This window comes from Ruegeria jejuensis (assembly GCF_041537905.1).
In the GTDB taxonomy this organism is placed as follows: Bacteria; Pseudomonadota; Alphaproteobacteria; order Rhodobacterales; family Rhodobacteraceae; genus Ruegeria_C.
In genome coordinates this window covers 1-56,600 of sequence record NZ_JBGRUO010000014.1, presented here as the reverse complement: position 1 = coordinate 56,600, position 56,600 = coordinate 1, and the positions used below count along the sequence as shown (strand labels likewise).

The 56,600-nt window shown below is 60.3% G+C and carries 52 protein-coding genes, 1 tRNA gene, 1 other RNA gene and 2 pseudogenes; 41 read left to right on the top strand and 15 right to left on the bottom strand.

Annotation, left to right across the window (positions count from 1 at the left end; translation table 11 throughout):
* Positions 1–142: 142 nt before the first annotated feature.
* From AB1E34_RS16175 to AB1E34_RS16150, 6 genes are all read left to right on the top strand, one after another.
* Positions 143–1,441, top strand: a complete 1,299-nt coding sequence (locus AB1E34_RS16175; protein WP_372573369.1) for an NAD(P)/FAD-dependent oxidoreductase — start codon at positions 143–145, stop codon at positions 1,439–1,441.
* Complete coding sequence (locus AB1E34_RS16170; protein WP_372573368.1) at positions 1,438–2,199, top strand: DUF1365 domain-containing protein; 762 nt, start codon at positions 1,438–1,440, stop codon at positions 2,197–2,199. Before AB1E34_RS16175 ends, AB1E34_RS16170 begins: the two co-directional genes overlap by 4 nt.
* A 2-nt stretch (positions 2,200–2,201) precedes the next feature.
* The gene (locus tag AB1E34_RS16165) at positions 2,202–3,443 is read left to right on the top strand and encodes an MFS transporter (RefSeq protein ID WP_372573367.1); all 1,242 of its coding nucleotides are present in this window, start codon (positions 2,202–2,204) and stop codon (positions 3,441–3,443) included.
* Between the two features lie 2 nt (positions 3,444–3,445).
* Positions 3,446–4,030 (top strand): DUF3833 domain-containing protein, encoded by a 585-nt coding sequence (locus AB1E34_RS16160; protein ID WP_372573439.1) that lies wholly within the window; start codon positions 3,446–3,448, stop codon positions 4,028–4,030.
* Complete coding sequence (locus tag AB1E34_RS16155; RefSeq protein WP_372573366.1) at positions 4,027–4,758, top strand: SDR family NAD(P)-dependent oxidoreductase; 732 nt, start codon at positions 4,027–4,029, stop codon at positions 4,756–4,758. The genes AB1E34_RS16160 and AB1E34_RS16155 overlap by 4 nt, the downstream gene beginning before the upstream one ends.
* 68 nt (positions 4,759–4,826) lie before the next feature.
* Entirely contained in the window at positions 4,827–5,144 is a 318-nt protein-coding gene (locus AB1E34_RS16150) for a DUF3775 domain-containing protein (RefSeq protein WP_372573365.1), read from the top strand.
* A gap of 12 nt (positions 5,145–5,156) precedes the next feature.
* On the opposite strand, the gene AB1E34_RS16145 is transcribed toward AB1E34_RS16150, so the two are convergent.
* From AB1E34_RS16145 to ffs, 4 genes are all read right to left on the bottom strand, one after another.
* On the bottom strand, positions 5,157–6,212 hold the full coding sequence (locus AB1E34_RS16145; RefSeq protein ID WP_372573364.1) for a saccharopine dehydrogenase: 1,056 nt from the start codon (positions 6,210–6,212) through the stop codon (positions 5,157–5,159).
* Between the two features lie 2 nt (positions 6,213–6,214).
* Entirely contained in the window at positions 6,215–6,829 is a 615-nt protein-coding gene (locus AB1E34_RS16140) for a glutathione S-transferase family protein (RefSeq protein ID WP_372573363.1), read from the bottom strand.
* A gap of 13 nt (positions 6,830–6,842) precedes the next feature.
* Positions 6,843–7,493: a histidine phosphatase family protein gene (locus AB1E34_RS16135; RefSeq protein WP_372573362.1), complete on the bottom strand. Its 651-nt coding sequence runs from the start codon at positions 7,491–7,493 to the stop codon at positions 6,843–6,845.
* 131 nt (positions 7,494–7,624) lie between these two features.
* Positions 7,625–7,723, bottom strand: an RNA gene (gene ffs, locus AB1E34_RS16130) — signal recognition particle sRNA small type.
* 148 nt (positions 7,724–7,871) lie between these two features.
* On the opposite strand from ffs, the gene nudC reads away from it, so the two are divergent.
* Both nudC and AB1E34_RS16120 read left to right on the top strand, forming a co-directional pair.
* A complete protein-coding gene (gene nudC, locus AB1E34_RS16125) occupies positions 7,872–8,843 on the top strand; it encodes an NAD(+) diphosphatase (protein ID WP_372573361.1) in 972 nt (323 codons plus the stop codon).
* Positions 8,844–8,882: 39 nt separating this feature from the next.
* Positions 8,883–9,350 carry an SRPBCC family protein gene (locus AB1E34_RS16120; protein WP_372573360.1) on the top strand — a complete coding sequence of 156 codons (468 nt, stop codon included), beginning with the start codon at positions 8,883–8,885 and terminating at the stop codon, positions 9,348–9,350.
* Between the two features lie 8 nt (positions 9,351–9,358).
* Here AB1E34_RS16120 and AB1E34_RS16115 read toward each other — a convergent pair whose 3' ends face one another.
* Positions 9,359–10,192 carry a prephenate dehydratase gene (locus tag AB1E34_RS16115; RefSeq protein ID WP_372573438.1) on the bottom strand — a complete coding sequence of 278 codons (834 nt, stop codon included), beginning with the start codon at positions 10,190–10,192 and terminating at the stop codon, positions 9,359–9,361.
* A gap of 121 nt (positions 10,193–10,313) precedes the next feature.
* Here AB1E34_RS16115 and AB1E34_RS16110 point away from each other — a divergent pair, with 121 nt between their 5' ends.
* From AB1E34_RS16110 to AB1E34_RS16090, 5 genes are all read left to right on the top strand, one after another.
* Positions 10,314–10,820 carry a c-type cytochrome gene (locus AB1E34_RS16110; protein ID WP_372573437.1) on the top strand — a complete coding sequence of 169 codons (507 nt, stop codon included), beginning with the start codon at positions 10,314–10,316 and terminating at the stop codon, positions 10,818–10,820.
* Positions 10,821–10,996: 176 nt separating this feature from the next.
* Positions 10,997–12,913, top strand: a complete 1,917-nt coding sequence (locus AB1E34_RS16105; RefSeq protein ID WP_372573359.1) for an extracellular solute-binding protein — start codon at positions 10,997–10,999, stop codon at positions 12,911–12,913.
* Between the two features lies 1 nt (position 12,914).
* Positions 12,915–13,997, top strand: coding sequence for a microcin C ABC transporter permease YejB (locus AB1E34_RS16100; RefSeq protein ID WP_372573358.1), 1,083 nt, complete (start codon positions 12,915–12,917; stop codon positions 13,995–13,997).
* Complete coding sequence (locus AB1E34_RS16095; protein ID WP_372573357.1) at positions 13,998–15,104, top strand: ABC transporter permease; 1,107 nt, start codon at positions 13,998–14,000, stop codon at positions 15,102–15,104.
* The gene (locus AB1E34_RS16090; protein ID WP_372573356.1) at positions 15,101–16,678 is read left to right on the top strand and encodes an ABC transporter ATP-binding protein; all 1,578 of its coding nucleotides are present in this window, start codon (positions 15,101–15,103) and stop codon (positions 16,676–16,678) included. The genes AB1E34_RS16095 and AB1E34_RS16090 overlap by 4 nt, the downstream gene beginning before the upstream one ends.
* A 123-nt stretch (positions 16,679–16,801) precedes the next feature.
* Here AB1E34_RS16090 and AB1E34_RS16085 read toward each other — a convergent pair whose 3' ends face one another.
* Both AB1E34_RS16085 and hemN read right to left on the bottom strand, forming a co-directional pair.
* Complete coding sequence (locus AB1E34_RS16085; RefSeq protein ID WP_372573355.1) at positions 16,802–18,730, bottom strand: elongation factor G; 1,929 nt, start codon at positions 18,728–18,730, stop codon at positions 16,802–16,804.
* A 229-nt stretch (positions 18,731–18,959) separates the two neighbouring features.
* Entirely contained in the window at positions 18,960–20,315 is a 1,356-nt protein-coding gene (hemN, locus tag AB1E34_RS16080; RefSeq protein WP_372573354.1) for an oxygen-independent coproporphyrinogen III oxidase, read from the bottom strand.
* Between the two features lie 61 nt (positions 20,316–20,376).
* On the opposite strand from hemN, the gene fnrL reads away from it, so the two are divergent.
* The gene (gene fnrL, locus AB1E34_RS16075) at positions 20,377–21,120 is read left to right on the top strand and encodes a transcriptional regulator FnrL (protein WP_306201082.1); all 744 of its coding nucleotides are present in this window, start codon (positions 20,377–20,379) and stop codon (positions 21,118–21,120) included.
* 97 nt (positions 21,121–21,217) lie between these two features.
* Entirely contained in the window at positions 21,218–21,472 is a 255-nt protein-coding gene (locus AB1E34_RS16070; protein ID WP_372573353.1) for a GlsB/YeaQ/YmgE family stress response membrane protein, read from the top strand.
* Between the two features lie 56 nt (positions 21,473–21,528).
* On the opposite strand, the gene AB1E34_RS16065 is transcribed toward AB1E34_RS16070, so the two are convergent.
* Complete coding sequence (locus AB1E34_RS16065) at positions 21,529–22,368, bottom strand: universal stress protein (protein ID WP_372573352.1); 840 nt, start codon at positions 22,366–22,368, stop codon at positions 21,529–21,531.
* A 195-nt stretch (positions 22,369–22,563) separates the two neighbouring features.
* Here AB1E34_RS16065 and ccoN point away from each other — a divergent pair, with 195 nt between their 5' ends.
* The 4 genes from ccoN to ccoP are packed head-to-tail and all read left to right on the top strand — an operon-like array spanning position 22,564 to position 26,036.
* The gene (gene ccoN / locus AB1E34_RS16060) at positions 22,564–24,171 is read left to right on the top strand and encodes a cytochrome-c oxidase, cbb3-type subunit I (protein WP_372573351.1); all 1,608 of its coding nucleotides are present in this window, start codon (positions 22,564–22,566) and stop codon (positions 24,169–24,171) included.
* A 14-nt stretch (positions 24,172–24,185) separates the two neighbouring features.
* Entirely contained in the window at positions 24,186–24,914 is a 729-nt protein-coding gene (ccoO, locus tag AB1E34_RS16055) for a cytochrome-c oxidase, cbb3-type subunit II (protein ID WP_372573350.1), read from the top strand.
* Between the two features lie 10 nt (positions 24,915–24,924).
* Positions 24,925–25,152: a cbb3-type cytochrome c oxidase subunit 3 gene (locus AB1E34_RS16050; RefSeq protein ID WP_372573349.1), complete on the top strand. Its 228-nt coding sequence runs from the start codon at positions 24,925–24,927 to the stop codon at positions 25,150–25,152.
* The gene (ccoP, locus tag AB1E34_RS16045) at positions 25,149–26,036 is read left to right on the top strand and encodes a cytochrome-c oxidase, cbb3-type subunit III (protein ID WP_372573348.1); all 888 of its coding nucleotides are present in this window, start codon (positions 25,149–25,151) and stop codon (positions 26,034–26,036) included. The genes AB1E34_RS16050 and ccoP overlap by 4 nt, the downstream gene beginning before the upstream one ends.
* A 145-nt stretch (positions 26,037–26,181) precedes the next feature.
* On the opposite strand, the gene AB1E34_RS16040 is transcribed toward ccoP, so the two are convergent.
* Positions 26,182–26,343: a hypothetical protein gene (locus AB1E34_RS16040; protein ID WP_372573347.1), complete on the bottom strand. Its 162-nt coding sequence runs from the start codon at positions 26,341–26,343 to the stop codon at positions 26,182–26,184.
* Between the two features lie 100 nt (positions 26,344–26,443).
* Here AB1E34_RS16040 and AB1E34_RS16035 point away from each other — a divergent pair, with 100 nt between their 5' ends.
* From AB1E34_RS16035 to rplA, 10 genes are all read left to right on the top strand, one after another.
* Positions 26,444–27,313, top strand: coding sequence for a LysR family transcriptional regulator (locus AB1E34_RS16035; RefSeq protein ID WP_372573346.1), 870 nt, complete (start codon positions 26,444–26,446; stop codon positions 27,311–27,313).
* 111 nt (positions 27,314–27,424) lie between these two features.
* Positions 27,425–28,852, top strand: coding sequence for a cytochrome c oxidase accessory protein CcoG (gene ccoG / locus AB1E34_RS16030; protein ID WP_372573345.1), 1,428 nt, complete (start codon positions 27,425–27,427; stop codon positions 28,850–28,852).
* A gap of 2 nt (positions 28,853–28,854) precedes the next feature.
* Positions 28,855–29,313, top strand: a complete 459-nt coding sequence (locus AB1E34_RS16025) for a FixH family protein (RefSeq protein WP_372573344.1) — start codon at positions 28,855–28,857, stop codon at positions 29,311–29,313.
* 3 nt (positions 29,314–29,316) lie between these two features.
* Positions 29,317–31,494, top strand: coding sequence for a heavy metal translocating P-type ATPase (locus AB1E34_RS16020; RefSeq protein ID WP_372573343.1), 2,178 nt, complete (start codon positions 29,317–29,319; stop codon positions 31,492–31,494).
* Positions 31,495–31,497: 3 nt separating this feature from the next.
* Positions 31,498–31,656, top strand: a complete 159-nt coding sequence (ccoS, locus tag AB1E34_RS16015) for a cbb3-type cytochrome oxidase assembly protein CcoS (RefSeq protein WP_306201106.1) — start codon at positions 31,498–31,500, stop codon at positions 31,654–31,656.
* Positions 31,657–31,748: 92 nt separating this feature from the next.
* Positions 31,749–31,946 carry a preprotein translocase subunit SecE gene (gene secE / locus AB1E34_RS16010; protein ID WP_306201108.1) on the top strand — a complete coding sequence of 66 codons (198 nt, stop codon included), beginning with the start codon at positions 31,749–31,751 and terminating at the stop codon, positions 31,944–31,946.
* 206 nt (positions 31,947–32,152) lie between these two features.
* Entirely contained in the window at positions 32,153–32,686 is a 534-nt protein-coding gene (gene nusG, locus AB1E34_RS16005) for a transcription termination/antitermination protein NusG (RefSeq protein ID WP_372573436.1), read from the top strand.
* 355 nt (positions 32,687–33,041) lie between these two features.
* Complete coding sequence (ppk2, locus tag AB1E34_RS16000) at positions 33,042–33,833, top strand: polyphosphate kinase 2 (RefSeq protein ID WP_372573342.1); 792 nt, start codon at positions 33,042–33,044, stop codon at positions 33,831–33,833.
* A 259-nt stretch (positions 33,834–34,092) separates the two neighbouring features.
* Positions 34,093–34,518 (top strand): 50S ribosomal protein L11, encoded by a 426-nt coding sequence (gene rplK / locus AB1E34_RS15995; RefSeq protein ID WP_372573341.1) that lies wholly within the window; start codon positions 34,093–34,095, stop codon positions 34,516–34,518.
* 1 nt (position 34,519) lies between these two features.
* Positions 34,520–35,218, top strand: a complete 699-nt coding sequence (gene rplA / locus AB1E34_RS15990) for a 50S ribosomal protein L1 (protein WP_372573340.1) — start codon at positions 34,520–34,522, stop codon at positions 35,216–35,218.
* An 82-nt stretch (positions 35,219–35,300) separates the two neighbouring features.
* Here the strand turns inward: rplA and AB1E34_RS15985 are convergent, their stop codons facing one another.
* Entirely contained in the window at positions 35,301–36,278 is a 978-nt protein-coding gene (locus AB1E34_RS15985) for a phosphotransferase (RefSeq protein WP_372573339.1), read from the bottom strand.
* Positions 36,279–36,483: 205 nt separating this feature from the next.
* Here AB1E34_RS15985 and AB1E34_RS15980 point away from each other — a divergent pair, with 205 nt between their 5' ends.
* The 7 genes from AB1E34_RS15980 (at position 36,484) to AB1E34_RS15950 (ending at position 49,200) form a co-directional block, all read left to right on the top strand.
* A complete protein-coding gene (locus AB1E34_RS15980) occupies positions 36,484–37,326 on the top strand; it encodes a class I SAM-dependent methyltransferase (protein ID WP_372573338.1) in 843 nt (280 codons plus the stop codon).
* 540 nt (positions 37,327–37,866) lie between these two features.
* Positions 37,867–38,385 carry a 50S ribosomal protein L10 gene (gene rplJ, locus AB1E34_RS15975; RefSeq protein WP_306201124.1) on the top strand — a complete coding sequence of 173 codons (519 nt, stop codon included), beginning with the start codon at positions 37,867–37,869 and terminating at the stop codon, positions 38,383–38,385.
* A gap of 80 nt (positions 38,386–38,465) precedes the next feature.
* The gene (gene rplL / locus AB1E34_RS15970; RefSeq protein WP_372573337.1) at positions 38,466–38,840 is read left to right on the top strand and encodes a 50S ribosomal protein L7/L12; all 375 of its coding nucleotides are present in this window, start codon (positions 38,466–38,468) and stop codon (positions 38,838–38,840) included.
* 248 nt (positions 38,841–39,088) lie between these two features.
* A complete protein-coding gene (gene rpoB / locus AB1E34_RS15965; RefSeq protein ID WP_372573336.1) occupies positions 39,089–43,225 on the top strand; it encodes a DNA-directed RNA polymerase subunit beta in 4,137 nt (1,378 codons plus the stop codon).
* 79 nt (positions 43,226–43,304) lie between these two features.
* A complete protein-coding gene (gene rpoC / locus AB1E34_RS15960; protein ID WP_372573335.1) occupies positions 43,305–47,546 on the top strand; it encodes a DNA-directed RNA polymerase subunit beta' in 4,242 nt (1,413 codons plus the stop codon).
* 154 nt (positions 47,547–47,700) lie between these two features.
* Positions 47,701–48,057, top strand: a complete 357-nt coding sequence (locus AB1E34_RS15955) for a diacylglycerol kinase (protein ID WP_372573334.1) — start codon at positions 47,701–47,703, stop codon at positions 48,055–48,057.
* A gap of 339 nt (positions 48,058–48,396) precedes the next feature.
* Positions 48,397–49,200: a hypothetical protein gene (locus AB1E34_RS15950; RefSeq protein WP_372573333.1), complete on the top strand. Its 804-nt coding sequence runs from the start codon at positions 48,397–48,399 to the stop codon at positions 49,198–49,200.
* Position 49,201: 1 nt separating this feature from the next.
* Here AB1E34_RS15950 and uvrB read toward each other — a convergent pair whose 3' ends face one another.
* The gene (gene uvrB / locus AB1E34_RS15945; protein ID WP_372573332.1) at positions 49,202–51,388 is read right to left on the bottom strand and encodes an excinuclease ABC subunit UvrB; all 2,187 of its coding nucleotides are present in this window, start codon (positions 51,386–51,388) and stop codon (positions 49,202–49,204) included.
* A 197-nt stretch (positions 51,389–51,585) separates the two neighbouring features.
* Between uvrB and AB1E34_RS15940 the strand changes: the two genes are divergently transcribed.
* Positions 51,586–51,897: an ETC complex I subunit gene (locus AB1E34_RS15940; protein WP_372573331.1), complete on the top strand. Its 312-nt coding sequence runs from the start codon at positions 51,586–51,588 to the stop codon at positions 51,895–51,897.
* A 1-nt stretch (position 51,898) separates the two neighbouring features.
* Positions 51,899–52,390, top strand: a complete 492-nt coding sequence (locus AB1E34_RS15935; protein WP_372573330.1) for a GNAT family N-acetyltransferase — start codon at positions 51,899–51,901, stop codon at positions 52,388–52,390.
* Between the two features lie 156 nt (positions 52,391–52,546).
* Here the strand turns inward: AB1E34_RS15935 and AB1E34_RS15930 are convergent, their stop codons facing one another.
* On the bottom strand, positions 52,547–53,194 hold the full coding sequence (locus tag AB1E34_RS15930; RefSeq protein WP_372573329.1) for a GntR family transcriptional regulator: 648 nt from the start codon (positions 53,192–53,194) through the stop codon (positions 52,547–52,549).
* A gap of 30 nt (positions 53,195–53,224) precedes the next feature.
* Positions 53,225–53,920, bottom strand: a complete 696-nt coding sequence (locus AB1E34_RS15925) for a M48 family metallopeptidase (RefSeq protein WP_372573328.1) — start codon at positions 53,918–53,920, stop codon at positions 53,225–53,227.
* A 99-nt stretch (positions 53,921–54,019) separates the two neighbouring features.
* Here AB1E34_RS15925 and AB1E34_RS15920 point away from each other — a divergent pair, with 99 nt between their 5' ends.
* The 3 genes from AB1E34_RS15920 (at position 54,020) to AB1E34_RS15910 (ending at position 55,070) form a co-directional block, all read left to right on the top strand.
* Positions 54,020–54,346 carry a TIGR02300 family protein gene (locus AB1E34_RS15920; RefSeq protein WP_372573327.1) on the top strand — a complete coding sequence of 109 codons (327 nt, stop codon included), beginning with the start codon at positions 54,020–54,022 and terminating at the stop codon, positions 54,344–54,346.
* 122 nt (positions 54,347–54,468) lie between these two features.
* Positions 54,469–54,544, top strand: a tRNA-Ala gene (locus AB1E34_RS15915).
* Between the two features lie 226 nt (positions 54,545–54,770).
* Positions 54,771–55,070: a hypothetical protein gene (locus tag AB1E34_RS15910; protein WP_372573326.1), complete on the top strand. Its 300-nt coding sequence runs from the start codon at positions 54,771–54,773 to the stop codon at positions 55,068–55,070.
* Between the two features lie 33 nt (positions 55,071–55,103).
* On the opposite strand, the pseudogene AB1E34_RS15905 reads toward AB1E34_RS15910, so the two are convergent.
* Positions 55,104–56,084 (bottom strand): annotated as a pseudogene (locus tag AB1E34_RS15905) (recombinase family protein); the annotation flags it as partial.
* 350 nt (positions 56,085–56,434) lie between these two features.
* A pseudogene (locus tag AB1E34_RS15900) lies at positions 56,435–56,600 on the bottom strand (IS5/IS1182 family transposase); the annotation flags it as partial.

The window sequence follows — 56,600 nt, the reverse complement described above, 5'->3', positions numbered from 1 at the left end:
ACTTCGGCGAACATAAACAGGTTACGCAAGCGAGCCCAAGTCGGATCACAGGCGCGGATAAAAAAGATTTTCTTTTCATCCGAAGCCGTCGATCAATCGTAATGCTCACAAGGAACGGAATAGTGTCGGAGAAACACATAATATGCCATTTGAACACTCTGCGGGCGCCCCCCGGAAGATCGCCGTCATCGGCGGTGGTATCTCGGGGATGGGCGCGGCCAACCTGTTGGCCGATACCCATAACGTCACGCTCTATGAGGCCGAAGGGCGATTGGGGGGCCATGCCCGAACGGTCATTGCAGGCAAAAACGGAGACCAGCCTGTCGATACCGGCTTTATCGTGTTCAACCGCGCCACCTATCCGCGCCTGATCGGTCTTTTTGGCAAGCTGGATGTGCCGGTTGCCGAGAGCAACATGAGCTTTGCCGTTTCGGCGCGGGGCGGTGCGGTGGAATATGCGTTGCACGGGGCGGATGCGATGTTTGCCCAGCGGCGTAACATGGCGCGGCCCGGCTTCCTTCGTATGGTGCGCGACCTGTTCCATTTCAACGCCAATGCCGCGCGCTATGCGCAGGACCGCGACATTACCGTTGGTGAGCTGTTGCAACGCCTGGGCACCGGCGAGTGGTTCCGCAAATATTACTTGGAGCCCTTCTCGGGCGCGATCTGGTCGACGCCGAAGGACAAGATTCTGGATTTCCCGGCTTGGGCGATGATCCGGTTCTTCGAGAACCACGCGCTGCTGAACTATGACGGGCAGCATCAATGGTACACGGTGCGCGGCGGCTCGGTCGAATATGTCCGCCGCCTGCAACTTGCCATGCAGCGCAAGGGGGTGTCGCTGCGTCTGGGCGCGCCCATTGACGGGGTGCGCCGCAGCTCGCTTGGGCCGCTGGTCAAGACAAGCGGCGCAGAGTGGGAGCTTTATGACGAGGTGGTCTTTGCCACCCATTCCGATGACACGCTGGCGCTGCTCGCGGATGCGACGCCGCGTGAGCAGGCGGCCTTGTCCGCGATCCGCTATCAGCCCAACCATGCGGTGTTGCATGCCGATACTTCTCTGATGCCGCGCCGGCAAAAATGCTGGGCCAGTTGGAACCATACCGAGGACGCGAAGCCGCAATCTGATCGCATCGACCTGACCTATTGGATGAACCTGCTGCAGCCAATCCCGAAGGAGGACCCGCTTTTTGTGACGCTGAACTCGCGTCGCCGCATCCGCGAAGAGCTGATCTATGAAGAGGCTACGTTCCGCCATCCGGTTTTTGATACCGCGGCTCTTGCGGCGCAGGAAAAGATCGCCGGGTTCAACGGGACGGCGGCCACCTGGTTCTGTGGTGCCTGGATGCGCAACGGGTTCCATGAGGACGGTCTGGCCAGTGCGGTCAATGTGGTCGAAGGCATCAACCGTGTCGCGATGACACCCATGGCGGCGGAATGACCGGGGCTGTCCAACATATCCCGGCCCATACCTTTCATGGGCGCAAGGGCGCGGTGCAGAACGGGTTCCGGTACTCGCTGGATTACATCCTGCTGAACCCCGAACAGGATCAGCTTGCCCCCGTGCTGTTCTCACGCAAGCGCCCCAGCCTGATGGGCTATCGCACCCGCGACCACGGCGGCGCGCCCAAGCGAGGCGAGGGCGCTATATGGCTACGCCGCGTGTTCGGGGAATACCAGTTACCGCAGCCCAAACGGATCGCGCTGCTGACGCATCCGCGCGTGCTGGGCTATGTGTTCAACCCAGTCAGCTTCTGGCTGTGCTATGACGATCAGGACGATCTGACCGTCGTGGTGGCCGAGGTCACCAATACGTTCGGGACCCGCCACAGCTATCTTTGCCACAAGCCCGATCTGTCGCGGATCGCGCCCAGCGACCGGCTGACGGCAACCAAGCTGCTGCATGTCTCGCCCTTCCAGCCGCGCGAGGGCGGCTACACGTTCCGGTTCGACATCAGCGATGCGCGGATTGGTGTCTGGATCGACTATGGCCGCGAGAAAGGCGGGCTGATTGCCACGCTGACGGGTCGATGCCAACCTCTGACCAACCGGGCGATCCTGTGGTCAGCTGTGCGCCGCCCGTTCGGCGCGCGGCGTGTGATGGCGCTGATCCATTGGCAGGCGATCAAGCTTTGGGTCAAACGCGCGACCTTCCGGCGCGAGCCGGAACCGCATCAGCCGAATGTGAGCCGGGGATGAGCATGGCGCGCACGGATATCCAGGGGTCAGAGCGGCTGGGGGCCTATGCCCTCTTTGCTGCGCTGCTGTCGGCGGCGGGGCTGCCGCTCTATATCCATGCGCCGAAGTTCTTTGTCGACAGCTATGGCGTGAGCCTGACCGCGCTGGGCGCGGTCCTGTTCGGATTGCGCCTGCTGGATGTGGTGCAGGACCCGGCGCTGGGCTGGCTGGCCGAACGGCTGCGGCATCACCGTCGGGTTGCGGTGGCCGTGGGCGTGGCGGCGCTGGCGAGTGCGATGGTGGGGCTGTTTGCGGTCACCCCACCTTTGGCGCCACTCTTGTGGTTCGCGCTGATGCTGACGATTGTATTCTCTGCCTTCAGCTTTCTGACCATCTGTTTCTACGCCCAGGGCGTCAGCAAGGCGGATCATATGGACGGGATGGGACATATCCGGCTGGCGCGTTGGCGCGAGACCGGTGCGCTTCTGGGCGTCTGTGCCGCTGCCATCGCGCCGGTCGGGCTGGCGGCGGTGACAGATCAGCCTTTTGCCGGATTTGCGCTGGGCTTTGCGCTGCTGGCCTGCCTTGCGGGCTGGGCGATGCGCACCGAATGGGGTGCTGGACCACTACGCAAATCCACCGGCTTTGCCCCGGTACTGCGCGACCGCATCGCGCGACGGTTGCTGGTGATCGCGTTTCTGAACGCGGCCCCGGTGGCGGTCTCTTCGACGCTGTTTCTGTTCTTTGTCGAAAGTCGGTTGGCGGCACCGGGCGCGGAAGGCCCGCTGCTCTTGCTCTTCTTCCTCTGCGCCGCCTGCGCCGCGCCGATCTGGGGCAAGCTGGCCGAGGCCTGGGGCGGCAAACGCGCGTTGATCGCGGGCATGTGCCTGTCGATCCTGTCTTTCGGCTTTGCCATCACTTTAGGGGCCGGGGATGTGACGGCTTTTGCAGTGATCTGTGTCTTCTCGGGCGCGGCTCTTGGCGCGGATCTGACGCTGTTGCCCGCGCTTTTTGCCACCCGGATGGCAAAAATCTCGCCCACCGCCGCCGAAGGGTTCGGCCTGTGGGCATTCGTGTCGAAATTCTCGCTGGCCATCGCAGCTGTCGCGCTGCTGCCGGCGCTCGAATATGCCGGGTTCCGCTCGGGCATGGACAACACCGACGCGGCGCTGCGCCTGTTGTCGCTGTTCTATGCCGGGCTGCCCTGCGTCCTCAAACTGGCCGCGCTGGCGTTGCTGGCGGCCACCGATCTGAAAGGAAACTGATGATGGAGGCGATCCTCTATATGGTGCTGGGCGGCGCGATTGTGCTGGCGCTCGGCTTTGCGAAACGGCGTTTCATGTCCTTCCTGTCGCAAAGCCCCGATGATTATATCTCGCAAGGCCCCGATTTTGATCTGCGCCAACACCTCAACGGTCCCATTCAATGCGAAGGCGTGATCTATGGGCCGACAGGGCGCGTGACCTCTCGATTTGTGGGGGATTTTGATGCCAACTGGCAGGGCAATCGCGGCGTGATGCGCGAACATTTCCGCTATGACAGCGGCAATACGCAGGACCGGGAATGGTCGCTGGAACTGGACGAGGATGGCCGCATCCGCGCCACAGCGCCCGATGTGATCGGTGTCGGCGAGGGGCGGCAGAGCGGTTCTGCCGTGCAGTTGCGCTATCGCATTCAATTGCCCGAAAGCGCCGGGTCGCATGTGCTGGACGTGGTGGACTGGATGTACCTGGCCCCCAACGGCACCATCGTGAACCGCTCGCAATTCCGCAAATTCGGCATTCAGGTGGCAGAGTTGGTCGCCACGATGCGCCCTCTTGAGATCCAGATAGAGGAGCGTGACGCCGCGTGAGAGAGTGGGCCGGAAAACGCTATTGGCTGGTGGGTGCCAGCGAAGGGCTGGGCGCGGCGCTGGCCGGGATCATGAGTCGCAGCGGCGCGCATCTGATCCTGTCGGCGCGCTCAACCGACCGGCTTGAGGCGTTGGCTGCGGGCCTGCCTGGTCCAACCGAGGTGGTACCGGTGGATGTCTCGGACGATGACAGCGTGCGCAAGGCCGCTGCTCAGATCGGTGAGATTGATGGCGTGGTGTTTCTGGCGGGTGTCTACTGGCCGATGGCGGCGCAGGACTGGGACTATCTTCAGGCCAATGCGATGGCGGATATCAACTTCACCGGATTGGTGCGGGTGCTCGGCGTGACCGTGCCGCCGATGGTGGCGCGGGATGCGGGCCATATCGTGGTGACAGGCTCGCTTTCGGGCTATCGCGGCCTACCGGGCGCGGTGGGCTATGCGGCGTCCAAGGCGGGGACCATGGTGCTGGCCGAGGGGCTTTATGCCGATCTGCGCAAGACCGGCATTGATGTGCAACTGGCCAATCCCGGTTTCATCCGCACCCGGCTGACCGAAAAGAACGATTTCGCAATGCCTGCGATCATGGAGCCTGAGCGCGCCGCGCAGATCATGTTCGATCACATGAACACCGATCATTTCCAGCGCGCCTTTCCGGTTCCCTTCGCCTGGCTGTTCCGGCTGGGACAACTACTGCCCGACTGGCTCTATTTCCGCCTATTTGCGTAAGATCAAAGACCGCGTGGCGCGTCCCTGATTGGAATCGATCAGATCACGCGGACAGGAGAGCGATGCAGATGTTGGAAATTTCAGCGCGCAAGGTGGCGCAGGTGGCAATGATGGCGCGCGAGCTGGGGCGTGCCGAGGGTGAGTTGCGGGCCTTTATCGACCGGATGGGCGAAGATGAGCAGGCCGAACTGGTCGCGATCATGTGGATCGGGCGCGACAGTTTCGATGTTGAGGAACTGGGAGAAGCGATCCGCACCGCCAAGGCAGAGGCCTCTACCCCCTGTGCTGACTATCTGATCGGAACACCGCACCTGTCGGATCATCTGGAGAATGGGCTGGATGCGCTCGGCATCTCTGCCGAAGATGTCGAAAATGATCTGATGTGACGGCGGGGTGCGCTACAGCGCGCCCAGATGGTGCCGGAACGCCTGTTCCGCCCGCCCCCAGACCCCTGTGTCGATCCGGTCAAGCGCCAGCAGCGATGGCAGCAATTGCGCAGCGTAATCCTCCGAACTCTCGACCGGCAGCATCGAGGGCAGGTTGTCGATCGCCATCACATCCAACACAGGATCGAGTGCGACCCTTAGCACCGGCTGCTCCCAACCGGTGGCGCGGTTATAGACCGGCACCGGGTTATAGTCGCTGTCGGGATCGCAGGCGATATCGCCGATTGCGCTCAGGCGGCGCGGGGCCTCCAACGCTGCGCGCGGCACAAAGACCGGCGTGCCGGGCCGCGCGAATATGCAGTTCAGGAACAGATCATGATCGAGGATTTCGGGAAATGGCCCGCCACTGGCGGTTTCCGCCATATCCCACCGCGTGACCTGCACCCCCATCGCCTCGCAGAGGTCAGCCGCCCCGCTGCCGACCCGGCCAAGCGCGCCGATCACAATGGCCGAGGGGCGCGGCTTACCGGTCGCCTCCAGCTCGGATGACAATGCTGTGCTTAACGCATCCTTGCTATGATAGGTGCCGACCGGGCCGCAAATCGCGCCGTGCTGTTGTGCCGCCCATGCCTTGAGCGTGACCGCCGCCCCGGCATATCCGGCCCAATAGCCAAAGGCGGCAACGCGGCGGCCATCCTCATCCACCAGATATTCCAGATCATAGAGCGTGCCGCCGCCCGCCTTGAACCGTTGCAGCAGGGCGCGGCCCGCGCCCTGGCCCTTGAACGCATGGCCAAACATGATGTGGCGATGGGGCAGAGCCGTGCCATCTTCGGGCAGTTCTTTGAGTCCGAAGATGATCGCGTCCTGCGGTGCCTGCGGCCAGCTATGGGCCGCAGCAATGGCGCAGCCCGCCTGCTGGTAGCCGTCGATGGGGATCGCGCGAGTGTCGCTGGCCTCGATGGTGACCTCGATCCCGGTTGCGATCAGTGCCGCCGCGCCATCGGGGGTCAGCCCTACACGTTCCTCATTTGCGCGCTGCTCGGCGCGGACCCAGAGATGTGTCATGGTCAGAGCATTCCGGCGGCGGTGACGGCCTGCACCGAAGGGCGGGCGGCCATGGCGTCGCGGAACGCGGTGATCTTGGGATAGGCGGAGGCCTCGACGCCATCCCCCTCAAGCCAGCTGCACACCACATAGAGGTAACAATCGGCAAGGCTGACATGCTCGCCCAGCACGAAAGGCCCGCGCAGCCCGTTGGCCTCGATATAGGCGCAGCAGTCATTCATGGTCTGAGGCACCTTGGCCTTCATGTCTTCCCAACTGCTTTCCTGATCGGCCCAGCGATGGCCACGCATTTTGTGGGCGTGATTCACATGCATGGTCGAGGCCAGGTAATACATCACCTCGCGCATCCGGGCGGCCAGAACCGCATCGTCGGGCACCAGCCCGGCCTGCGGTGCCAGCGCGGCCACATAATCCAGCAACGCGCCGGTTTCGGTCAGGATGCCACCCTCGACCGCCAGCGCCGGCACCCGGCCTTTGGGGTTGATCTGCTGATAGGCGGCCCCGGTCTGTTCGCCCCCCGCGAAATCCAGCTTGATCGCCTCATAGGGCAGACCAGCTTCTTCCAGCGCGATGGCCACAGCCACCGAAATGGTGCGCGGCGCGTAGTAGAGTTGCATGTCAGCGACCTCCTCAGAGATGGGTCTGCGCATATTGCCGATCCGGTGCTTCCAGATGCGGAATGGCGTTGAACAGAACCGGGCTCAGATCCGGTCCGATCGTGTGCAGACGATGCAGCGAGGTGTTCATGATGGCAAGAGCCACCCGCGCCATCGATCGGGTATCCAGTCCCAGCACCTGCCGCATCGCCATCGAAATCAGGCCCCCGGAGGTCACCACAATGGCCGGGCCGCTGCCCTGGCTGATCTCGGCCAGCACGCTGCGCACCCGGGTTTCGAATTCGGTAAAGGTTTCGGGCGGACTGTCGATCTCATCGTTTTCCCAGGCGGCGAAGGTCAGTGGCAGGTGATCGACAAAACCCTCGCGATCTTTCGGGACGACCACGCCTTTTTGCTCTTCCAGCAGTTTTGCAAGAGTGAAGTACTCGATCTCGTTCAACCGCACATCCCGAACCGGGTCGGCGACCCCCATGCTGGCGGCGGTTTCGATATGGCGGACCAGCGTGCCGCAATAGACCCGGGGGTAGTGGTTGCCCGTATCACGCAGATGCGCGCCCAGCCAACTGGCTTGCTGATGGCCCAACGGGCTGAGCTTGTCATAGCTGACTTCGTCGCGGGCTGCGGTGTTGGCCTGCCCGTGACGGACGAGGGTGATATGAGACATGGTTGCGGCTCTCCGGTTTGGCCCGTCTTAGGACAGCCGGGCGATTTGCGCCATATGTGATCTGCGTCCGATACGCATTGCATCGCACGGAAAGGGCGTATGTCAGTTCAGCCCGTTCTTTCTATTCGGAGAAGTGAGAGGTTGGACATCGACCCAAGCGGGGCTCGTTGTGGCTGCTTCCTTCCGGACCTGACCAGGTTGGCGAGGCGCTCGCCCGCGCCAACCTCTCAAGCGCCGATATAGGCGCGTTGGGCAAGGTTGGCAAGCCCGTGTCTCTGCTGTGCAGGGGTGGTTTTTCAGGGCCGCTATGACAAACCCGTTGCTCTTGACGGGCAGAAGTGGCAGCCCTGTCGCTGATCTCGATCAGGAAGACACATCATGAAACATGCCGAACAGGTGACCTTTGGCGGGTCGGGCCTCAACCGCTCCGCGCATCAGCGCACGGACCCGACAGCGCTGGCAGATCTGGCGCGGCATGCGGGCGCACGGTATCATCTGCTCTGGCGTGGCAAGGTGTTGATGCAGCCCGACGCAGAGCAGGTCCTGCCGCATGTAGATCCGGATCATGCTCTGATATCAACGGCTTCGACGCCGTCGATCTTTCTGGGCACTGCCGAAGATGACACGCCGCATTTCGCCTGTGACATCTCGGACTGGGCACCGGACGCGGCAGAGATGGAGACAGTTGGCGCCTTCCATGACCCCAGCCAGCAACAGCATCCCGATTTGCCCGAGGGGCAGGTATTCTGCGAATTGCGCCGGATGATGACCGCACTCAACCCGCGTGAGGCGGAGCTGGCGGCCACTGCGCGGGCGCTGTTCAGCTGGCATGAAACGCATCGGTTCTGTGCCCGCTGCGGCGCAGAAAGCGAGATGGTGCAAGGCGGCTGGCAGCGCACCTGTCCGGCCTGCGGCGGTCATCACTTCCCGCGCACCGATCCGGTGGTGATCATGCTGATCACCCATGGGGATTCGGTGCTGATGGGGCGCTCGCCGGGGTGGCCGGATGGCATGTATTCGCTGCTTGCGGGCTTTGTGGAACCTGGCGAGACGCTTGAAGCCGCGGTGCGCCGCGAGGTCGCGGAAGAGGCGGGCGTGCCGGTGGGGCAGGTGTCCTATCTGGCAAGCCAGCCCTGGCCCTTTCCGGCCTCGCTGATGATCGGTTGCGCGGGCGAGGCGCTGTCGCGGGAGATCACCATCGATCCCACCGAGATCGAGGATGCGATCTGGGTGTCGAAATCGGGGATGCTGCAGGTCTTTGCCGGAGAGAGCCCGGAGATCAAACCCGCGCGTGCAGGCTCGATCGCGCATTTCCTGATCCGTAACTGGCTTGCGGATACGCTGGATTGAGGCAAGACTCGGCGAAACCGGAACTCAGCAGGACCCCGTATGCAGATCACAGGCACCGAGGATATTGCAGCACCCATCAGCGATGTGTTCGACATGCTGTCGGAGTTCGATACGTTCGAGCGCAACGCGATCCGGCGCGGGATCGATGTGCGGCGGCTGAACGATCACTCGCGGGTGATGCGAGGACTGGAATGGCAGGCGGCGTTCCAGTTGCGCGGCAAGCCACGCAATCTGCATCTGGTGCTATGCCGGTATGACAGGCCGAATCTGATGCAGGTTGATTCCTCGACCAAGGGCATCGAAAGCACCATGCTGGTCGAGCTGATGCCCCTGTCCCCGCAGCGGACCCGCCTGCATCTTAAGCTGAAGCTGCGGCCAAATACGCTGCCCGCGCGGCTGTTTGTACAGTCGCTGAAACTGGCCCGCCGCAATCTGAACCGGCGGTTCAAGAAACGGTTGGGTGAATTTGCCCGGGATATGGAAAGCCGACAGACCCGGTTCCAATGAAATCCGGATCAGATGCGCTGGCGGGTGGCGGGGTAGACGCCCAGAACCTCAAGCTCGGCGGTGAAGTAGGTCAATTCGTCCAGCGCCAGTTGCACGTTTGGATCCTCGGGGTGCCCTTCGATATCGGCATAGAATTGAGTCGCGGTAAAGGACCCGTCGACCATGTAGCTTTCCAGTTTGGTCATGTTCACGCCATTGGTCGCGAACCCTCCCATCGCTTTGTAAAGCGCGGCGGGGATGTTGCGGACCTGAAACACGAATGAAGTGATCATGCCGTGATCGCCGCGGCGTGTCATGTCAGCCTCGCGCGACATGATCAGGAACCGGGTGGTGTTGTTGCCCTGATCCTCGATATGGCGGGCCAGCACATCCAGCCCGTAAATCTCGCCGGCCAACTCGCTGGCCAGTGCGGCAACGGCCGGTTCGCCGCGTTCGGCAATCTCGCGGGCGGCGCGGGCATTGTCGGGGCTGACTCGGCCGGTGATCCGGTGTTCGCGCAGGAATCCGGCGCATTGCGGCAGCAGCACCAGATGGGAATGCGCCTCGCGCACCTGATCCAGCGTTGTGCCGGGCACTGCAAGCAGGTTGATATGGACCCGCACAAAGGCCTCGTCGATGATGCGCAGACCGCTATGGGGCAGCAGCCGGTGGATATCGGCCACGCGGCCATAGGTGGTGTTTTCAACCGGCAGCATGGCCAGGTCGGCCGCGCCGCCGCGCACCGCTTCGATCACGTCCTCGAAGGTGCGGCAGGGCAGCGGTTCCATGTCAGGGCGCGCGTCTCGGCAGGCCTCGTGGCTATAGGCGCCGGGTTCTCCCTGGAAGGCGATGCGATTGGTCATTTGATAGGCTTCCATGCAACAAGCCCGCGAATTGGGCATTTGGTCGCGCTGTCTATACCTTGCCTCTTGCGAGGGGAAGCCTTAGACACCTGCGCAGACAGCTGAAATGGACTCGCGATCAATGTTCGACACGATGACAGTTACAAAGGCCGCTGCAGGCTTCTTTGGCGCCTTCCTGGTGTTTCTTCTGGGGAAATGGGCCGCGGAAGAAATCTATCATGTGGGTGGCCATGGCGAGGCCGCCTATATTGTTGAGCCGCTGGAAAGCAACGACACCGTCAGCGAGGCCGAAGAGGTCAATTTCGACGAGCTGATGATGGCAGCGGAAGCCGACAAGGGCGCGAACGTATTCAAGAAATGCCAAGCCTGCCACAAGCTGGAAGATGGCGCCAATGGCACCGGTCCTTACCTTTACGGTGTGGTGGGTCGCCCGGTCGCATCGGCTGCTGGGTTCGGATACTCCTCGGCGATGCAGGAAAAGGGCGGTGATTGGACCGTGGAAGAGCTGGATGCGTTCCTGGCTAACCCCAGAAGCTCCGTTTCAGGTACGTCGATGGCCTTTACAGGCCTGAAGAAGCAAAGCGATCGTATCAATCTGATCGCTTATCTGGACAGCCTCGACAACTGAGCCGGGATACATGGATTTTTTTGGGGCCGCTGCCGTTGCAGTGGCCCTTTTTCTTTCATTAACGCTTCTTCACGAAGCGTTCACATGTTCTAAACTTGCAACTTGAATCGCTGGACCATTTTCTAGCACAAGCGAGATTGGCCCTTAACGCCAACCAGACCGGAGAGGATGAGCCGATGAAGATCCCCAAAGCTGCAGCCCGTGTGGGTGTCCTTGATGCAAGGCTAAGGTTTGCTGGTGTTCTGGGACTGTCGGTCGCGTTATTCTTGGGTGGGGCAACGTTGTTGCGGGCCAATGACGAGGTCGTGCGCAGCCATGGCTATTCGTATTTCGGCAATCTCGACTACCCCGAGGATTACCCGCATCTGAACTATGTGAACCCCGAGGCCCCGAAAGGCGGCGAGATGTCGCTTGCCGCGTCGGGCACGTTTGATTCGCTCAACCCGTATTCGCGCAAGGGCCGCCCGGGGGCGTTGACCTCGATCCAGTATGACAGCCTCATCGAAAGCAGCAGCGACTCGGTCGGGCAATACTACGGCGTGCTGGCTGAGAGCCTGGAGTATGACAAGGACCGCAACTACGTGATCTTTCACATGCGGCCCGAGGCGACATTCTGGGACGGCACGCCGGTGACGGCCCATGACGTGGTTTACAGCCACAAGCTTTTCATCACCCAAGGGCTGCCCTCTTATGCGCAGGCCGTGAGTCGTCTGGTCACCGGGGCCGAGGCGCTGGATGATCATACGGTGAAATTCACCTTCAACCCCGAGGTCAGCCGCCGCAGCCTGATTGAAACAGTGGGCAACACAACCGTGTTTTCGAAGGCCTGGTTCGAAGCCGACGAGACGCGCCGTCTGGATGAGCCGCGGCTGGAAGTGGCCGTCGGCTCCGGCCCCTACAAGCTGGACAGCTACGATATCAACCGCCGCATCGTCTACAAGCGCCGGGACGATTACTGGGGCCAAGACCTGCCGTTCAACGTGGGGCGCAACAATTTCGACACAATCCGTGTCGAGTATTTCGCCGATCAGACGGCCGCGTTCGAGGCATTCAAGGCCGGGGTCTACACCTACCGGATCGAAAGCGACCCCAAGATCTGGGCGACCAACTATGATTTTCCCAAGGTCCAGAACGGCCAGGTGGTCAAGGACGAGATCCCCGATCGCAGCCCGCCGACGCCATCGGGCTTTGTGTTCAACCTGGGCAAGCCGCAATTTGCCGACAAGAAAGTACGCGAGGCCCTGGCGCTGGCGTTCAACTTCGAATGGGCAAACGAATCGCTGATGTTCGGTCTGAACACGCAGCGGAACTCGTTCGTGCAGGGCACTCATCTTGAGGCGACCGGCACGCCTGAAGGGGACGAGCTGGCGTTTCTGAAATCGCTGGGCGATGTGGTGCCCGAGGGCATCTTCACTGAACCCGCCCTGCTGCAACATGAATCCCGAGCGGCAAGGCTGAATGACCGCAACAACTTGCGCAAAGCCTCGCGGATGCTGGACGAGGCCGGATGGGACGTGGGTGCGGGCAACCTGCGGCGCAATGCCGAAGGCCAGACGCTCAAGGTCGAAATCCCGTACCCTTCCAGCCTGCCTACCTCGATCACGACGATGATCGAGACCTATGTGCAGAACTTGCAGGCGCTGGGTGTGGATGCCAAGGCCGACAAGATCGACCCCGCGCAATACACGCTGCGCAGCCGCGAGCGCGACTATGACATGATCTATTCGAACCGCTACGGCGCGTTCCTGTCCACGGGCGGAGGGCTGAGCCAGATGTATGGTTCGAAAGAGGCCGCGTTCAGCCTGTTCAATCCGGCAGGTCTGGCAAGCGAGCTGGTCGACGCGATCATCGAGGCCTCGTTCGACACCACCGACCAGAACCAGCAGGACGCCGCGCTGATGGCGCTGGACCGGGCGCTGCGCCATGAGTTCTTCGTGATCCCCGATGGGTATGTGGCGAATTACTGGGTGGCCTATTACGACATGTATGAATATCCGGAAATGCTGCCGCCCTTTTCTCTGGGTCACCTCGACTTGTGGTGGGTTGATGAGGAAAAGGCCGCAAAGCTGAAGGCAGAAGGCGCGCTGCGGTAACATGGGTGCCTATATCCTAAGACGCCTGCTGCTGGTCATTCCGACCCTGCTGGGCATCATGATCATGAACTTCACTCTGGTGCAATTTGTGCCGGGTGGCCCGATCGAACAGATCATCGCGCAGATCGAAGGGCAGGGCGACGTCTTTGCCGGCTTTGCAGGTGGCGAGGGGTCCAGCCCCGAACCGCAGGGCGGGGATGAGCAATATATCGGCGCGCGCGGGTTGCCGCCAGAATTCATCGCGGAGCTGGAAAAGGAATTCGGCTTCGACAAACCGCCGTTGGAGCGGTTTCTGGGCATGATGGGCAATTATCTGACGCTGGATTTCGGGCAGAGCTATTTCCGCTCGATCAGCGTGATTGATCTGGTGCTGGAAAAGATGCCGGTGTCGATATCGCTGGGGCTCTGGTCGACGCTGATCGCCTATCTTATCTCGATTCCGCTAGGTATTCGCAAGGCGGTGCGTGATGGCAGCAGTTTCGATACCTGGACCAGCGGTGCGATCATTGTGGCCTATGCGATCCCCGGCTTTCTCTTTGCGATCCTGCTGCTGGTGCTCTTTGCTGGTGGCTCTTATTGGCAGATATTCCCGCTACGCGGCCTGACCTCGGACAATTGGGACAGTCTCAGCCTGACCGGCAAGGTTCTGGATTATTTCTGGCATATCACCCTGCCGGTTCTGGCATCGACCATCGCTGCCTTTGCAACGCTGACGCTGCTGACCAAGAACTCGTTTCTGGACGAGATCAAGAAGCACTATGTCATGACCGCCCGCGCCAAGGGGTTGAGTGAGCACAAGGTGCTTTACGGCCATGTGTTCCGCAACGCGATGCTGATCGTGATCGCCGGATTCCCTGCGGTGTTCATCGGCGTATTCTTTGGCGGCTCGATCATCATCGAAACCATCTTTTCGCTTGATGGCCTTGGGCGGCTGGGCTTCGAGGCGGCTGTGGCGCGCGATTACCCGGTGATCTTCGGCACGCTCTTCATCTTTGGTCTGATGGGGCTGGTCGTCGGCATCATCAGTGACCTGATGTATGTGCTGGTCGATCCGCGCATCGATTTCGAAAAGCGGGAGGGGTAAATGGCGCTCTCTCCTCTCAACCAGCGCCGCTGGCGCAACTTCCGCCGCAACGGAAGGGCCTATTGGTCGCTGATCATCTTTTCGGTGATCTTCGGGATGTCGCTCTTTGCCGAGTTCATCGCCAATGACAAGCCGATCCTGGTACAGTATCGCGGCGAGTACTATGCCCCGATCTTCAAGTTCTATCCCGAAACCGCATTTGGCGGCGATTTCCGAACCGAGGCAATCTATAGCGATCCCGAGGTCAAATGCTTGATCGACAGTGGTGGCCTGGAGGACTGTTTCGACGATCCCGAAGGTATCCTCGACGAGATCAAGGCGGGTACGTTTGAGGCCGAGGGGTTCGAGCGCGGCTGGGCCATCTGGCCGCCAATCCCCTATTCCTTCAACACCTCCGTTGATCGCCCCGGCGCGGCCCCGCTGCCGCCCAATGGTCAGAACCTGTTGGGCACCGATGACACCAAACGCGACGTGTTGGCGCGGGTGATCTATGGCTTCCGCCTGTCGATCCTGTTCACACTGCTGGTCACCGGGGTGGCCAGCCTGATTGGCATCTTTGCCGGGGCCATTCAGGGCTTCTTTGGCGGCTGGCTCGACCTGATCTTTCAGCGCATTATCGAGATCTGGTCAGCAACGCCGTCGCTTTACGTCATCATCATCATGTTCGCCATTCTGGGACGAAGTTTCTGGCTGCTGGTGGCGCTTATGATCCTGTTCTCGTGGACAGGGCTGGTGGGGGTGGTGCGGGCCGAGTTCCTGCGGGCGCGGAACCTGGAATATGTGCGCGCGGCCAAGGCGCTGGGCGTGGGTAATATGACCATCATGTTCCGTCACATGCTACCCAACGCGATGGTGGCGACGCTGACCTTCCTGCCCTTTATCGTGACCGGCACGATCGGTGGACTGGCCTCGCTGGACTTCCTGGGCTTCGGCCTGCCATCCTCGGCGCCGTCGCTGGGAGAGCTGACGTTGCAGGCGAAACAGAACCTGCAGGCGCCGTGGCTGGGCTTCACCGCGTTTTTCACCTTTGCCATCATGCTCTCGCTTCTGGTCTTCATCTTCGAAGGCGTCCGCGATGCGTTTGACCCGAGGAAGACCTTTTCATGAGCCTGCTGGATGTAAAGAACCTCAAGGTCTCGTTCCAACAGGACGGGCAGGTTTCGGCGGCGGTCAAGGGTGTCTCCTTCACCGTTGATCGCGGCGAGACCGTGGCGCTGGTGGGCGAATCCGGGTCCGGCAAATCGGTCACCGCGCTCAGCACCGTGTCGCTGCTGGGCGATAGCGCCATCGTCGAAGGCTCGGTTACCTATGACGGGCAGGAGATGATCGGCGCCTCGAAACAGCGTCTGATGGATGTGCGCGGCAACGATATCAGCTTCATCTTTCAGGAGCCGATGACCTCGCTCAACCCGCTGCACACGATCCAGAAGCAGATGGCCGAAAGCCTCGCCCTGCATCAGGGCGTGACCGGTGACGCGGCGCGGGCGCGGATCGTGGAATTGCTGAACAAGGTCGGGATTCGCGATCCCGAGGAACGGCTGGACGCCTATCCGCATCAGCTTTCGGGCGGACAGCGGCAGCGGGTCATGATTGCCATGGCGCTAGCCAACAAACCCGACATCCTGATTGCGGATGAGCCGACCACGGCGCTCGACGTGACCATTCAGGCGCAGATTTTGGAATTGCTTGCGGACCTGCAAAAGGCCGAGAATATGGGGATGCTGTTCATCACCCATGATCTGGGCATTGTGCGGCGCATCGCCGACCGGGTCTGCGTGATGAAGGATGGCGAGATCGTCGAGACCGGCGCGACCGTCGAGATATTCGACAACCCGCGGCACCCTTACACGCAGAAACTTCTGGCCGCAGAGCCCTCGGGTTCACCCCAACCGGTTGACGCAAGCGCAGAAGAGATCGCGCGCACCGACAACCTCAAGGTCTGGTTCCCGATCCAGCGCGGCTTTCTCAAGCGCACCGTGGGCCATGTGAAGGCTGTCAATGACGCCACGATCACCGTCCGCGCTGGTGAAACGCTGGGCATCGTGGGCGAAAGCGGCTCGGGCAAGACAACGCTGGCGCTGGCGATCATGCGGCTGATCGGCTCTGAAGGGGCGATCACGTTTCGTGGACAGGACGTGCGCAAATGGTCGACGCGAGAGCTCAGGCGACTGCGCAAGGATATGCAGATCGTGTTTCAGGACCCGTTCGGCTCGCTCAGCCCGCGCATGACCTGCATGCAGATCATTTCCGAAGGCCTCGCCATTCATCAGGTCGACCCGCATCGCGCACCGCGTGATCTGGTGGCTGAGGTGATGGAGGAAGTGGGCCTCGACCCGGAAGCGATGGACCGCTATCCGCATGAGTTTTCCGGCGGCCAGCGGCAGCGGATCGCCATTGCGCGGGCGATGATCCTGCGGCCCAAGCTGCTGGTTCTGGATGAGCCGACCTCAGCGCTGGACATGACGGTGCAGGTGCAGATCGTGGAGTTGCTGCGGAACCTGCAGCAGAAATACGGGCTGGCCTATCTGTTCATCTCACATGACCTCAAGGTGGTGCGGGCGATGTCGCATCAGGTTGTGGTGATGAAACAGGGGGATGTGATCGAGACGGGTGCGGCCGAGTCGCTCTTCGAGAATGCGCAGACCGAATATACGCGTGAGTTGATCGCGGCGGCGGGCTAGAGCGCAATCCGAAAACGGGGAACCGGTTTTCGGAACGAATTACGCGCAAGCAATGAACGGCCAAGCGGTTTCGAAACCGCTTGCACAGCGTTTGCAAATGCCTTGTTCCCGCAACGGGAAAGATCAGGCGTTGGCCATCTTGTCTTTTGCCGACTTTGGTGCAGGCCCGCGCAATTCCTCGTAATGGTCGAAATCCAGCTGCGCCCAGCCTGTGCCACGTGTGGCGCTGGCGATCGAGCGGTGCAGCTCGTCCTGTGCCACCGCAGGCAGCAAGGCGTTGAAAATCTCCCAGCCCGAGGCGTTGGGATTGCCCTCGAACCCCAACACCTGTCCGTGAAGTGCGCTGATCGTGGGCACCAGATCGCCCACGAATTGCGACGGCAGGTGAATCTCGGCTCTCAGGATGGGTTGCAGAACGACCGGTTTGGCCATCGTGAGCGCTTCACGAACAGCGGCTTTGCCAGCGGTGCGGAACGCAAAGTCGGAGCTGTCCACCGAATGATGCTTGCCATCTTTCAGCGTCACTTTCACATCGACCACCGGGTGGCCCTGCGGCCCCTCTGCCAGCGCATCCTCGGCCCCGTGTTCGACGGAGGGGATATGGTTGCGCGGCACGGTGCCGCCTTTGACGACCTCGCCAAACACGAATCCCGACCCGCGCGGCAGCGGAGCGATCGAGATCACGACATCCGCGAACTGCCCCGCACCACCTGACTGCTTGCGATGGCGATAGCGGTGTTCGACCGTTTTCTGGATCGTTTCGCGATAGGCGGTTTCGACCTGATCGGTGGTGATCTCGATCCCGAAATCCTCGGCCAGTTTCTCGGTCACCCGGCGCATGTGCTGCGGGCCTTGTGTGCCCAGCACAGGATGGCCCGAGGTCGCATCCTGTGACAGGCTCAGCCCCGGGTCGATTTCGGCCAGCCGTGACAATGCGTTTGACAGGCGCACATCGTCGCGCTCATGGGTCGGGGTCACCAGTTGGCGGTGGCCAGGCGCATGGCACTGCGCCCATTCCGGCAGGGGGCTGCTGCTGGCGCTGTCATAAAGCAGGCCGGGGTTGAGGTGATCGGATTTCACCGCCAACCCGATCTGGCCCGCTTCCAGCGCGCCGATCTGTGTCTTGGCGTCCAGCGCGGTCATGCTGCCCACGGTTTCACCACCCAGCGCCTCATGCGCCTTGACGCCCTCGCCCAGCCCGCGCAGCACGGTGATCTTGCCGATATGTTTCTTCACATCGGCAAAGCCTGCAATCGCGCGCGCCTTTTCGCCTGCCTCGTCGCGGTTGGCCGCGATGTCGAACTCGGGCGCTTCATGGCGCAGCGCCTTCATCATCCGCGTCAGGCCGTTGCCGTGCATTGCAGCCCCCAGATAGGCCGGGATCAGTTGATGGTTCTGCAAGACCTTGGCGGCGATGTCGAACACCTCGTCATTGGCCGGGTGCTTGTCTTCGATCAACTGCTCCAGCAACGCGTCGTCAAAGTCCGAGAGGGTTTCGAGCAGTTCGGTGCGCGCCTCCTGCTCGCGATCCTCAGTGGATTGTGGCAGCTCGATCAGGGCCGAGGGCTGGCCCTCCTGATACTTCCAGGCCCGTTCCGAGATCAGGTCAACCGCGCCTACGATCTGATCGCCTTCGCGGATGGGAACCTGCCGCAAGGTGATGTGGTGGGTGCAATAGCTCTGTAGACCCGAGACGATATCTCGGATGCGACCATTGGGGTTGTCCATCCGGTTGATGAACAGGAAACAGGGGATGCCCGCCTCTTCAACTAACCTCAGATACGGCGCACACAGCACCGCCGCATCAGGGTCGGGCGGGACCACCACCACGGCGGCATCGGACAGTGCCATCGCCGGGCCCACATAAGCAAGCGCATCGCCGCCGCCATCCACGTCGACGGCGCACCACGGCTCGCCCAAGTAAGAAAAACCGTGCAGGTGCACGGTTCCGGATACATCGAATTTGGTGGGCCGGTCATCGAGGCGGCTGATCGCCTCGACGAGCGTAGATTTGCCGGATTGGGTAGGGCCTAGGACCGTAAAGACGCGCATGGTGAGTTCCCTCTCGGTGTGCTGCAGTATTTATGTTTGCTGCACGGTTAGGGCCGAACGAATGCGGGTTCGTTCGCTTGCGCTGTATGTCTGGCCTCTGCCTCGGTGCGCGGGGATCAAGACCCGGCGCACTCTTCCCTGAGTGTGAGAAATCAGGGGGTCGGACGTCAAGCCCCTTGCGTGCGGGACGGCTGTCTTCGGCGGAATGCAGGGTCATGGGGCGCGCGGATCAGACGGCCGAACTGTGGCCCGCCTTGCTGAGGTCATAGGCGTCGAAGTGCCGGGCGATCATGCGCGTCAATGGCCGAGCGGGCTGTGGAATGAAAAGCCCGTCATCGGTGATCTGCAACAGACCGTCAAAGGCGGCGTCGGCGGCCTGGAACATGCTTTCCAGTTTATCTTTGGGCAGCACAAAGGTGCTTTCGATCTCTTGGCGGTCGATGCGGAAATCGCACATGAGGGCTTCGATCAGGCGCCCGCGCAGCTTGTCCTCGCCGTTGAAGCTGTGGCCACGTGCGACTGAAAAGCGTCCCTCACGGATCGCGGCGGTATGCTGTGCCGTGGCCGAGGCATTTTGCGCGTAGCCCTGCGGAAACTTCGAGATCGAAGAGGCCCCGACACCGATCAGCACATCGGAGGGGTCGTCAGTGTAGCCCTGGAAGTTACGGCGCAGGTGTCCTTTGCGCTGGGCATGGCTCAGCCCGTCTTCCTGCGTTGCGAAATGGTCGATGCCGATCTCGTTGTAATTGTCCCAGATAAACAGCTGCCTTGCGGTTTCGAACAGGCCAAGCCGTTGTTCGGGGGTGGGCAGTGCATCCGAGGGGATCATCTGCTGGCGCTTGGCCATCCAGGGCACATGCGCGTAGCCGTAAAGCGCAACGCGGTCGGGGTTCAGCGACAGCAGTTTCTGGACACTTTCGGTGATCCGCGCCGTGGTCTGATGCGGCAGGCCATAGAGGATATCAGCGTTCAGGCTATGAATGCCGCGCGCACGCAGCATTTCGGCGGCGTCGCGGGTCACATCATAGCTTTGCAAACGGCCGATGGTCTTCTGGATGTTTTCGTCGAAATCCTGCACCCCGATCGAGGCGCGATTCATGCCTGCCTCGGCCAGCGCGTCCAGCCGTTCGGCGTCAATTTCATTCGGGTCGATCTCGACCGAGAATTCTGCGTCTTCGGCAAAGGGGGTAACATCGGCGATGGCACCCGCCAGGTCGCGCATCATCTCGGGTGATAGCAGTGTCGGTGTGCCGCCGCCCCAATGCAGGCGCGACAGGGTCACATCTGAAGGCAGATGTTGCTGCAGCAGCCGCAGCTCCGCCTTGAGCGTTTCCAGATAGGCCGCGACGGGGGACGCGGTTTTGGTCCCTTGCGTCCGGCAGGCACAGAACCAGCACAGGCGTCTGCAGAAGGGCACATGAATGTAAAGCGAGATGGAACTGCCCGGCGCGATCCCCGCGATCCACTTTCCGAAGCGATCAGCCCCCACGTCATTATTGAACTGCGGCGCAGTTGGATAGCTGGTGTACCGAGGCACCCTTGCGTCAAATAGGCCTAGGCCCGCCAAATTCGGTTTCGTATTCATGTCACCTCTGTATTATCGGGTCTCAGTTCGAGGCTTTGACCCAGATCAATTAGGACGAATTATGACCAAGCATGCAAAATTGGCGCCCTCAGCCTGCGGTGAGTGTCCGATTCGGCATCGTGCCGTTTGTGCCAAGTGCAATGCGGACGAACTGGCAGAGCTCGAAACCATAAAATACTACCGCAGCTACGAGGCGGGTCAGACGATCTTGTGGGCGGGCGATCATATGGAGTTCGTGGGGTCGTTGGTATCGGGGGTTGCGACCCTGACCCAGACAATGGAAGACGGCCGGACCCAGATGGTCGGGCTGCTGTTGCCATCGGATTTCGTCGGGCGGCCGGGCCGCGATTCGGCGGCTTACAACGTAGTGGCCACCTCTGATGTTGTGATGTGCTGTTTCCGCAAGACGCCATTTGAGAACATGATGGCCAGCACGCCCCATATCGCACACCGGCTGTTGCAGATGACGCTGGACGAATTGGATGCGGCGCGGGAATGGATGCTGGTTCTGGGCCGCAAGACGGCGCGCGAAAAGATAGCCAGCCTGTTGTCGATCATCGCCCGCCGTGATGCCACACTGGGCATGGGAGTTGCCACGGGCCGCGTCGTGTTTGATCTGCCGCTGACCCGCGAAGCGATGGCGGATTACCTTGGCCTTACGCTGGAAACCGTCAGTCGTCAGATCTCGGCCCTTCGCAAGGACGGTGTCATCGTGCTGGAAGGCAAACGCCATGTGACCGTGCCGGATATGGACCGGTTGATGGACGAGGCTGGTGACGACAGTGATGGTGGGCTGCTGGCCTGAGTCCTCGACTGACGCAGCAGGTATATCCATTCGAGCGTGACCGCGGCAGATTTCCGTGCTCTAGTGTGACTTTCGAAACATGTCTCGGGAGTTCGGAATGGAGTTCGGTAGCCTTTTGGCAATGCTGTTTATCGGCGCAATCGCGGGTTGGCTGTCAGGCAAAATCATGGAAGGTCGCGGATTTGGCCTGATCGGCAATATCATTGTCGGGGTGGTCGGGGCCTTTCTGGCCGGAACGATCTTTCCGGCGCTTGGCTTTGCCTTGGGCGGGGGGCTGTTTTCCTCGATCTTCTTTGCAACCGTGGGGGCTGTGATCCTGTTGTTTCTGATCGGGTTGATCAGACGTGGCTGAAACGCCTCAAGCCGCCCTTGGTGGGCGGCTTGGATCTGCGGTCGCTCGCGGCTGGATCAATGGGCGAGAAAGATCGGGACTTTCGCGACCTCCAGCATGTTGCGTGTCGCGCCGCCCAGAATGGCCTCGCGGAAGCGCGAATGCCCATAGGCCCCCATCACGATCATATCTGCCTCCTTGTCGTCGGCGTGCCGGTTCAGGATATCCGACACCCGCGTCATGGATTTGTTCAGCACGTCGATCTCGCATTTGACCCCGTGCCGCGCCAGCATTTGCGACAGCAGCCCGCCCGGGTCAGAGCGGTCGGGCCCGTGGGTTGGGGGCGCAATTGCGACGATCCGCGCGATGTCCGCTGTTTTCAGAAACGGCAGAGCCAGACGGATCGCGCGCATCGCCTCGACGCTTTCGTTCCAGCCGATCAGAACCCGTCGCGGTATCGCTGGTGAAGTGTTGTCGTCCGGCAAGACGATTACCGGGGCGTGACCCTCGAACATGGCGGCCTCGACCACCGGTTCGGCCTCGGTTCCGTGGTTGGGACCATAGGGGCGCGGCAGCACGACCAGATCGGAAAACCGGGCGCGATGCGCGACATGACGCCCGATATCAGCCATCTGCGCGACGCCTTCCTCGACCGACCAGCGAATTCCCGACGGGCTGAGGATAGACTCTGCCAACTGCCGGATCTCAGCCGCTTCGGCGGTGGCGCGGGTCAGGGTTTCCTGCAGGATCAGCGCATTTGCCCCGGCGTAATAATACCCGGTCTGGGTGCGGTCGACCCCAAGGCACATGACCTCGACATGCGCGTCTAGCTCCTGAGCGAGAGTGGTGAGGTGGTTGAGCACACCGCGCGCCTGCTCGGTATCGGTCAACACGGTCAAAAGGGATTTATACGACATCTGCTCCTCTTACTGACGAAAGGTCGCACGCAAGACGGGAATCTGCGTCCCGTTGAGGATATGACTGCCATGGAATTCGGGTTATCGTCTTGACACAGATCAAGGAAAAGAACCTGTGCGAGATGCATTCAAGCGCCCAGTAAAACAGACCCGGCGCATGTAGGATTCGCAACGGGTTTAGTAAAGGGACGCGAAATGCTGAATTATATCAAGCTCGTAGTGCTTGGTCTGATTGCCTTGTTTTCGATGATGGCAATCAACTATGCGCGCGATGAGGCATACATGGTTCATGCCATCATCGTTTTGCTGCTGTCCGGCGGAATGTTCTTGTGGATATTGCGCAAGACCGATGAGCCAGACATTCCAATCGACTATTCCGGCGAATATATGGATGGGGTCATTCGATACGGTGTGATTGCCACCGCCTTCTGGGGCGTTGTTGGCTTTCTGGTCGGTGTGTTCATCGCCTTTCAATTGGCCTTCCCGGCGCTCAACTTCGAATGGGCGCAGGGATATGCCAATTTCGGACGTCTGCGCCCGCTACACACCTCGGCGGTCATCTTCGCCTTTGGTGGCAATGCCCTGCTGGCCACGTCGTTCTATGTGGTGCAGCGCACCTCGGCCGCGCGCCTCTGGGGGGGCAATCTGGCGTGGTTCGTATTCTGGGGCTATCAGCTGTTCATCGTTCTGGCCGCGACCGGCTACCTGCTGGGCGGGACGCAATCCAAGGAATATGCCGAGCCGGAATGGTATGTCGATATCTGGCTGACGATCGTCTGGGTGGCTTACCTCGCGGTCTATCTCGGCACGATCATCAAGCGCAAAGAGCCGCATATCTACGTGGCAAACTGGTTCTATCTGGCCTTTATCGTCACCGTGGCGATGTTGCATCTGGTCAACAACCTGACCATCCCGGTCAGCATCTGGGGTTCGAAGTCGGTGATCCTCTGGTCCGGGGTTCAGGATGCGATGGTGCAGTGGTGGTACGGGCATAACGCCGTGGGCTTCTTCCTGACTGCCGGGTTCCTGGGAATGATGTACTACTTCATCCCGAAACAGGCCGGACGCCCGGTCTATTCCTACAAGCTGTCTATCATCCACTTCTGGGCGTTGATCTTCCTGTATATCTGGGCGGGTCCGCACCACCTGCACTACACCGCGTTGCCGGACTGGGCCTCCACCCTGGGCATGGTGTTCTCGATCATCCTGTGGATGCCGAGCTGGGGTGGCATGATCAACGGTCTGATGACCCTGTCGGGGGCTTGGGACAAGCTGCGCACCGATCCGGTGATCCGGATGATGGTGATCTCGCTGGGCTTTTACGGCATGTCCACCTTTGAAGGGCCGATGATGTCGATCCGCGCGGTCAACAGCCTGAGCCACTATACCGACTGGACCATCGGCCACGTGCACTCCGGTGCCTTGGGATGGAACGGCATGATCACCTTCGGCGCGCTCTACTATCTGGTGCCGGTGCTGTGGAAGCGCGAGCGTCTCTATTCGCTCAGCCTGGTTAGCTGGCATTTCTGGCTGGCAACGATCGGGATCATCCTCTACGCGGCATCGCTTTGGGTGGCGGGTATCACTCAGGGTCTGATGTGGCGCGAAGTTGATGCCAACGGTTTCCTCGTGAACTCGTTCGCCGACAGCGTCTCCGCCGTCATACCGATGTATGTGGTGCGGGCGATCGGCGGGGTGTTCTTCCTCGTTGGTGCCGCGATCATGTGCTACAACCTGTGGATGACCGTCCGTCGGGCACCGGCCAAAGAGGCCAGCCTGACCGTCGCGGTCCCGGCTGAATAAGGAGGGCCGGAGCAATGGCAATTCTCGACAAACATAAGCTCATCGAGACCAACGCGACCCTCCTGCTGGTTCTCAGCTTTCTGGTCGTGACCATTGGTGGGATCGTGCAGATCGTACCGCTGTTCTATCTGGAAAACACCATCGAGAAGGTGGAGGGCATGCGCCCCTACACCCCTCTCGAATTGGCCGGACGCGACATCTATATCCGCGAGGGCTGCTATGTGTGTCACAGCCAGATGATCCGGCCCATGCGGGACGAGGTCGAACGCTATGGCCATTACTCGCTGGCAGCGGAGTCGATGTATGACCACCCGTTCCAGTGGGGTTCCAAGCGGACCGGGCCTGATCTTGCCCGTGTCGGTGGGCGCTATTCGGATGAATGGCATGTGGACCATCTGCGCAATCCCGAAGCCGTTGTGCCGGAATCGGTGATGCCGAAATACGCCTTCCTCGAAGATCGCATGATCGATGGCAAGTATATCGGCGATCTGATGGCGACGAACGCGTTCGTGGGCGTGCCCTATACCGAAGAGATGCTGGAGGCCGCACAGGCGGATTTCCGTGCGCAGGCCGATCCCGACAGCGATTATGACGGGCTGCTCGAACGCTATGGCGACACGGTCAGCGTGCGCAATTTCGACGGTCAGCCGGGGATCTCGGAGACCGATGCACTGATCGCCTATCTGCAGATGCTGGGTACGCTGGTCGATTTCTCGACCTTCACGCCTGACGCGAACCGCTGAGGAGGGTGAGATGGAAGAATACACTCTGCTCAGACAATTCGCGGATAGCTGGATGCTGTTGCTGCTCTTTCTGGTGTTTGTTGGGATCATATTCTGGGCGTTCCGCCCGGGCAGTTCCAAAACCCATGAAGACACCGCAAATATCCCGTTCCGACATGTTGACGCTCCCATAAGCGATGACACCGAAGCCCGAGCGCAAGAAGACAAAGCCGCCACAAACGAGGAGGCAAAGACATGACCCAGCCAGAGGACAACAAACGCGCCTCCTCCCACCAGCCGGGCGATCCCAATACGACCGGCCACACATGGGACGGGATCGAGGAATTCGACAACCCGATGCCGCGCTGGTGGTTGTGGACCTTCTACGCGACCATCATCTGGGGCGTGATTTACACCATCGCCTATCCGGCCTGGCCGCTGGTCAGTTCGGCAACGGCGGGGGTTCTGGGCTGGTCGACACGGGGCGATGTCGCCTCGGAAATTGTGGCCGCCGAAGAGGCAAACGCCGAGATTAACGCTCGGCTGGCGGCCATCAACATGGAAGACATCGCCGAAGATGCCGATCTGCGCAACTATGCGGTCTCTTCCGGGGCTGCGGTGTTCCGGACATGGTGCGCGCAGTGCCACGGATCGGGGGCTGCAGGTGCCGTCGGCTATCCCAACCTGCTGGATGATGCCTGGCTTTGGGGCGGGGATATCGAGAACATCCATCTGACCATTGCCCACGGCATCCGCAACGAAGACGACCCGGATGCCCGCTATTCCGAGATGCCCGCCTTTGGCCGGGACGAGTTGCTGACGCCGGAAGAGATCGATCAGGCAGTGAACTATGTGATGTCGCTGTCGGGCACGCCGCAGGATGCCTCTCTGGTCGAGGCTGGCTCGGTGGTCTTCGCCGACAATTGCGCGTCGTGCCATATGGAGGACGCCACCGGCGATCCCGAACAGGGTGCGCCCAACCTGGCGGATGCGCTCTGGCTCTATGGCGGTGACTACGACACCCTGACAGAGACGGTGACCAACAGCCGTTTTGGCGTCATGCCATCCTGGACCAATCGCCTGACCGAGGCACAGATTCGCGCCGTCGCGACCTATGTGCACCAGCTCGGCGGGGGTGAATAAACAGAACACCTTCGGGCGGTCATACGCCCGAAGGTCCGGTGTCGGCTACTCGATCTGTTCGCGCGTTTCCTGAGCAGCCGACACCACTTTTTGCGAAAATAGAACCTGGACGCGTCTCGGTCCAGTCCGCGATTGTCGCGCCAGATCAAAGATCGTTCAGATCGACATCGCGCGACGTCTGCACCCACCAGTGACCCTTGGGCAACCACCGCCGCCGTGATTTGGCTTTTGGTTTCGGCAAATCGCGAATTGTCGGTTGGTTGACGCGGGTCGCGGTCATGAAGGATTTGGCAAAGACGGTGAGCATGATCTGTCTCCTGTGCTGCGTGCCCTCTACTTTCAAGATTGCGATTCGGCGCCAGAAATGCGACTCAATTCCCATTCGGTGATGTAATCAGAGGTTACATATGGATTGGATGAAGATACCCCCACTGGCCTCTCTTAGAGCCTTTTCAGCATTTGCGGAAACGCGAAATGTGACACAGGCGGGTGAGGCGCTGAATGTAAGCCATGCCGCGATCAGTCAGCAATTGCGGGCGCTCGAAAGCCATCTGGGGGTTTCGCTGCTGGATCGCAGTGGCAAAGCCCTGAGTTTGACGGCGGATGGCGAGCATTTGGCGCGCGCGCTGCAACTTGGCTTCGCCGCGATCGGCGCGGCGATCGATGATCTGACACGATCCGGTGCGGACCGCCCGGTGCATGTCTCGCTGACCTCGACCTTCGCGGCCTCGTGGCTGATGCCGCGGCTGCCCGCCTTTCGTTGCGATCACCCCGAGGTCAGCCTGATTCTGGAACCTTCGCCCGACGTGGTCGCGCTGCGCCCCGGCGGTGTTGATGTGGCAATCCGATACGGAGCGGGCGGATGGGCCGGGGTTCAGTCGCAGATGCTGCTGGAAACCCCGATGGTCATTGTCGCCGCGCCTGAGCTGTTGGGCGGCAAGGCCGATTGGTCCCCTGCCGATCTGGCGCATCTGCCTTGGCTGGAAGAGATTGGAACCACCGAGGCCTCGACCTGGCTTGCTGGGCGCGGTGCGGCGATGGACCCGGCGGCGGGACGGATATCCTTGCCAGGGAATCTGGTGCTGGACGGTCTGCGCGCCGGGCAGGGGGTCACCATAACAGTGCGGCATTTCGTCCAGCAGGACATCCTGTCGGGGCGCCTTGTCGAGCTCTACGTGGAAACCGATAGGCGCGGATATCATATCGTCACAGGGCAGGCAGCGCTGCGTCCGACGGTGAAGACCTTCGTTGCCTGGCTCAAGCGGCAGGCGGGCTAAAACCGAGCAAAGGTGATTATACGATGCGCGTTTTGACCCATATCAAAGTCCGATCTGTTATGATCTGTGAGAAGGCGCAAAACCCCATCCTCTCTTGACCGGAGCATTTGTGTGAACGACCCCCAGCCCGCCCCCAGCCTCTATGCTGCCAGGGAACCGATCTTTCCCCGCCGCGTCTCCGGCACGTTCCGCAATCTGAAATGGGTCATTCTGGTGGTGACGCTGGGAATCTACTATCTGACGCCCTGGATTCGCTGGGATCGCGGCCCCAGCCTGCCGGATCAGGCGGTGCTGCTGGATATGGCCAACCGGCGCTTCTATTTCTTCTGGATCGAAATATGGCCGCATGAATTCTACTTCGTTGCCGGTCTGCTGATCATGGCCGGTCTGGGCCTGTTCCTGTTCACCTCGGCGCTGGGCCGGGTCTGGTGTGGCTATGCCTGCCCGCAGACTGTCTGGACCGACCTTTTCATTCTGGTCGAGCGCTGGATCGAAGGCGACCGGAACGCGCGGCTGCGGCTGCACCGACAGAAAAAGATGGATCTCCGCAAGGCGCGGCTACGGCTGACCAAATGGGTGGTCTGGCTGTTGATCGGGCTGGCCACCGGCGGGGCCTGGGTGTTCTACTTTGCCGATGCGCCGACGCTGGTGCGCGATCTGGTCACCGGTCAGGCCCATCCGATCGCCTATACGACCATGGCGATCCTGACGGCCACCACCTTCTTTTTCGGCGGGTTCGCGCGCGAACAGATCTGTATCTACGCCTGTCCCTGGCCCCGCATTCAGGCCGCGATGATGGATGAGGACACGCTGGTTGTCGGCTATCGCGACTGGCGTGGCGAGCCACGCGGCAAAGGCAAACGCACCGCCGATAGCGAGCTGGGTGATTGCATCGACTGCATGGCTTGCGTGAATGTCTGCCCGGTGGGAATCGACATCCGCGACGGCCAGCAGATGGAATGCATTACCTGCGCACTCTGCATCGATGCGTGCGACGATATGATGGAAAAGATCGGCAAACCGCGCGGGCTGATCGACTATATGGCGCTGTCGGACGAGGCCAATGAGCGCGCCGGCAAACCGCCTCGCAACATCTGGAAACATATCCTGCGACCGCGCACGATCATGTATACGTCGCTGTGGTCGCTGGTCGGGGTCGGGCTGCTCTTTGCGCTCTTTATCCGCTCGGATATCGATCTGACTGTGGCACCCGTGCGCAACCCGACCTTTGTCACTCTCTCTGACGGCTCGATCCGCAATACCTATGACGTGCGGTTACGCAACAAGCATGGCGACGATCGTCCCTTCCTGGTGACGGTGAAAGGGGACCCGGCAATGCAGGTCGAGCTTGAGGGCGTGCCAGAGGGTTCGGTCACCGTCCCGGCCAATACTGCTCTGCTTCAACGGGTCTATATCGTGACACCAAAAGACGCGGCACCATCGGCACAGGCCAATACCCCGGTTCGGATCTGGGTTGAGGATCTGACCAATGGCGATCGGGCTCACAAAGACACGACCTTTAACGGGCGGGGGAACTGATCATGGCGGAACGCAAGTTTACCGGCAAACACGCAGCGGCGGTCTTTATCGGAGCATTCGCGGTCATTATCTCCGTGAACCTGGTTCTGGCCTTCAGCGCGGTCCGGACCTTTCCGGGGCTTGAAGTCAAGAATTCCTACGTGGCGTCGCAGCAATTCAACGAAAAGCGCGACGCGCAGGAGGCATTGGGCTGGACCGTTGCCGCCGAGGCGCAGGGCGGGCTGTTGGTGCTGTCAATCACCGACAGCAACGGGCATCCGGTCGAGGTGTCGGAGCTTGAGGCCGTGCTGGGCCGCGCCACCCATGTCAAAGAGGATATGGCGCCTGAGTTTCTGTTTGACGGGTCCGCCTATGTGGCCAAGGCCGAACTGGGCAAGGGTAACTGGAACATCCGCATGGTGGCCAAGGCCGCAGACGGGACGGAATTCAGCCAGCGCGTCGTGCTGCGGGTGAAAGGGTAACCGGTGACCGCTCAATTGCGCCCAACCGCTGCGGCCTGTCCGGCTTGCGTCGCCGCCCCTGCGCAAGCGGTCGAACCGGCGCCGCAGGAGGCGCGGATCGCGCTGTCGCTGCCCGGCATTCACTGTCAGGCCTGTATCGCAAATGTTGAGCGCGCTCTGAACGCGGTGCCGGGGGTCGACAGCGCGCGGGTGAACCTGACGCTGAAGCGCGCCATGGTCGAGGCCGCGCCGGACATGCAGGCCGCCGATCTGATCCCAGTTCTTGAGGCCGCCGGATATGAGGCGCATGAGCTTGATCCGGGCGCAATCTCGGCCACGCAGACCGATCGGGCGGGGCGCGATCTGCTGATGCGGCTGGCGGTGGCGGGGTTCGCCTCGATGAATGTGATGCTGTTGTCGGTGTCGGTCTGGTCCGGGGCCAGTGACGCCACACGGGACATGTTCCATTGGATTTCGGCGGCGATTGCGCTCCCGGCGATTGCGTTTTCGGCCAAGCCGTTCTTTGTGAACGCCTGGAGCGCGCTGCGGGTGCGGCGGCTGAACATGGATGTGCCCATCGTGCTGGCCATCCTGTTGGCACTGGCCACGTCGCTTTGGGAAACCTCACTGAGCGGCGAACATGCCTATTTCGACGCAGCGCTGACGCTGACCTTTTTTCTGCTTGCAGGCCGCTATCTCGATCACCGCACCCGCGCGGTGGCCCGCTCTGCCGCCGAAGAACTAGCCGCGCTGGAGGTTCATCGCGCGATCCGGCTGACCTCAAAGGGCGAGGAACAGGTACCGGTAGCCGAACTGGTGCCCGGCGATCTGGTGCTGGTGCGGCCCGGCGGGCGGATGCCGGTGGATGGCGAGATCATCGAAGGGCGCTCGGAACTGGACCGGTCGCTGCTGACCGGGGAAACCCTGCCGGTCTATGCCGAACCGGGGTTCGCCGTCAGCGCGGGCGAGGTCAACCTGACCGGCCCGCTGACGGTGCGCGCTACTGCCGTAGGTCAAGAGACCTCGCTGCACCGTATGGCCGATCTGGTGGCCATCGCTGAGTCGGGGCGCTCACGTTACACCTCGCTGGCTGACAGCGCTGCCAAGCTTTACGCGCCCGGCGTTCATATCCTGTCGGCGCTCAGCTTTCTGGGCTGGTACATCTATTCCGGCGACCTGCGCACCGCGCTCAATATTGCCGCCGCCGTGTTGATCATCACATGCCCCTGCGCGCTGGGACTTGCCGTGCCTGCAGTGACCACCGCTGCCTCGGGGCGTCTGTTCCGCAAGGGGATGCTGATCAAGCACGCCACAGCACTGGAGCGGCTAGCCGAGATCGACACGGTGGTGTTCGACAAGACCGGCACGCTGACCGCCGGAACTCCGCAGCTTGTGAATCTCGGCGATGTTCCCCTGCGGGACGCGCAAATCGCGCTGGCTCTGGCGCAGGCCTCGTCACATCCGCTCTCTGCGTCGATCAGCGCCGCCGCCAAGGAGGCAGGGATCGCGCCGTCGAACGTCACGGAGATCGAAGAGGTTCCGGGCTTCGGCACGCAAGGCGTGTACCAAGGCCAGCAGGTCCGGCTGGGTCGCGCCGCCTGGGTCGCGGCGGAGCCCGGTGCACAGACCGCCGCCTGGCTGGCTGTCGGCACTGAAACGCCGCGCGCGTTTCTGTTCCATGACGCGCTGCGCCCAGGTGCCGCCGAGGCGGTGACAGCGCTGCAGCAGGCAGGCAAGGATGTGCGGCTGATCTCCGGTGACACACGCCCTGCTGTCGAGGCGCTGGCCGATCGTCTGGGCATCAATACCTGGCAGGCCGAGGCGCTTCCCGCAGACAAGGCGCTGCGGGTGCGCGACCTGACCGATCAGGGCCATAAAGTGCTGATGGTGGGCGACGGGCTGAACGACACGGCCGCGCTGGCCGCGGCGCATGTATCGATCTCGCCGGCCTCGGCACTGGATGCGGCGCGGGTGGCCTCGGATATCGTGCTGCTGGGTCATGACCTGTCTCCGCTGGCAGACGCCTGCGCCACGGCCGTGAAAGCCACACGGCGCATCCGCGAGAACTTCCGCATCGCGACGGTCTATAACGTGATCGCCGTGCCGCTTGCGGTGGCGGGGTTTGCGACGCCTCTTATTGCCGCATTGGCGATGTCGGCTTCGTCGATTACAGTATCGCTCAACGCGCTGCGCCTGAGGTAAGTGATGAATATCCTGACCTATCTGATCCCGATCTCGCTGCTTCTGGGCGGTGCTGGGTTGCTGGGCTTCATCTATACGGTGCGCTCTAACCAGTATGACGATCCCGAGGGCGACGCACGCCGCATCCTGAACGACGAGTGGGATGACAAGCCCAAACCCTGACATACCTGCGTGATGGGCCGCATGCAGCCCTTGAAATCACCGCAATGCCCGGCTATGTCCCGCCCATCCGCTAGCAGAGAGACGTGTGCCACATGGCTATCACCAACCCGATCCAGTTCATCCAGCAGGTCCGCGCCGAGGTTTCCAAGGTCGTCTGGCCGACCCGCCGCGAGGTGCTGCTGACCACGGTGATGGTGTTCATCATGGCCGCCCTGACGGCTGTTTTCTTTGCGCTGGTTGATCTTGGCATCCGCAGCGGGCTGCAGGCGATCCTGGGCGCGTTCAACTAAACCAGACCCGGTTTCTTCGCGATCCCTCTTGCGTATCGGGGGCGCTCGGAGTAGGTCAGCCTCGGCCTTCGGGACGGGCGTGCGGCGATTCGAGTTGCGCGCCGCTTTTTGTTCCGGCGGGCGCGGCTGTGCCGCATAAGAGATTTCAATGACAGATGCGGTTCGGCAGACGGGCGCATCGCAAACAGGACAAGGACGGCAAGTTCATGGCGAAACGGTGGTACTCGGTCAGCGTTCTCTCGAATTTCGAGAAGAAGATCGCAGAGCAGATCCGCACCTCGGTCGCTGAGCTTGGGCTTGAGGACGAGATCGACGAGGTTCTGGTGCCCACCGAAGAGGTGATCGAAGTGCGCCGGGGCAAGAAGGTCACGACCGAGCGCCGCTTCATGCCCGGTTACGTACTGGTGCATATGGAAATGTCCGATCAGGGCTATCACTTGGTCAACTCGATCAACCGCGTCACCGGATTCCTGGGCCCGCAAGGCCGCCCGATGCCGATGCGCGATGCCGAGGTGAACCAGATCCTGAACCGCGTACAGGAAGGCGAAGACGCGCCGCGCACCCTGATCACCTTCGAGATCGGCGAAAAGGTCAAGGTCAATGACGGCCCGTTCGAGGATTTCGACGGCATGGTCGAAGGCGTCGACGACGACAACCAGAAACTCAAGGTCACCGTCTCGATCTTTGGCCGCGAAACCCCGGTCGAGCTGGATTTCACGCAGGTGACCAAGCAGAGCTAAGAAGCGTCTCAGCAGTATTTGTAACGCCGCGATGCCACCTGCACGCGGCGTTTTTGCTTTTGTATGTCCGCTCAGTGAGTGCGGAGAGGACATTGGTTGAAAGCTACCTTGCTGCGGATGAATCAAGACTGCAGGCATAGCCCATCAAGTCTAAATCTTTGTAGCAAAACCTTATTTGAATTTCAGCGCGGGTTATTGGCAGACACCTCTCCGAGTGTTGCCGAGCTAAAGAAAAACCTGACACAAGTCCGGAAAACGGTCCAGTATGGCAAGCAGAGTATCCGCTGAGTTTAGTGTTTAAGTCGGCGGTCCAGATTACCTCGTCACCCAGCTTTGAATAGTTTTGGAGACCCAAATGAAAAAGATTTCGAACTCGACCTATGAAAAAGAGCTCGCGCGGCTTCAAATCGAGCTGGTGAAGCTCCAAGAATGGGTCAAACATACTGGCCATCGGGTCGCAATAGTCTTCGAGGGACGCGACGCCGCTGGCAAGGGTGGAACCATCAAGCGTATCACCGAGGCGATGAACCCCCGAATTTGCCAGGTCGTTGCGCTTCCAGCACCTACGGAGCGGGAAAAGGCGCAATGGTATTTTCAAAGATATGTCGCCCACCTGCCTACAGCAGGCGAGATCATCATTTTCGACCGCTCCTGGTACAATCGGGCTGGCGTCGAACGCGTGATGGGTTTTTGTACCGATGAAGAGTACAAAGAGTTTATGCGAAGCTGTCCGGAATTCGAACGAATGCTGGTCCGCGCAGGAATACAGCTGATCAAATATTGGTTCTCTGTCAGCGACGAAGAACAGGAACGCCGTTTCCAAAAACGCCTCACTGATCCAACAAAGCAGTGGAAGCTAAGCCCGATGGATTTGGAAAGCAGGAAACGCTGGGTGGATTACTCGAAAGCAAAAGACGACATGTTCTCTCATACGGACATCAAGCAAGCGCCTTGGTATGTGGTAAATTCCGATGTGAAGAAACATGCCCGTTTGAACTGCATCAGCCACCTCTTGTCACTTATCCCCTATGAAGAGATCGAGCGCGCGCCAGTAATACTTGAAGAGCGCCCGGCGCAACGCGGATACGTCAGACCACCTATGGACGATCAGACCTTTGTGCCGGAAGTTCACGCGACGTTGCTTTAAGATTTCCGAATTGCCCCACCCGTATTGGCCCCTCGAGCAATCCGAGACCCTCACGATGCGGGGCGGGATGGACCCAAAGCGATCGCTTCGGGCAACGGGGTCGGCCACTTGCCAACCTCTCATTTCCGCTGTACATGCCGCCTCTATCGCCTTCGGGCGAGATTCTCTCGTGGGAGATTATAGGGATCGCGGTCCCGGATCGGACCACGCAACATAATCTAGGCGAAACGCGTTTCGCCTAAGTTGAAAGGAAATCCAAATGGCCAAGAAGCTTGCTGGTACAATGAAACTGCAGGTTCCTGCAGGTCAAGCGAACCCCTCTCCGCCGGTTGGTCCGGCGCTGGGTCAGCGCGGCATCAACATCATGGAATTCTGCAAGGCGTTCAACGCCAAGACCGCAGATCTGGAGCCCGGCGCGCCGTGCCCGACCGTGATCACCTATTATCAGGACAAGTCCTTCACCATGGACATCAAGACGCCGCCCGCGTCTTACTACCTGAAGAAGGCTGCCAAGCTGAAATCGGGTGCCAACAACCCCAGCCGCGAGATCGTCGGTTCCGTGACCTCCAAGCAGGTGCGCGAGATCGCCGAAGCGAAGATGAAAGATCTGAACGCCAACGACATCGAAGGCGCAATGCAGATCATCCTGGGCTCTGCCCGCTCCATGGGCATCGAGGTGAAGTAAGATGGCAAAGCTCGGAAAACGCACCCGCGCCGCGCGCGAAGCTGTGGCTGGCAAGGACAACCTGTCGGTCGAAGAAGCTGTTGCCCTGGTCAAGGCCAACGCAACCTCGAAATTCGACGAAACCGTCGAGATCGCTCTGAACCTTGGTGTTGATACGCGCCACGCGGACCAGATGGTGCGCGGCGTTGTCGGCCTGCCCAACGGCACCGGCAAAGCGATGCGCGTTGCTGTCTTCGCACGTGGCCCCAAAGCCGAAGAGGCACAGGCCGCAGGCGCGGATATCGTTGGCGCCGAGGACCTGATGGAAACCATCCAGGGCGGCACCATTGAATTTGACCGCTGCATCGCCACCCCGGATATGATGCCGATCGTCGGCCGTCTGGGTAAGGTTCTGGGCCCCCGCAACCTGATGCCGAACCCCAAGGTCGGCACCGTGACCATGGACGTGAAAGCGGCCGTGGAAGCAGCCAAGGGCGGTGAGGTTCAGTTCAAGGCGGAAAAAGGCGGCGTCGTACATGCCGGTGTTGGCAAAGCATCCTTCGACGAAGGCAAGCTGGTCGAAAACGTCCGCGCCTTCATCTCGGCTGTTGCCAAGGCCAAGCCAGCGGGCGCCAAAGGCACCTACATGAAGAAAATCGCGCTGAGCTCGACCATGGGCCCCGGCGTGACCCTCGACGTGGCCAGCGCCTCGGGCGAGTAAGCCGAAGGCCATAAAGTCAAAGATATGATCCCCGGAGTGTCACGAGCGCTCCGGGGATTTTTTATGCACGGCAACGGCGGTATCAGCCCGCCGAGACGGGTACGGTCAGGGCCAAGCGCAAGCGGCGGCGCAAGTGCTGCGATCTTTGGGCCTCGAACTCTGTCGGCTGATAGCCATCCCCGGACACTTCCAGCCAATCCTTCAGCAGTCTTGCCCGGATGCAGAAGTCCAGAACATCCATGTCGATCGGGTGGCGGTAGCGGCGAAAGAACATGTCCTTGTTCACCTGGAGGATACCGCTGCGGTCCAGTTCCTGCCCGCTTACGTCGCGAAACACATCCGCCTTCAGGAAATCGACGATGTCGTAGACTGCTGGTTTCTCGATCACCTCGGTGAAGTCCAGCCCGATCATAGCCCCTTGCCCGAGGATCAGGTTCAAGCCGTGAAAATCGCCATGCGAAAAGACGCGCAGAACGGGTTTGCCACGCAGCCGCCCTGCATCGGCGCGCATGATGTTCATCATCGCTTGAGTGTCATCGGCAATATCGGGACCGGCAGCCCTGATCGATTCCCGGATGCCTTCCATCATCCATTGCGGCCAGAACGGCATTTGTGTGGGGTCCTGAAATCCGTGCAGGTCATGCAGCCAGGACCCGGCCCGGCGATAGACCTGTGCGACCTTGCTGTCATCGGGAGAGTTGTAGATCAGATCAACCGCCGTCGGTCGGTCGATGAACTCCGTAACGAAAAAGGCATTTCCCGGCGCGTAGTAGACCGGGCGTACGACTTGGGTGCTTTCGTTGGCCTGAAAATATGCGGACAACTCCCGCAAGACACCAAACTCGGCTTTCAGCCGCCCGGTGGCGGGGGATTCGGTATCGATCTTCAGCGCATAGGCCTCGCCCCCGTCATCCACTCGCAGGACCAGACGTGTCTGGGGAAAATTGCTTGAGCGATAGATGCAGTCGAAACTGGGGGTCGCCCCGTCAAGGCAGACCCGCGCGAACTCATCCACATAGGCCGAAGCAAGATGCGTTTCTTGTTGGGACAGGGTCGGCATTTCTGATCCGTGCTGCAAGCCGTGGAGGGGAGACCGCGGGCTGTGCCGCTGCCGCCGGGGCAAATGGACAGGAGGCTCGGCGTGATGTCAATCTTGGCTGGAGGGATGAAAGTGGCTCAATATCGGCCTATTGGCTTTTCGGCCCGGACGAAGCGATGCAGGGTGGGGAGAGACACGCAACGCAGGCGACCAATCGGAGGACATCATGAGCAAAGACACCCATCTGGAAGAGGTGCGATCCTTCTACGACAGTCATCCGATCAGCTTGCCGCAAATCCTGGAAAAACTGGACAGGGACGGGGTCGATCTGCGGACCCTCACCGAGGATACGCTTCAAGCCTACGATCAGGACCATTATTCCGGCGTGGCGGCAAATGACGCTCTGGCGGAATTGGCGGATCTTGCCGAAAGTGATCACGTTCTGGATATTTGCTGCGGGTTGGGTGGGCCGGCGCGGTATATTGCGCGTCACTATGGCTGTCGCGTGACGGGGGTGGATTTGACGGGGAGCCGGATCGAGGGGGCTGCAGAACTGACCCGGATGACAGGGCAGGCGGACCGCGTAACCTTTCTTTGCGCTGACGCGATGAGCATGCCCTTGCCAGATGATGGATTCGATGTGGCCATTAGTCAGGAGGCATTCTGCCATATCCCGGACAAGGACAAATTGCTGCAGGAAACGGCACGGCTCATGAAACCAGGTGGGCGACTGGCCTTCACCGATATCGTGGGCACCGACGCGATCTCGGATGCAACGCGCCAGCGGTTGGAAAGGGAACTGGCCTTGGCCGGGCTCTGCACGATCCCCGAATACTGTCAGCGGCTCGAAAGGGCGGGTTTTGCGGTGCAGAAGGCCATTGATCTGGGCGAGACGTGGCGTGAGATTCTGATCGAGCGTCTGGCGATGTATCGCAGTCTGAAGGACCAGACGGTTGAACGTTTCGGCCAGGCTCATTTCGACAATTGGGACAGCGCCTATGCGTTCTTTGTCGATCAGTACAGAACCGGAGATCTGAGCGGCGTGCGGCTGCTGGCCACCCGACTCTGAAATATCCCCTCTGTCAGGGTTACCCGGCGATCTGCCGCTCTGCTGGGTTCGTGCGCAGGCAGGTCATTTTTTTGGGGGTGATCTGTGCGATGTCGAGATATCTGTAAGGTGGGGCCCGAGGGTAGCACATCCAGTCAGGGCCAGGATGTCAGTTTGTCGATGACGTGGTCCGGTAAAGTGCTGCAGCGGAAGTTGCGAGAAGAATGTCTGAAGTAACTTGCAAGACCTGCGTCTAATGCGATTGAAAAGCAGGCAGATCCGTCACTTTACCCCTTGGAAACCCCGCCGCTCTGTCCTAAATAGGGCCGCGGAATAAAGCGTGCGATTCGTCGTGCGCTTTATTTTGTTTCGTCCAAGACGGTGGGTGGCCCTGCGAGGGGTCTTAATTTCCTGCCTGAGACGGGTAAAGACCAATGAGATCGAGGGCTAGACCTTCGGGCGAATTTTGGCTCAACCCCGTAACAACGGACCTGAACGCCGGGGCTTTGGCCGCGGCAAATATGAGCCGGGATGTCTGACATCCCTAACTTGGAGAGAACTGTGGATAGAGCCCAGAAAGAGAAAGTGGTCGAGGAACTCGGCCAGATCTTTGAAAGCTCTGGCGTCGTGGTGGTTTCTCACTACGTCGGTCTGACAGTTGCTGAAATGCAGGATCTGCGCGCGCGTGCACGCGAAGCGGGTGGATCTGTGCGTGTTGCCAAGAACAGGCTCGCCAAAATCGCCCTTGAGGGTAAGCCGTGTGAAAGCATCGCTGACCTGCTGACGGGGATGACCGTTCTGACCTATTCCGAGGACCCCGTGGCAGCAGCCAAGGTGGCCGAGGACTTCGCCAAGGAGAACAAGAAGTTCGCAATCCTTGGCGGTGCAATGGGCGAGAACGCTCTGGACCGTGCCGGCGTCGAAGCCGTGTCGAAAATGCCGTCGCGCGAGGAGCTTATTGCTACCATCGCGGGCATGATCGGCGCACCTGCTTCGAACATCGCTGGCGCAATTGGCGCACCTGCAAGCAACATCGCAAGCATCCTTTCGACCATCGAAGAGAAGGCGGAAGCTGCGTAAGCGGTTGGCACTGAATGACCGGCGTGGGGTGCACACCCTGACGTTGGAACACACACTGTAAAACGGAAAGAGCTGATACAATGGCTGATCTGAAGAAACTGGCAGAAGAGATCGTTGGTCTGACCCTGCTGGAAGCACAAGAACTGAAAACCATCCTCAAGGACGAGTACGGCATCGAGCCCGCAGCTGGCGGCGCCGTTGTCATGGCTGGCCCTGCTGACGCCGGTGGCGCAGCCGAGGAAGAGAAGACCGAATTCGACGTCGTTCTGAAGAACGCCGGCGCTTCGAAAATCAACGTGATCAAAGAAGTCCGCGCGCTGACCGGTCTTGGCCTGAAAGAAGCCAAGGAACTGGTCGAAGCCGGTGGCAAGATCAAAGAAGGCGTTGCAAAAGACGAAGCCGAAGAAGTCAAAGGCAAGCTGGAAGCAGCTGGCGCCGAAGTCGAGCTGGCCTAAGTCAGGCGACTGGCGCATTCATTGCGCCACAAAATTTGGCTGGGCCCGGAGAAATCCGGGTCCAGCCGAACCTGTCTTAGAAAGGGCTTTGCCCGCAAAAGCGTTTTCTAAGGCAGGGTTTTCGGATCGGGAGGCCGCCACTCGGGACGGTGGCCATGAATTGATCTGGACCTGCTGTCTCGTAGGGGCAAGCTACCGGGGCCCGACGGTAGTCTTGACCGCTGAGAACCTGAAAGGTGACATCTGACATGGCTCAAACGTTCCTTGGCCAGAAACGTCTTCGTAAATATTACGGCAAAATCCGCGAAGTTCTGGATATGCCGAACCTCATTGAGGTGCAGAAATCTTCCTATGATCTTTTCCTGCGCTCCGGCGATGCCGACCTGCCGCTTGACGGCGAAGGCATCAAGGGTGTGTTTCAGTCGGTCTTCCCGATCAAGGATTTCAACGAAACCTCCGTGCTGGAGTTCGTGAAATACGACCTGGAAAAGCCGAAATACGATGTCGAAGAGTGCATGCAGCGCGACATGACCTATAGCGCGCCGCTGAAGGTCACTCTGCGCCTGATCGTGTTTGATGTCGACGAGGACACCGGCGCCAAATCGGTCAAGGACATCAAGGAACAGGATGTTTTCATGGGCGACATGCCCCTGATGACCCCGAACGGCACCTTCATCGTGAACGGCACCGAACGGGTGATTGTCAGCCAGATGCACCGCTCGCCCGGTGTGTTCTTTGACCACGACAAGGGCAAGACCCATTCCTCGGGCAAACTGCTGTTTGCCTGCCGCATCATCCCGTATCGCGGCAGCTGGCTGGATTTCGAATTCGACGCCAAGGATATCGTGTTCGCCCGTATCGACCGTCGCCGCAAACTACCGGTGACGACCCTGCTCTATGCGTTGGGTCTGGATCAGGAAGGCATCATGGATGCCTATTACAACACCGTGCCCTTCAAGCTGGAGAAGAAGAAAGGTTGGGTCACCCCGTTCTTCCCCGAGCGTGTGCGCGGCACTCGTCCGACCTATGATCTAGTCGATGCGAAATCCGGCGAAGTGATTGCCGAAGCGGGCAAGAAAGTCACCCCCCGCGCGGTCAAGAAGCTGATCGAAGAGGGCGCGGTCACCGATCTGCTGGTGCCGTTTGACCACATCGTCGGCAAGTTTGTCGCCAAGGACATCATCAACGAAGAAACCGGTGCGATCTATGTCGAGGCCGGTGATGAGCTGACGCTCGAATATGACAAGGACGGCGAGCTGATCGGCGGTACCGTCAAGGATCTGATCGACGCCGACATCACCGACATTCCGGTTCTGGACATCGATAACGTCAATGTCGGCCCCTACATGCGTAACACCATGGCGGCGGACAAGAACATGGGGCGCGACACTGCGCTCATGGATATCTACCGTGTGATGCGTCCGGGCGAGCCGCCCACCGTTGAGGCCGCCTCGGCGCTGTTCGATACGCTGTTCTTCGACAGCGAGCGCTATGATCTGTCCGCCGTTGGCCGGGTCAAGATGAACATGCGTCTGGCGCTGGATGCCGAAGACACGCAACGCACCTTGCGCAAGGAAGACATCGTCGCCTGTATCAAAGCGCTGGTCGAACTGCGTGACGGCAAGGGCGACGTGGACGATATCGACCACCTCGGCAACCGCCGTGTGCGTTCGGTCGGCGAACTGATGGAAAACCAGTACCGCGTCGGCCTGCTGCGCATGGAACGTGCGATCAAGGAACGCATGTCCAGCGTCGAGATCGACACCGTCATGCCGCAGGATCTGATCAATGCGAAACCGGCTGCGGCCGCGGTGCGCGAATTCTTCGGTTCCTCGCAGCTCAGCCAGTTCATGGACCAGACCAACCCGCTGTCCGAAGTCACCCACAAACGCCGCCTCTCGGCGCTTGGGCCGGGCGGCCTGACGCGGGAACGTGCAGGTTTTGAGGTGCGCGACGTGCACCCGACCCATTACGGTCGGATGTGTCCGATTGAAACGCCGGAAGGGCCAAACATCGGTCTGATCAACTCGCTGGCCACCTTTGCTCGCGTGAACAAGTACGGCTTCATCGAAACACCCTATCGCGTCGTGAACGAAGGCAAGGTGACCGACGAGGTTCACTATATGTCGGCGACAGAGGAAATGCGTCACACCGTGGCGCAGGCCAACGCGACGCTGGATGGTGAGGGCCGGTTCATCAACGAGATGGTCAACACCCGTCAGGCCGGTGACTATACGCTGGCGCCGGTTGACGCGGTTGACCTGATCGACGTCAGCCCGAAACAGCTGGTCTCGGTCGCGGCCTCGCTGATCCCGTTCCTCGAAAACGACGACGCCAACCGCGCTCTGATGGGCTCGAACATGCAGCGTCAGGCGGTTCCGCTTCTGCGGGCCGAGGCGCCGCTGGTCGGCACCGGGATCGAAGAGGTTGTGGCGCGTGACTCGGGTGCTGCGATCATGGCGAAACGCGCAGGCATCATCGACCAGGTCGATGCCCAGCGTATCGTGATCCGGGCGACGGAAGATCTGGAACTGGGCGATGCCGGTGTGGATATCTACCGCATGCGCAAGTTCCAGCGCTCGAACCAGAACACCTGCATCAACCAGCGTCCGCTGGTGAAGGTGGGTCAGACGGTTCAGAAGGGCGAAGTTCTGGCCGATGGCCCCTCCACCGATATGGGGGAACTGGCGCTCGGCAAGAACGTGGTCGTCGCCTTCATGCCGTGGAATGGCTACAACTACGAAGACTCGATCCTGATCAGCGAACGTATCGCGCGCGATGACGTCTTTACCTCGGTCCATATCGAGGAATTCGAGGTTGCCGCCCGTGACACCAAGCTGGGCCCGGAAGAGATCACTCGCGACATCCCGAATGTCGGTGAAGAAGCGCTGCGCAACCTTGATGAGGCTGGCATCGTTTACATCGGCGCGGATGTGGAGCCGGGCGATATTCTGGTCGGTAAGATCACTCCGAAGGGCGAAAGCCCAATGACCCCTGAAGAAAAGCTGCTGCGCGCCATCTTTGGTGAAAAAGCATCCGACGTGCGCGATACCTCGCTGCGCGTCAAGCCGGGCGACTTCGGGACCGTGGTCGAGGTGCGTGTCTTCAACCGCCACGGCGTCGAGAAAGACGAGCGTGCGCTGCAGATCGAGCGTGAGGAAGTCGAGCGTCTGGCCCGTGACCGGGACGACGAACTCGCCATCCTTGACCGCAACATCTATGCGCGTCTCAAGGGCATGATCCTGGGCAAGAAAGCCGTCAAGGGGCCGAAAGGCGTCAAGGCGGGGTCCGAGATCAACGAAGAGCTGCTGGATACCCTGACCCGTGGTCAGTGGTGGCAGCTGGCGCTGGAAGACGAGCAGGATGCACAGGTCGTCGAGGCTCTGAACGAGCAGTACGAAGTGCAAAAACGTGCTTTGGATGCCCGCTTCGAGGACAAGGTCGAAAAGGTCCGCCGTGGCGACGACCTGCCGCCGGGTGTGATGAAGATGGTCAAAGTCTTCATCGCCGTGAAGCGCAAGCTGCAGCCGGGCGACAAGATGGCCGGTCGTCACGGGAACAAGGGTGTGATTTCCAAGGTTGTTCCGATGGAAGACATGCCGTTCCTTGCCGATGGTACACCTGTCGACTTCTGTCTGAACCCGCTGGGTGTGCCGTCGCGTATGAACGTTGGTCAGATCCTTGAAACCCATATGGGTTGGGCCGCGCGCGGTCTGGGTCTGAACATCGACGACGCCCTGGGTGAATACCGCCGGTCCGGCGATCTGACCCCGGTGCGCGAAGCGATGAAGCTGGCCTATGGCGAGGATGTCTATGAAGAAGGCATCAGCGGCATGGAAGAGGATCGTCTGGTCGAAGCGGCGGGCAACGTGACCCGTGGTGTTCCGATCGCAACCCCGGTCTTCGACGGCGCCAAAGAGGCCGACGTCAACGACGCGCTGGTGCGCGCGGGCTTCTCGGAAAGCGGTCAGTCGGTTCTGTTCGACGGTCGGACCGGGGAGCAATTCGCGCGTCCGGTGACCGTGGGCATCAAATATCTGCTGAAACTGCACCACCTGGTGGATGACAAGATCCACGCGCGTTCGACCGGGCCCTACAGCCTCGTCACCCAGCAGCCGCTGGGCGGTAAGGCGCAGTTTGGTGGTCAGCGCTTTGGTGAGATGGAGGTCTGGGCCCTGGAAGCCTACGGCGCTGCCTACACCCTTCAGGAGATGCTCACCGTGAAATCGGATGACGTCGCCGGCCGGACCAAGGTCTACGAGTCGATCGTCAAGGGCGAGGACAACTTCGAGGCGGGCGTTCCCGAGAGCTTCAACGTTCTGGTGAAAGAAGTCCGCGGCCTCGGCCTGAACATGGAACTCCTGGATGCGGAGGAGACGGAATAAGGGCTTTGCAAAGCCCTTGGGAAGGCGTTTCGAAACGCCTTCCTCGTCCCACACATCCGCACGAATTTGAGGTAAACAAATGAACCAGGAACTGACCAACAACCCGTTCAACCCGCTGACCCCGCAAAAGGTCTTTGACGAGATCAAGGTCTCGCTGGCCTCGCCAGAGCGGATTCTCTCTTGGTCCTATGGTGAGATCAAGAAACCCGAAACCATCAACTACCGCACGTTCAAGCCCGAACGTGACGGACTGTTCTGCGCGCGTATCTTTGGCCCTATAAAAGACTACGAATGCCTCTGCGGCAAATATAAGCGCATGAAATATCGCGGCGTTGTCTGCGAAAAATGCGGTGTGGAAGTCACCCTGCAAAAGGTCCGCCGCGAGCGGATGGGCCATATCGAACTGGCCGCGCCCGTTGCGCATATCTGGTTCCTGAAATCGCTGCCCAGCCGCATCGGCCTGATGCTGGACATGACGCTGCGCGATCTGGAACGCGTGCTCTACTTTGAAAACTATGTCGTCATCGAGCCCGGTCTGACCGACCTGACCTATGGCCAGATGCTGACCGAAGAAGAGTTCATGGACGCCCAGGATGCCTATGGCATGGACGCGTTCACCGCCAATATCGGCGCCGAAGCCATTCGTGAGATGCTGGCCCAGATCGATCTGGAAGCCGAAGCCGAACAGCTGCGCGCTGATCTGGCCGAAGCCACCGGTGAGCTGAAGCCCAAGAAGATCATCAAGCGTCTGAAAGTGGTCGAAAGCTTCCTGGAATCCGGCAACCGCCCGGAGTGGATGGTTCTGACCGTGATCCCCGTGATCCCGCCGGAACTGCGCCCGCTGGTGCCGCTGGATGGTGGCCGTTTCGCGACGTCCGACCTGAACGATCTCTATCGCCGCGTGATCAACCGGAACAACCGTCTGAAGCGTCTGATCGAACTGCGCGCGCCTGACATCATCGTCCGCAACGAAAAACGGATGCTGCAAGAGTCGGTGGATGCTCTGTTCGACAACGGCCGTCGTGGCCGCGTGATCACCGGTGCCAACAAGCGTCCGCTGAAATCGCTCAGCGACATGCTGAAAGGCAAGCAGGGCCGCTTCCGTCAGAACCTTCTGGGTAAGCGCGTCGACTTCTCGGGCCGTTCGGTCATCGTGACCGGTCCGGAACTCAAGCTGCACCAGTGTGGTCTGCCCAAGAAGATGGCGCTGGAGCTGTTCAAGCCGTTCATCTATTCGCGCCTTGAAGCCAAGGGTCTGTCTTCGACCGTGAAACAGGCGAAGAAACTGGTCGAAAAAGAGCGCCCCGAAGTTTGGGATATCCTCGACGAGGTGATCCGCGAACACCCTGTCATGCTGAACCGTGCGCCGACGCTGCACCGTCTTGGCATCCAGGCGTTTGAACCGGTCCTGATCGAAGGCAAAGCCATCCAGCTGCACCCGCTGGTCTGTTCGGCCTTCAACGCCGACTTTGACGGCGACCAGATGGCTGTGCACGTCCCGCTGAGCCTTGAGGCCCAGCTGGAAGCCCGTGTTCTGATGATGTCGACGAACAACGTTCTGTCGCCTGCAAACGGTGCGCCGATCATCGTTCCCTCGCAGGATATGATCCTGGGTCTCTACTATGTGACCCTGGAACGCGAAGGCATGCCGGGTGAAGGCAAGGTGTTTGGCTCGATCGAGGAAGTTCAGCACGCGCTGGACGCGGGTGAAGTGCACCTGCACACCAAGATCACCGCGCGGATCACCCAGATCGACGAAAACGGTCTGGAGGTGCAGCAGCGCTTCGAAACCACACCGGGCCGTGTCCGTCTGGGCGCGCTGCTGCCGCTGAACGCGAAGGCACCGTTTGAACTGGTCAACCGTCTGCTGCGGAAGAAAGAAGTGCAGCAGGTCATCGACACCGTCTACCGCTATTGCGGTCAGAAGGAATCGGTCATTTTCTGCGACCAGATCATGACCATGGGCTTCCGCGAAGCGTTCAAGGCGGGCATTTCCTTCGGCAAGGACGACATGGTGATCCCCGATGACAAATGGGGCATCGTCGAAGACACCCGCAGCCATGTGAAGGATTTCGAACAGCAGTACATGGACGGCCTGATCACTCAGGGTGAAAAGTACAACAAGGTTGTCGATGCCTGGTCCAAGTGTAACGACCGCGTCACCGATGCTATGATGGGCACGATCTCGTCCTCGGCTCGGGACGAGAACGGGGCCGAACAGGAACCGAACTCGGTCTACATGATGGCCCACTCCGGTGCCCGTGGCTCGGTCACGCAGATGAAGCAGCTGGGCGGGATGCGCGGCCTGATGGCGAAGCCGAATGGCGACATCATCGAAACGCCGATCATCTCGAACTTCAAGGAAGGTCTGACCGTTCTTGAATACTTCAACTCGACCCACGGCGCGCGGAAAGGTCTGTCCGATACCGCGCTTAAGACGGCGAACTCGGGCTACCTGACCCGCCGTCTGGTGGACGTGGCGCAGGATTGCATCGTGCGGGCGCATGATTGCGGCACCGATCGTGCCATCACGGCTGAGGCTGCGGTGAACGATGGTGAGGTTGTGTCCTCGCTCGCGGATCGCATTCTGGGCCGTGTGGCTGCCGATGACATCCTCAAGCCCGGTACCACCGATGTGCTGGTCGCTGCAGGCCAGTTGATCGACGAACGCATGGCGGATTCGGTTGATGAGGCTGGCGTTGTCAGCGCGCGTATCCGCTCGCCGTTGACCTGTGAGGCCGAGGAAGGCGTCTGCGCCATGTGCTATGGCCGTGACCTTGCACGCGGCACCATGGTCAATACCGGTGAGGCCGTCGGCATCATCGCGGCACAGTCGATCGGTGAACCCGGCACCCAGTTGACGATGCGGACATTCCACATCGGCGGCGTCGCCCAGGGTGGTCAGCAATCCTTCCAGGAGGCCGGTCAGGACGGTGTAATCGTCTTTGAAAACGCTCAGATTCTGGCGAACTCGGCAGGTGAGAACCTGGTGATGGGCCGGAACATGAAGCTGATCATCAATGACGAGCATGGTGAAGAGCGTGCCAGCTTCAAGCTGGGCTATGGCTCCAAGCTATTCGTCAAGGATGGCGACAAGATCGCGCGTGGCGACAAGCTGTTCGAATGGGACCCCTATACCCTGCCGATCATTGCAGAGAAGTCAGGTACCGTGAAATATGTCGATCTGGTTTCGGGCATCGCTGTCCGTGACGAGACCGACGATGCGACCGGCATGACCCAGAAGATCGTGATCGACTGGCGCGCAGCGCCGAAAGGCAACGATCTTAAGCCAGAGATCATTCTGGTGGGCGAAGATGGCGAGCCGGTGCGCAACGATCAGGGACATCCGGTGCATTACCCGATGTCGGTCGATGCGATCCTGTCGATCGAAGACGGTCAGCAGATCGAAGCCGGTGACGTTGTCGCGCGTATTCCGCGCGAAGGTGCCAAGACCAAGGACATCACCGGCGGTCTGCCGCGTGTGGCCGAACTGTTCGAGGCCCGTCGTCCCAAGGATCACGCAATCATCGCCGAGGCAGATGGTTACGTGCGCTTTGGCCGCGACTACAAGAACAAGCGTCGCATCAGCATCGAACCGGCAGACGAGTCGATGGATGCCGTCGAATACATGGTGCCCAAGGGCAAGCACATCCCGGTGCAGGAAGGCGACTTCGTGCAGAAGGGTGACTATATCATGGACGGCAACCCCGCTCCGCATGACATCCTGTCCATCATGGGTGTCGAGGCGCTGGCAGACTACATGATCGACGAAGTTCAGGACGTCTATCGCCTGCAGGGTGTGAAGATCAACGACAAGCACATCGAGGTCATCGTGCGCCAGATGCTGCAGAAGTGGGAGATCCAGGAATCTGGCGACACTACGCTGCTCAAGGGCGAACATGTGGACAAGCAGGAGTTTGACGCGGCCTGTGAAAAGGCGATCGCCAAGGGCGGCCGTCCGGCACAGGGTGAGCCGATCCTGCTGGGCATCACCAAGGCCTCGCTGCAGACCCGCTCCTTCATCTCGGCGGCCTCCTTCCAGGAGACCACCCGCGTGCTCACCGAGGCTTCGGTTCAGGGCAAGAAGGACAAGCTTGTTGGTCTGAAAGAAAACGTCATCGTGGGCCGACTGATCCCTGCCGGGACCGGTGGTGCCACCCAGCGCGTGCGCCGCGTGGCGCAGGACCGCGACAATGTCGTGATCGAAGCGCGTCGGGAAGAGGCCGAAGCCGCCGCAGCCTTGGCCGCGCCGGTGATGGAGGACGACTTCATCAGCGACGATTTCGACACGCTGGTCGATACACCGGAAAGCCGCGAATAAGACGAGCGCTTCCGATGGATAGGGGGCTCCGCTGCAAGGCGGGGCCCTTTTCTTTTGTCATATCTGATGAGGCGGCGGGATGCGCGCTTGATTTTCGCACTCCGGCCCGGTTGCATCCTTGGGATGACGCCTGGAAAGCCGAAGCGGAGGACTCATGCGCAACTTCTTTGCACGCCTGAAAGACCGAACGATCTGGAGTTGGGCAGGGCTGGCCGTGACCTGGCGCGAGGAATATTCGTTCCGCAGTTGGGTCTGGGCCAATCTCATATCGGCGGCCCTGGCACTCTGGCTGCCGCTGAGCGCCGGAGAACGCGCGCTGATCGTGGCGCTTGGCCTGCTGGTTCTGGCGGCCGAGCTATTCAACACCGCCATCGAGCGGGCGGTGGATTTCACCTCGACCAAGCACCACGAGTTGGCCGGTCAGGCCAAGGACGCCGCCAGCGCCGCCGTCGCCCTGACCGCGCTTGCGGCCGGGGTCGCTTGGCTGGTGGTGATCCTGGGGCTGATCTGAGGCGCAGACGGAGTTTCCTGAGACTGCGCCAGATCTTCGGCCAGCACCGCGCGGGTGCCGCGCACCCGGTGACTGGCGCTTTGGACCTCATGCGTGTTGGGCAGGATCTTTGAGTTCGTCATGGCTACCGTTTGGACCTACAATTCGTCATTTTAAACGTGGAGCAGGGAGCGCTGGGCTGTAAGTTTGAAGTGTGGGGTGACGAGTAGAACGGGTGATTTCACCAGTCATTTTGCATCATCGAAAAAGATAGATGCGAGCAGCCATCCTACGCTTGCTGAGTGGTAGCTCATCGACCTAACTTACACTTCTAGATTTGAATGTTCGAGAAGGCAGTTTATGACGGATTCCGCTAACTTCATACATAAAGGCGACGATTTTGTTGTAACGAAGAGTCTGTTCCTATTTTTGAAAGACTACTATCGCGTAGTAGATCACTTCTTTTTTCAAATGAACCTCGCGATGTATGCGGACAAGGTTTTTGAAACATCGACCAAGGCCCTAATTAAGAGCTCAATGGATGAGCAGGATACGGCTGAACTAAAAAGTAAGCTGGAAGAAGGTCAGCGTAGATCCTTTTCGAAACTCGAAGAGTTCGGCGGTTTGAATAGTCGAAACATAACGAATAATATCGTAGATGCTTTTTTATGGTATCTGTCTTCAATTATTCAAGACTGTGCCAGTCGGCGCCCCGAAATTATTACTTCAAGCCAGACGGTAAAAGTAGCGGAAGTTCTTCAGTTTAGGAGGAACAGGGATCTTGTATCTTATCTGGTGGATAAGAAAATAAACCAATTGGCATACGGCGGTATGGATTCAATTGCGGAATATATTAGCAGCACTCTCGGATGCGAGCTATTTGACGATAAGGATGTGAAATCCAGTGTTAGATATTTCATCGAAGTAAGAAATATAAATTCACACAACAGAGGCTTCGCAAGCAGAATTTTCTTAGACCGAACACAAAAGCTCGGATTCGAAGTTCAGAAAGAGGGGAAAAGGGTGCATCTTGATTATGACGAGTTGACAGAATTAAGTGAAGCTGTTGTGGAAACAGCGACACGGCTTGACGTACAGCTTTCAAAAAAATTCAAAATAAAGCGGTCGAAATTTTCGACCTGGAACGCAGACAGAGCGAAGTGATTCACCTTTTCCTCCGCTTCACATTCCCACCCCGCTGCCCCGGCCTGCCAGCCGTTGACCGCCCCCGCGATTTCACCGCGTCTTCCGAGGCCTTCTCGACCGCCCATTGACGCGCCATGGGGTCGTCGGCGACGGCGAGATCGACTGCTTCTAGACGTTTGATCTCATCCCGGATGTTGGCGGCCTCTTCGAATTCCAGGTTCTCGGCGGCCTTGCGCATCTGGTCGCGCAACCCGTCCAGATGGGCCTCCAAATTCGCGCCATGCATCGGTTTGTCTATCTTGGCCGTGACGCGGTTCATGTCCACGTCGCCCTGATAGAGACCGGCGAGAATATCATCGACATTCTTCTGCACCGTCTCGGGCGTGATACCGTGTTCCGCGTTATAGGCGATCTGCTTGGCGCGGCGACGGTTGGTTTCGCCAAGCGCGCGTTCCATGCTGCCGGTGATCTTGTCGGCATACATGATCACCCGGCCATCGGCGTTGCGCGCTGCGCGGCCGATGGTCTGGATCAGCGAGGTTTCCGAGCGCAGGAAGCCCTCTTTATCCGCGTCCAGAATGGCCACCAGCCCGCATTCGGGGATGTCGAGGCCTTCGCGCAGCAGGTTGATGCCGATCAGCACGTCGAAGGCCCCCAACCGCAAATCGCGCAGGATTTCGATGCGTTCCAGCGTGTCGATATCCGAGTGCATGTAGCGGACCTTGATGCCCTGTTCGTGCAGGTATTCGGTCAGGTCCTCGGCCATGCGTTTGGTCAGCGTGGTGACCAGCGTGCGATAGCCATCGGCGGCCACTTTGCGAACCTCGTCCAGCAGATCATCCACCTGCATCTCGACGGGCCGGATTTCGACCTCGGGGTCCAACAGGCCGGTCGGGCGGATCACCTGCTCGGTGAAGACACCGCCGGATTGTTCGATCTCCCACCCGGCGGGCGTCGCCGAGACAAAGACCGATTGCGGGCGCATGGCGTCCCATTCCTCGAACTTGAGGGGGCGGTTGTCCATGCAGGACGGCAGGCGGAACCCGTGTTCGGCCAGGGTGAACTTGCGCCGATAGTCGCCCCGGTACATGCCGCCGATCTGGGGCACGCTGACATGGCTTTCATCGGCGAAAACGATGGCGTGGTCGGGGATGAATTCAAACAGCGTCGGGGGCGGCTCGCCCGGCGCGCGGCCGGTGAGGTAGCGCGAATAGTTCTCGATCCCGTTGCAGACGCCGGTGGCCTCGAGCATTTCCAGGTCGAAATTGGTGCGTTGTTCCAGACGTTGCGCTTCCAGCAGCTTGCCTTCGCCCACCAATTGGTCCAGCCGGATGCGGAGTTCCTTTTTGATCTCGATGATCGCCTGCTGCATCGTCGGTTTCGGCGTGACATAATGGGAATTGGCATAGATGCGGACCTGCTCCATCGTGTCGGTTTTCTCGCCGGTGAGCGGGTCGAACTCGGTCAGGGTTTCCAGTTCCTCGCCGAAAAAGCTGAGTTTCCAGGCGCGGTCCTCCAGGTGGGCGGGCCAGATTTCCAGGCTGTCGCCGCGCACCCGGAACGAGCCGCGCTGAAAGGCCTGATCATTGCGGCGGTATTGCTGGGCCACCAGATCGGCCATCACCTGTCGCTGGTCATATTCCTTGCCGACTTTCAGATCCTGCGTCATCGCCCCGTAGGTTTCGACCGACCCGATCCCGTAGATGCACGAGACGGACGCCACGATGATCACATCGTCGCGTTCCAGAAGCGCCCGCGTGGCCGAGTGGCGCATACGGTCGATCTGCTCGTTGATCTGGGATTCCTTTTCTATGTAGGTGTCAGAGCGCGGGACATAGGCTTCGGGCTGGTAATAGTCGTAAAAGCTGACGAAATACTCGACCGAGTTGTCGGGAAAAAAACCCTTGAACTCGCCGTATAACTGCGCCGCCAACGTCTTGTTGGGCGCCAGAATGATGGCCGGGCGCTGGGTTTCCTCGATCACCTTGGCCATGGTGAAGGTCTTGCCGGTACCGGTGGCGCCCAGCAGCACCTGGTTCCGCTCGCCTTCGCCGACCCCCTGGGTCAGCTCCGCGATCGCCGTGGGCTGATCACCGGCAGGGGAAAACTCGGTCTGCATAACGAAACGCCGCCCGCCTTCCAGCTTGGGGCGGGCGCGGACGTCTTCTGTGACAAGCTGGGATCGGTCGGTACTGGCATAAGGCATGGGCTAACTCCGAGTCAGACCCCTAGATTTGTTCTTATTTTGTCCACTTGCAAGGGGGAGGCGTATAGAACCCGCTTGCATCTGGATTTGCTGCCGAGCCGATTGCATATTTGGCTTGGACGCAGAAAGTTGCAACTTGTCCGCAAGGTCGCGCTAGCGCATAACGGTCCGGGACGAATTGATCGACGGAGACGGCAATGCGCGCACGCATCTACCAACCTGCGAGAAACGCAATGACATCGGGGATGGCAAAGACCCGGAAATGGGTGCTGGAATACGCCCCTGCGTCAGAGCGCGAGATCGATCCGCTGATGGGCTGGACCTCGTCCGCCGATACGCAAAGCCAGGTGCACCTGCAGTTTGACAGCAAGCAAGAGGCGCTGGATTACGCCAAGGCGCACGGGATCGACGCGCAAGTGACAGAGCCTCATACACGTAAGCCCAATATCCGTCCCATGGGCTATGGCGAGAATTTCGCAACCAGCCGGCGCACCCCCTGGACCCACTGAGATGGGCGCTGATCTGGTGATCGCCCGCGATGACGTGTGCGCGGCAGATGTGCGCGACCTGCTGCTGCGCCATTTTGCGCTGATGCGCGACAGCTCGCCCGAAGAAAGCTGCCACGTCATGGAGCCCGACGCGCTGCTGGAGGCAGATGTCACTCTGATCAGCGCGCGGCAGGCGGGCACGGTTCTGGGCATCGGGGCGCTGAACGAAATCGCGCCCGGCCATGGCGAGCTGAAATCCATGCACACCGCTGCCGAGGCGCGCGGGCGCGGCATTGCCCGCGCCATCCTGCAGGCATTGATTACCGAAGCGCAGAACCGCGCATTACATCAGTTGAGCCTTGAGACCGGGTCTGACCCGATCTTTGCCCCCGCCCGCGCGCTTTATGCCGCGCATGGGTTCCGCGAATGCCCGCCTTTTGGTGATTACCGGCCCGACCCGCTCAGCACCTTTATGACCCGGTCGCTGGAGGCGTCCTCGAATCTGACCGGATGAGACCTTGCTCCGCGAAGATGCGATGTTGCCTGCAAGCAGTGTCATGGCCTGCGATCAAACCATCTGAAGATAACGGCACTGACACCTCGCGCTAGACGCTCAACGTATCAACCATACAGGTTGACCTTCGCCACCAGGGCCGCCCGAACCCGGCGTTCAACTCACCAGCAGGCGCAACCCCTGGGTCACATCAGAACGTACAGCCAAGCGCAGCCCCGGCTCATCACCCGCCTTCAGCGCCGCAATGATCAGGCGGTGATAATGCGGCGGATCGGTCCGGCGCAGACGGCCATAAAGCGCCCGCATGGTCGGCCCAAGTTGCAACCAGACCGTTTCGGCCATAGCCAGCATGGCAGGGGCCTGTGCCCGCAGATAAAGCGTGCGGTGAAATTCCAGATTGGCGCGGATATAGCCCACCGCATCGCGTTTGCTGACCATCTCGGCAACAGAACCGTTGATGGAAACCAGCCGGTCAATCAGTGCGATATGGGCGCGTGGCAGGGCGCGGCTTGCCAGTTCCACCTCAAGCAGCGCGCGCAGCGCGGCCAGTTCCTCGATCCGATCGTTGCTGAGCTCCGGGGTCGAGACGCGACCCGAATTGGACAGGAACAGCGCACCCTCAGCCACCAGCCGCCGCACCGCCTCACGCGCAGGCGTCATCGACACATCATATTCTTTGCCGATCCCGCGCAGCGTCAGCGCCGCACCCGGTGCAATCTCACCATGCATGATGCGGGTCCGCAGGCTGCGGTAGATGCGGTCATGGGCAACCGCGGCATGATCGGGTGCGCGTTGTGTCAGCATGCACCCATGTGATCACATCCGCGGAGGAGGTCAACCTTCGTCCCTCTCAAACCGGAACCGGTGCAGCGCACCCCCCTGTTCGCGCAGCCATCGGCGCGGCGCTTCGTAAGGGCCGTGGATGCGGTCGACTTGCGCCCAGAACCGCGCCGAATGGTTCATCTCGGCCAGATGTGCCACCTCATGCGCCGCCACATAGCGCAGCACCGCAGATGGCGCGAGGATCAGGCGCCAGGAGTACATCAGCGCACCTCCCGAAGAACACGACCCCCAACGCGACCGTGTGTCCCTGAGTGTGATCCGGGCATACCCGCGCCCCAACGCCTGCGCATAATGATCGGAGGCCGCCACCAGCCTGTCGCGGGCCAGTTCCTTGAGATAGCGCTGCAGCCGCCGCGCCTCAGCCCCCGAAGGCACCGCGATCTCATCCGGGCGCAGCACCACCCGCCGCCCCGGTGCCGCAACGATGGTGCGCAAAACGCCCTCGATCGGTATCTGCGCGCCCGGTGCCAGCAGAACCTGATCGGGCCGCGCGCTGATGTGATCACGAATCCACCCTTCCTTGGAGCGGGCAAAATCCAGTGCCTCGCGTTCAGGCACACCTTTGGGCAGGGTCAGGGTGACGCGCCCGTCCAACTGCGAAATCCGCAGGCTGATCCGCCGCGCCCGCGCCGATCGACGCAGAAGCAGCGGCACCGGCGGCGCGCCGGGAAGGTGATGATCGGCCATGTTTGCGCCCCTTGCCCTCAAAGGCTTTGACAGTCCCTACAGCATATGGCAGGTGACCGGAATCGTCATACGACTCACGTGATATCAAGGGGATTTTCTATGCCCAAGGAAGAATGGGGCGTAAAGCGCGTTTGCCCAACCACCGGCAAACGGTTTTATGACCTGAACAAGGACCCGATCGTCAGCCCTTATACGGGTGAGGTCGTGGAATTCGACACCGGCAAGAGCCGGATGATCGCCGCCGACGCCGAGGATGCGGCCTCGGTCAAGGCCAAGCAGAATGCCGACGGCGACGACGCCGTTCTGGAAGATGACGACACTGTCGACATCGAACTGGAAGACGATCTGCTGGATGATGACGAGGAAGAGGACAACGTCCCCCTCGAAGAGATTGCCGACGTCGCTTCCGAAGACGACGATTCCTGACCCGTCACCGCCGCGCCCGGTTGCACGGCGATGGCCAAAAAATGCTGACCCCGACGATTTTGCACTTGCGCTCGGGGCCAGCCTTTCATAAACGTCCGCCACCGTTTGATCGGTACAGGATCGGGGCCTTAGCTCAGTTGGGAGAGCGCTTGCATGGCATGCAAGAGGTCAGGGGTTCGACTCCCCTAGGCTCCACCATCCCGCACTTTGGGGTTGAAAATTCCGCTAACACCTTGAAAGGAAGGGATGTTTTGGCGGTTCGATAGCCTTCATTCCGGTTGTAGCGCAGAGGCTCTGCAAAGGCCAGTTTCAGCACTGTGCGCTTGAGGGACAAGCCACTTTTCATGTAAAGATTCCAAGGACTTGCCAGAAAATCCATCACGGGTTCGATAAATGTGTTCTGGTGCCCTTGCGGTGGCACGATTTGCGCCGCCTGATCGTCCAATCTGATCTTCTGGCGTTCCAGTTTTTCGATCTTGGCTTCATAGGCTTTGACCACGGAGGCGTTGCTGGCTTCAACGATACGCTCCAGAAACGTCTCAATCTGGCGTTCTATTTCCGCCACTTCCGCCTCCAGCGTTTCCTTGGCGCTGCGAGCCTCCAAGAGGCGCATATCCCATACATCCTTGAACATGACCCGGGCCAGCGCAAAAATCTGCTTGGCGGGTTGCAGAGTGCGCAGCAACGCCTCTGCCCCATCTTCGATCTTGGCGCGTGGGATTGAACGGCGCTTGGAAGCGCAATCCGGCGTATCGCATAGATAATACGGGTAGTGCTTGTTGCGCCCTTTGGACCAGCAGGACGTCAGAGGCTCGCCGCAGTCGTCACACAGCACAAAGCCACGTAGCGGGAAATCCTCACTGATATCCTTACGCGCAGGCGCATAGACGGCCCCATTCAGGATTTCCTGAATGCGTTCATGCGTTTCAAAACTGATCAACGGCTCATGATGCCCCTTGCGCAGGGACACGCCCCAATGCGGCGCAGAGACGTAGCCCGCATAGATCGGCTTCATGAGAATGTCTTTGACCTTGGTGGGATGCACATAGCCGCTTGCCCCGCTCTTCGGGAAGTCCGGCTGGGACTCCAGAAAGCGTTTCACTTCGGCTTGCGACCCGAAATGACCGGAAGCGTAGCCTTCCAAAGCTTCGGCCAGGATTGAGGCCATCGGCTCATCGCGCACCAGCAGCTTGCCGTGCGTCTTGTCCTTGGCATAGCGATAGCCCACAGGCGGTGGAAAGACCCAATAGCCTTTCTCAATCCGTGCCGTCATTTTCTGAACCACCTGACGGCTGTTCTGTTCCCGCTCAAGCTGCCCTTGCGCCGCGAACATGGTTTCCACGAAACGGCCTTCGGGCGAGTTTTCAAATTTGAAATTCAGGCATTCGACGCTCGCGCCGCGCGCATCAAACTGCTCACGCAAATCCCAATGGAAGCGCGTATCACGGGCGAAGCGTTTGAGATCGTCGAAGATGACCACATAGTTCTGATCCTGATTGACATCGAGATAGGCCAGAAGCGCTCGCATGGCGGGCCGTTTCAGGAAATCCCCGCCGCCCGTAAAATCGTCCGTGAAGACCATCTCTACCGATAACCCGCGCTCTTCGGCATACTGACGGCAGCGGTGTTCCTGGCTTTCCAGACCGTGACCATCGGTTTTTTGCTTCTTGTCCGAGACGCGGCAATAAATCAGCGCGATCTTCGCCTTGTCGGGTTTCAAATGCCGTTTTGTTGTCATCTTTCCTGCCTTTCGTTGTCGACCCGGAGCGTTATTCTCGCTCCGGTGCCGTGTTGAACGTGCCTTTCAGCGCAGTGTCGCTGGATTTTACCACATCCGAATCCGGCTTATCGGCTGGATCAAGCTCTTTTTCGGGTTGTCCACAGGCTTGTTGAACCGGATGGACACCAAAACCGAGTTCGACAAAGGCGACGATGATGGTCCACAGCGCCTCAATGATCTCCTCCCGCTGCGTATCACTGAACGACTACCGACTGACGTCGGTAGGATCGGCGATGTGGTTTTCGAGGTATTGCGGCTTTGTTGCACAAATCTGGGTTTGAGGGCACTTCCCCCTTCCCCGGACGGAGTTATCCTTCGGGCATTGTGAGAGGTATGCCAAGAGCGGTGTAGCGGTTGAGCACCGCGATCCGGATCTGGAGCTCAGCGACTTGCCGATCGAAGTCGCGGGCCATGAGGTGTTGGCCAAGGAGTTTGACGCAGTGCATTTTTGTTTCTGCACGGCTTCGGCGGTGA

What these genes read in the sequence shown, in the direction of transcription:
- AB1E34_RS16025 (WP_372573344.1), top strand. Translation starts at nt 28,855, where the DNA reads ATGGCGGAACGCAAGTTTACCGGCAAACACGCAGCGGCGGTCTTTATC.
- AB1E34_RS16150 (WP_372573365.1), top strand. Translation starts at nt 4,827, where the DNA reads ATGTTGGAAATTTCAGCGCGCAAGGTGGCGCAGGTGGCAATGATGGCG.
- AB1E34_RS15925 (WP_372573328.1), bottom strand. Translation starts at nt 53,920, where the DNA reads ATGGCCGATCATCACCTTCCCGGCGCGCCGCCGGTGCCGCTGCTTCTG.
- fnrL (WP_306201082.1), top strand. Translation starts at nt 20,377, where the DNA reads ATGACCAAGCATGCAAAATTGGCGCCCTCAGCCTGCGGTGAGTGTCCG.
- AB1E34_RS16175 (WP_372573369.1), top strand. Translation starts at nt 143, where the DNA reads ATGCCATTTGAACACTCTGCGGGCGCCCCCCGGAAGATCGCCGTCATC.
- secE (WP_306201108.1), top strand. Translation starts at nt 31,749, where the DNA reads ATGGCTATCACCAACCCGATCCAGTTCATCCAGCAGGTCCGCGCCGAG.
- AB1E34_RS15950 (WP_372573333.1), top strand. Translation starts at nt 48,397, where the DNA reads ATGACGGATTCCGCTAACTTCATACATAAAGGCGACGATTTTGTTGTA.
- ccoP (WP_372573348.1), top strand. Translation starts at nt 25,149, where the DNA reads ATGACCCAGCCAGAGGACAACAAACGCGCCTCCTCCCACCAGCCGGGC.
- AB1E34_RS15940 (WP_372573331.1), top strand. Translation starts at nt 51,586, where the DNA reads ATGCGCGCACGCATCTACCAACCTGCGAGAAACGCAATGACATCGGGG.
- AB1E34_RS16165 (WP_372573367.1), top strand. Translation starts at nt 2,202, where the DNA reads ATGGCGCGCACGGATATCCAGGGGTCAGAGCGGCTGGGGGCCTATGCC.
- rpoC (WP_372573335.1), top strand. Translation starts at nt 43,305, where the DNA reads ATGAACCAGGAACTGACCAACAACCCGTTCAACCCGCTGACCCCGCAA.
- AB1E34_RS16135 (WP_372573362.1), bottom strand. Translation starts at nt 7,493, where the DNA reads ATGTCTCATATCACCCTCGTCCGTCACGGGCAGGCCAACACCGCAGCC.
- AB1E34_RS16035 (WP_372573346.1), top strand. Translation starts at nt 26,444, where the DNA reads ATGGATTGGATGAAGATACCCCCACTGGCCTCTCTTAGAGCCTTTTCA.
- nusG (WP_372573436.1), top strand. Translation starts at nt 32,153, where the DNA reads ATGGCGAAACGGTGGTACTCGGTCAGCGTTCTCTCGAATTTCGAGAAG.
- AB1E34_RS16065 (WP_372573352.1), bottom strand. Translation starts at nt 22,368, where the DNA reads ATGTCGTATAAATCCCTTTTGACCGTGTTGACCGATACCGAGCAGGCG.
- AB1E34_RS15985 (WP_372573339.1), bottom strand. Translation starts at nt 36,278, where the DNA reads ATGCCGACCCTGTCCCAACAAGAAACGCATCTTGCTTCGGCCTATGTG.
- nudC (WP_372573361.1), top strand. Translation starts at nt 7,872, where the DNA reads ATGAAACATGCCGAACAGGTGACCTTTGGCGGGTCGGGCCTCAACCGC.
- AB1E34_RS15930 (WP_372573329.1), bottom strand. Translation starts at nt 53,194, where the DNA reads ATGCTGACACAACGCGCACCCGATCATGCCGCGGTTGCCCATGACCGC.
- rpoB (WP_372573336.1), top strand. Translation starts at nt 39,089, where the DNA reads ATGGCTCAAACGTTCCTTGGCCAGAAACGTCTTCGTAAATATTACGGC.
- ccoO (WP_372573350.1), top strand. Translation starts at nt 24,186, where the DNA reads ATGGCAATTCTCGACAAACATAAGCTCATCGAGACCAACGCGACCCTC.
- AB1E34_RS16170 (WP_372573368.1), top strand. Translation starts at nt 1,438, where the DNA reads ATGACCGGGGCTGTCCAACATATCCCGGCCCATACCTTTCATGGGCGC.
- AB1E34_RS15935 (WP_372573330.1), top strand. Translation starts at nt 51,899, where the DNA reads ATGGGCGCTGATCTGGTGATCGCCCGCGATGACGTGTGCGCGGCAGAT.
- AB1E34_RS16120 (WP_372573360.1), top strand. Translation starts at nt 8,883, where the DNA reads ATGCAGATCACAGGCACCGAGGATATTGCAGCACCCATCAGCGATGTG.
- AB1E34_RS16040 (WP_372573347.1), bottom strand. Translation starts at nt 26,343, where the DNA reads ATGCTCACCGTCTTTGCCAAATCCTTCATGACCGCGACCCGCGTCAAC.
- AB1E34_RS16070 (WP_372573353.1), top strand. Translation starts at nt 21,218, where the DNA reads ATGGAGTTCGGTAGCCTTTTGGCAATGCTGTTTATCGGCGCAATCGCG.
- AB1E34_RS16145 (WP_372573364.1), bottom strand. Translation starts at nt 6,212, where the DNA reads ATGACACATCTCTGGGTCCGCGCCGAGCAGCGCGCAAATGAGGAACGT.
- AB1E34_RS16100 (WP_372573358.1), top strand. Translation starts at nt 12,915, where the DNA reads ATGGGTGCCTATATCCTAAGACGCCTGCTGCTGGTCATTCCGACCCTG.
- AB1E34_RS16095 (WP_372573357.1), top strand. Translation starts at nt 13,998, where the DNA reads ATGGCGCTCTCTCCTCTCAACCAGCGCCGCTGGCGCAACTTCCGCCGC.
- AB1E34_RS16050 (WP_372573349.1), top strand. Translation starts at nt 24,925, where the DNA reads ATGGAAGAATACACTCTGCTCAGACAATTCGCGGATAGCTGGATGCTG.
- AB1E34_RS16115 (WP_372573438.1), bottom strand. Translation starts at nt 10,192, where the DNA reads ATGACCAATCGCATCGCCTTCCAGGGAGAACCCGGCGCCTATAGCCAC.
- AB1E34_RS15920 (WP_372573327.1), top strand. Translation starts at nt 54,020, where the DNA reads ATGCCCAAGGAAGAATGGGGCGTAAAGCGCGTTTGCCCAACCACCGGC.
- ccoS (WP_306201106.1), top strand. Translation starts at nt 31,498, where the DNA reads ATGAATATCCTGACCTATCTGATCCCGATCTCGCTGCTTCTGGGCGGT.
- ppk2 (WP_372573342.1), top strand. Translation starts at nt 33,042, where the DNA reads ATGAAAAAGATTTCGAACTCGACCTATGAAAAAGAGCTCGCGCGGCTT.
- AB1E34_RS16140 (WP_372573363.1), bottom strand. Translation starts at nt 6,829, where the DNA reads ATGCAACTCTACTACGCGCCGCGCACCATTTCGGTGGCTGTGGCCATC.
- AB1E34_RS16085 (WP_372573355.1), bottom strand. Translation starts at nt 18,730, where the DNA reads ATGCGCGTCTTTACGGTCCTAGGCCCTACCCAATCCGGCAAATCTACG.
- rplK (WP_372573341.1), top strand. Translation starts at nt 34,093, where the DNA reads ATGGCCAAGAAGCTTGCTGGTACAATGAAACTGCAGGTTCCTGCAGGT.
- AB1E34_RS15980 (WP_372573338.1), top strand. Translation starts at nt 36,484, where the DNA reads ATGAGCAAAGACACCCATCTGGAAGAGGTGCGATCCTTCTACGACAGT.
- uvrB (WP_372573332.1), bottom strand. Translation starts at nt 51,388, where the DNA reads ATGCCTTATGCCAGTACCGACCGATCCCAGCTTGTCACAGAAGACGTC.
- AB1E34_RS15955 (WP_372573334.1), top strand. Translation starts at nt 47,701, where the DNA reads ATGCGCAACTTCTTTGCACGCCTGAAAGACCGAACGATCTGGAGTTGG.
- hemN (WP_372573354.1), bottom strand. Translation starts at nt 20,315, where the DNA reads ATGAATACGAAACCGAATTTGGCGGGCCTAGGCCTATTTGACGCAAGG.
- AB1E34_RS16105 (WP_372573359.1), top strand. Translation starts at nt 10,997, where the DNA reads ATGAAGATCCCCAAAGCTGCAGCCCGTGTGGGTGTCCTTGATGCAAGG.
- ccoN (WP_372573351.1), top strand. Translation starts at nt 22,564, where the DNA reads ATGCTGAATTATATCAAGCTCGTAGTGCTTGGTCTGATTGCCTTGTTT.
- AB1E34_RS16160 (WP_372573439.1), top strand. Translation starts at nt 3,446, where the DNA reads ATGGAGGCGATCCTCTATATGGTGCTGGGCGGCGCGATTGTGCTGGCG.
- AB1E34_RS16110 (WP_372573437.1), top strand. Translation starts at nt 10,314, where the DNA reads ATGTTCGACACGATGACAGTTACAAAGGCCGCTGCAGGCTTCTTTGGC.
- AB1E34_RS16090 (WP_372573356.1), top strand. Translation starts at nt 15,101, where the DNA reads ATGAGCCTGCTGGATGTAAAGAACCTCAAGGTCTCGTTCCAACAGGAC.
- rplL (WP_372573337.1), top strand. Translation starts at nt 38,466, where the DNA reads ATGGCTGATCTGAAGAAACTGGCAGAAGAGATCGTTGGTCTGACCCTG.
- rplA (WP_372573340.1), top strand. Translation starts at nt 34,520, where the DNA reads ATGGCAAAGCTCGGAAAACGCACCCGCGCCGCGCGCGAAGCTGTGGCT.